The organism is Sphingomonas sp. NY01, from assembly GCF_038809135.1.
Taxonomy (GTDB): Bacteria; Pseudomonadota; Alphaproteobacteria; order Sphingomonadales; family Sphingomonadaceae; genus Sphingomonas; species Sphingomonas carotinifaciens.
This window is the reverse complement of record NZ_CP101722.1, coordinates 1,980,001-2,037,671: the sequence shown is the minus strand read 5'-3', so window position 1 is coordinate 2,037,671 and position 57,671 is coordinate 1,980,001. Positions and strand designations below refer to the sequence as shown.

Here is a 57,671-nt window from a genome sequence, read left to right as displayed (position 1 = left end):
GTCCGCTTTTGGAGACTGCCTAATGGGCCTCGACTATATCCGGGCACAAACGGGAAAACCGTTTCGCAAGCGATGGGATGGTGGACTCGACCGTCTGAAAGCGCCAACGCTTCTCGATCTTACAATGTCCGAGGCATCGCGGGTTGTGACGGCACAGCTCAACGTCTCCGCCAGGGTGAAGGCGGGCGACACGCTGATCGTCCAAAATGCGGCCGATCGCCTGATTCTTAGTGATGGCCTCCGGTCGATCGGGCACATCGAAAACCCCACGTCCGAAATGACGACGGCTGTGCGCGACGGCGGCGGCTATGCCCGGGCTGATCTTCAGCGCGTCGGTCTATTCGGCGACACCGCGGAGGTCGTCATAAGATGAGTCTCAGGCCAGCTCACGAGCCCTCACGTCAATTCCGACAACCGCAGCGGTTGTGGGATGACGCAACACAGCATGCACCGTCACTGGGCTGTTCCATCTGTCTTGAACGTGATCGATGCGGCAGTGTTCATACCGATGCTGGCGTTGTCGACTGCCGCGATCTGTGTACCTGTGTGGACAAAACAAAGTGCGACATGGTCTGCCGGTTCAATCCCAGGTTGTTCGTAGCGCGGATGCGCGAAGTTGGGGGGCTCGGCTTCGACAATGCACCGCGCACCAGCACGAATGGCGTGCCGCGGCTTCCACTCATCGTTCCATTTGTAGATCACCGTTATGGCCGCGCCGCTATCCTCGACGCACCTGCGATCGCTCTATCGCTCTATGAACTGGTCAATATGGCCACCGGCAAGATCCATGTCGCTTCCCGAGCGGAGTTGGCGGCACGCTTCCTGATCCCAGAGGACGCAGCCGTCGTAGTTAGCGGGGTCGATAAGGATGGGCCGATCGAACGGTGGTGGGAGTTGAAGGATCGGCGCTCGATCCTCACGGCGTTGAAGGATCTCGGCATAGCGCTCGTCACTACGCCGAACTATAGCGGCCGCCCGATCCTCGACGCGCAGAACCGCGGCCAGCCCGTACCAGTGCCGGGGATCGACGCGCCGGCTGGACCCGTTGCGCCCGATCCCGAAGCCGAGCGCCGCCGCCAGGAGCTGGAACGGCGCAGGCAGGAGCTGGAGGCGGCGCGCTCCAGCCGGGTGTTCTTCCAGTCCGGCGCGCAGATCGCGTCGGCGAGCGGTGGCTGGCGACGGGATGCCGAACCTCACCGGCATCGGAGCGCCCGGCCAGACAGGCACGCCCACCGCGCAGGACCGGCAGCTTGCGTTTCTCAACCAGCCGGCCGACCGGCGTACCGTCGCGCCCGACCGCGTGATGGCACCGCCGTCCCCCTATGTCGTCCAGGCCGGCGCGGTGATCCCGGCCGCGCTCATCACCGGCATCCGCTCGGACCTGCCCGGACAAATCACCGCGCAAGTGACGGAGAATGTCTACGACAGCCCGACCGGGCGCCTGCTGCTGATCCCGCAGGGCGCGCGGCTGATCGGCCAGTACGACAGCGGCATCGGCTTCGGCCAACGGCGCGTTCTGCTCGCCTGGACGCGCCTCATCTTCCCCAACGGCCGATCGATCGTACTGGAGCGCCTGCCCGGTGCCGACGCGCAAGGCTATGCCGGGCTGGAGGACGGCGTCGACCATCACTGGTGGGATCTGGCGAAAGCCGCTGGGCTGTCGACGCTGCTGTCGGTCGGGGCGCAGGCCGGCAGCTCTGGCGAGCAGGGCGACCTCGCCCGCGCGCTGCGCCAGGGCGCGTCGGACGGCATCAGCCAGACCGGCCGGCAGGTGGTCGGCCGCCAGCTCGACATCGCGCCGACGCTGACCATCCGGCCGGGCTTCCCCGTCCGGGTGCTGGTCGGGCGCGATTTGATCCTCGAACCCTATGGAGCAACGCGATGACGAAGCTGAAGCTCGGCCCCATCGCCGACGACAAGCCCGTGAAAGTCACCCTGGAACTGCCCGCTGACCTGCATCGCGACCTCGCCGCTTACGCCGAGGTACTCGCCCGCGAGAGTGGGCAGCCGGCGGCCGATCCCACGCGGCTGATCGCGCCCATGCTGGAACGCTTCATGGCGACCGATCGCGCGTTCGCGAAGGCGCGGCGGGCCGGCGGCACGCCGGGCACCGCGATCGGCTGACGCGATCAAGGTATCGCGTCATGCCCACTTCACAGCGACGAACGAGGCGGCAGGATCGCGAGGCGGCATCGTGCCGCGACGAACCACAGGATACTTCATCGACGTCCGTGTCCGACCATCACTCGCGCTCCACCCGCCGCGCAGGCAATGCCGCCGGCATCCTGCCCGACGATCTCTACGACTACTACACTGTCGATCCGGACCCGCAGCTGGGTTCGTCTCGCGCAGCCGGGAAGGCGTGGCGCGTCACCGACGACTGGCCCGAGCGCGTGCCGGTCACCGAGGCGGAAGTCGAGGTGTTCGAGCGCTGGTTCGCCGATCTCTTCGACGAGTTGTTCGGACCGACCAGCCGATAGCGGCGCGCGACGGACGGCACACACTCCCGTCATTTCCCTGGATGACGTTGTCTGTTGATGATAATGGTCGTGGACAGCATCCGGACCGCCTGACGCTCGCGCTCGCGCTCGGCTCGGCGGCTGCCAGGACGGGAGACACGCGCACCGTGACGACGCTGACGATCGGCATCGCCGACACCGACGAGATGAAGGCGCGCGCCAAGCGCGTCATGCAGGGCGGGGAGCAGCCGGCACCGGGCGAGCCGGCGGTCTGGTTCGGCTCGACCGAGTCCTTCGCCCGCATCCTCTCCGCCGCCAACCGCGACATGCTCCGCCTCATCGCCGAGCGCGAGCCGGAGTCGCTCGACGCGCTGGTTGCGCTGACCGGCCGCGCCAAGCCCAACCTCTCTCGCACGCTGAAAGCCATGATCGCCCACGGCATCGTCCGTATGGAGCGCAGCGGGCGCAAGCTCGCGCCCAAGGTCATCCCCGACCGCGTCGTGCTCACGCTGGAGCTGATCCCGACATCCGACAAGCAAGGAGACCGGCCGTGAACGCCGAGACGCCCGTCATTGCCCAGCGTGCCGCGCTTTACCTGCGCGTCTCCACCGTCCGGCAGGCCGAGCACGACGTGTCGATCCCCGACCAGAAGCGGCAGGGCGAGGCTTACTGCACCTCGCGCGGCTACCGGCTCGTCGACACCTTCGTCGAAGCCGGTGCGTCGGCGACCAACGATCGCCGGCCCGAGTTCCAGCGCATGATCGAGGCCGGCACGTCGAAGCCCGCGCCGTTCGACGTGGTAGTGGTCCACTCGTTCAGCCGCTTCTTCCGCGACCATTTCGAGCTGGAGTTCTACGTCCGCAAACTGGCGAAGAACGGCGTCCGGTTGGTCTCGATCACGCAGGAGATGGGCGACGACCCGATGCACGTCATGATGCGCCAGATCATGGCGCTGTTCGATGAGTATCAGTCGAAGGAGAACGCCAAGCACGTCCTGCGCGCCCTGAAGGAGAACGCCCGGCAGGGTTTCTGGAACGGTTCGCTGCCGCCGATCGGCTACCGCACCGTCGCGGCCGAGCAGCGCGGTGCCAAGACCAAGAAGAAGCTGGAGATCGATCCGCTCCACGCCGACACGATCCGCCTGATCTACCGTCTCGCCCTCGGCGCCGAGGCCGATCACAGCCAGATGGGCGTGAAGGCGATCGTCAAGCATCTGAACGCCCGCGGCATCTTCACCCGCGACGGCGGGCGCTGGGGCATCGGCCAGGTCCACCGCATCCTCACGCGCCGCACCTATATCGGCGAGCACGAGTTCAACCGCCGCTCCAAGACCAAGGAGAGGAAACCCGACGCCGAGGTGGTGACCGTCGCGGTGCCGCCGCTGATCGAGCGCGCGACCTTCGATGCGGTGCAGGCGCTGATGAAGGCGCGCAACCAAAAGACTGCGCTCCCGCACCGCGTCGTCATCGGCCCGACGCTGCTCACCGGCATCTGCTTCTGCGGCAACTGCGGGGGCGCGATGACCATCCGCACCGGCAAGGGCGGGCGCTACCGCTACTATGCCTGCTCGATCAAGGCGCGGCAGGGCGAGACCGGGTGCAAGGGCCGCGCGATCCCGATGGACAAGCTCTACCATCTCGTCGCCGGCCACATCGAGGACCGCCTGCTCGACCCCGATCGGCTGGAGGAGCTGCTGGAGACAATCCTCGGCCGTCGCGAGGAACAGTCCGAGCGTCGCCGCGTCCACATCGCCGAGCTGAACCGCCGCGCCGCCGAATCGGAGTTGCGCCTCAAGCGCCTCTACGACGCGATCGAAGCGGGCGTCGCCGACCTCGACGATCCGGCGCTCAAGGAGCGCATCGCCGGCCTCAAGGTCATCCGCGACCAGTCGCGCGTCGATGCCGACCGCGCGCAGGCGATGCTGGAGAGCACCGGCGAGCGGGCGATCACGCCGGAGATGGTCGGACGCCTGTCACAGGCCGCGCGCGAGCGGATGCGGCTCGACGGGGGCGGCTATCGGCGGGATCATCTGCGTGCGCTCGCCCAGCGCATCGAGGTCGGCGACGACGAGGTTCGCATCATGGGATCGAAGAGCGACCTGCTCAGGACGCTGGTCGCAGCAGAAGGAGGGAAATCGGCGGCTATCGGCGTGCCCAGCCGGGGACCGAAGTGGCGGAGAGGGTGGGATTCGAACCCACGGTGGGCGTAAACCCACGGCGGTTTTCAAGACCGCTGCCTTAAACCACTCGGCCACCTCTCCGCGGGGCGTGGTGGTGGCCCGATAGGCCTTGTACGGCCGATTGTGCAAGGCCCACGACGACAAGAGGTTTCGGGCAGGCGATCATTGTGGCAGTTGGGCGGCCATGTGGGGGATGGCTCGTGTGCGCCAGTGGCGCCAATTCGCTGTATTGTTCGTGGCATTGTTCGCGGGAGCGGCGCCGGTATGGGCGCAGGATGAGGCCGGGTTTCAGGCTTATCTAGGGGAGGTGCGAGGGGTCGCGGCGGCGCAGGGCGTAAGCGCGCGCACGCTGGATGCGGTGCTGCCCACGCTGACGCTGAACACGCGGGTGATCGAGCTGGACCGCCAGCAGCCGGGAAGCAGCACGAGCACGTCCTTCTCGCCCTTCGCACCGTACAAGGCGGCGCATGTCGATGCCGCGCGGATCAGCCGGGGGCGGAGCAAATATCTGGCCCAGCGCCCCCGTTTGTCGCGGATCGAGCGCGAGACCGGCGTGCCGGAATCGATCATGGTCGCGATCTGGGGGCATGAAACCAATTACGGTTCCTATACCGGCAATTTCGACCTGCTGCGCTCGCTCGCCAGCCTTGCCTATGAGGGGCGGCGGCGGCCGCTGTTCCAGGGAGAATTCATCGCCGCGCTCAAGATGATGGATCGCGGCGTATCGCGCGAACAGTTGAAGGGCAGTTGGGCGGGCGCCACCGGCAATCCGCAGTTCCTGCCCTCCATCTATCTGCGGCTGGCGCGCGACGGCGACGGGGACGGCCGCGCCGATATCTGGAACAGCGAAGCGGACACGCTGGCGTCGATCGGCAACTATTTCACCAATGCCGGCTGGCGCCCCGGACAGCCCTGGGGCTTTGCAGTAAGCGTGCCCGGCAGCTTCAACCGGGCGGAGGTCCGCAACACGCTGGTCAGCCCGCGCTGCCCGCGCGTGTTCCAGCGGCACAGCGGTTGGCGGACGATGGCGGAATGGCGTGCGCTCGGCATCGTGCCGCAGGGGCGCGCCTGGCCCGCGGGCGACGTGCTGGCGACGCTGATGGAGCCGGACGGCGAGGGGGCGACCGCCTATCTGTTGACCGGTAACTACCGCGTCATCCTCGACTATAACTGCTCGAACTTCTACGCATTGTCGGTCGGGTTGCTGGCCGACGCGATCGAGGGCTGAGACGACGCAACGGGCAGGTGACGGAACCACCTTGCCCGGCTATGCAGGCGATCGGCCCTGCCCGGGGATCACTGCCAACCTTTCGCGAATTGACGGATAATCCATGAAGAAGCTGATCGTCGCTCCCCTGATCGCCCCCATCATGGCGGTTGCGCTCGCCTATCCCTCGATCGCCGCGGCACCGCAGTTCCAGACGGAGGCGCCGGTCGCCTTCCTGAAGGACCTGTCGTCGGACGCCATCCTGTTCGAGCGTGATGCCGACCGGCGGATGCCGCCCGCGTCGATGGCCAAGATGATGACCGTTTATGTGGCGTTCGACCTGATCAAGCGCGGCGAGATGAAGTTGACCGACATGGTCACCGTCCGCCCCGAAACCTGGGCGAAGTGGCACGGGCCGCAGGCGGGATCGACGATGTTCCTGTCCGCGGGCGAGCAGGTGAGCGTCGCCAACCTGTTGTACGGTATCGTGACGCTGTCGGGCAACGATGCGTGCGTGGTGCTGGCCGAGCATATCTCGGGCGACGAGCCGTCGTTCACCGAGCGGATGAATCGCACGGCCAAGAAGATCGGCCTGAACAACAGCCATTTCGGCACGTCGAACGGCTGGCCCGACGGCGGCGTCACCTATGTCACCGCGCGCGATCTGGCCGACCTGGCCCAGCACACGATCGAGGACCATCCCAAGCTCTACAAGCAATTCTACTCGCGGCGTGATTTCACCTGGGGCAAGACGATGGGCGGCAACGCCATCACCCAGGCCAATCGCGATCCGCTGCTGGGGCGTGTTGCCGGTGCCGACGGCCTGAAGACCGGGCACACCGAGGAAGCGGGCTATGGCTTCACCGGATCGGCCGAGCAGAATGGCCGCCGGCTGGTGATGGTGATGGCCGGCCTGCCGACCTTTACCGGCCGCGCCAACGAGTCCGTGCGGTTCATGGAATGGGGCTTCCGCGCGTGGCAGTCCAAGCCCGTGGTCGCCAAGGGACGCAAGGTGTCCGAGGCGGACGTGCAGCTCGGCTCATCGTCGAGCGTGGGCCTGATCGCGCCGCGCGCGTTGACGGTGACGCTGCCCGCCGGTCTGGCGCCCGAACTGGGCGCAAAGGTTGTCTATCAGGGGCCCGTCAAGGCGCCGATCAAGGCGGGCCAGCACATTGCCGATCTGGTCATCACCGCCCCTGACATGCCTGCGCAGCGCCTGCCGCTGGTCGCGGAAAAGGATGTCGACGAAGCGGGATTCTTCGGCCGTGCCTGGTCCGGGCTGACCTCGCTCTTCGGCTGATGAACGCGGTGATCGGCCACGCCGCGGCGCAGGACGCGTTCGCCGCGGCGCTGGCCGGGTCGAAGCTGCATCACGCCTGGCTGCTGACCGGTCCGGAAGGGGTCGGCAAGGCGCATTTCGCGCGGGTGGCGGCGCTGCGCCTGCTGGCGGGGGCGAGCGGGCAGGGGGCGCTGCCGCCGGGGCTGTCTGTGCCGGCGGGCCATCCCAGCCGCAGCCTGTTCGAAGCAGGATCGCATCCCGATTTTCGGGTTCTCCAGCGTCTGCCCAAGGATGCGGACAAGCCGGACCAGGCTCTGGCCCGGTCGATCACGATCGCGCAGGTGCGCACGTTGCAGCCGATGTTCGCCACGGCACCGGCAATGGGGCCGGCGCGCGTCGTGTTGATCGATGCGATCGACGATCTGGAACGCGGCGGGGCCAATGCGCTGTTGAAGAACTTGGAGGAGCCGCCCGCGGGTACGGTGTTCCTGCTGGTCAGCCATGCGCCCGGGCGTCTGTTGCCGACGATCCGGTCGCGGTGTCGGGTGCTGCGATTGGAGCGGCTGGAGGATGAGGCGGTGGGGCAGGTGCTGCGCGAGCAGCTGCCCGAGGCGGACGAGGAGGAGATCGCGACGCTGGTGCGTGCGGCGGACGGGGCGCCGGGGCAGGCGCTGCGCTTTGCGGGGCTGGACCTGCCGGGGCTGGATGCAGCGATCGCGGCGATCGCGGCGACGGGCGACCCGAGCAACGCGATGCGCGCGAAGCTGGCGAAGGCGCTGGCGCCCAAGGCGGCGCAGCGGCGATACGAGGCGTTTCTGGAGCGGGTGCCGGCCTTCATCGCGGGGGAGGCGCGTCGGCGCGAGGGGATGGCGCTGCGGGTGGCGCTGGACGGGTATGCGGCGGCGCGCGATCTGGGGGGCGCGGCGCGGGGCCTGTCGCTGGATGCGCAGGCGACGGTGTTCGAGATGGCGGGGATCGTTGCGACGCTCCGGTGACGCGGGCCGGTGACGCGGGCAGGTGACGCCTTAGGGCGCGAAGTGCAGGGTGCAGCGCAGGCCGGGGTGGGTGTTGATGATGGTGACGGTCGCGCCCAGCCGCTGCGCCGCGGAGCGCACGATGGCGAGGCCGAGCCCACTGCCATCCGGCCCTGCGCCGGCGGCGAGACGGACGAAGCGATCGCCCAGCCGATCGAGATCGGCGTCGGGCACGCCCGGACCGTCGTCGGCGACGATGACGTTCGGGCCCTGCGGATCGGACGTCACCGCGATCGTCACCATGCCACCGGCGTGGTTGTAGCGGATGGCATTGTCCACAAGGTTGGAGATCATCTCGAACAAGAGCGTGCGATAACCCGCAATCTCGACATCCTGCGTTGCATCGAGATGGATTTCGACGCCGGCCGCAATGGCCTGGCCGATCCTGCGGTTGATGACGGCCACCGCCACTTCGCGCAGGCTGACCGGTTCGAGGGGTGGTGCAGAGCCCCCCTCGTCGGCACGCGCCAGCGCCAGCAACTGCGTGACGAGACGCTCCAGCCGATCGGCGGTGTCGGCGATCTCCTTCAGCGCGTTCGGGTCGCCACGCCGGGCCAGAGCCACCTGCACCTTTAGCGCGGCGAGCGGCGTGCGCATCTGGTGCGAGGCATCCGAGGTGAAACGCCGAACCCCGGTCGTCGCGGTGTCCAATCGGGCGAGAAGATTGCTGAACGCGTCCGCCAGCGGCCGTAATTCGGTCGGCAAGGGTCCCGCCTCGATGGCGGAAAGGTCCGGCGTCGCGCGCGTGTCGCGGGCGGCGACCGCGCCGCGCAGCCGGGCGAGCGGACGCAGACTCCAGGCGAGGGCGGGGCGGATCAGCAGCATCGCCATGCCCACCAACGCGACCTCGCCCAGCACGAGCGCGACAAGCAGGCGGTTCCGCAGCGCCACACGGTTGCCCAGCGTTTCCGCCACCTGGACGATCACCGGCACGTCGATACGCGGCAATGCGCGCCGCACCTCGGCGATGCGGATGTCCTGATCGCGGTACCGGCCGAAACGGAAACGCGGCACGTCGATCGCTAGATCGCTGGCCCGCGGCGGCGGCAGGTCGGCATATCCGGTGAGCAGCCGCGACCCCACGCTCACCCGGTAATAGACATTATCGCGCTCGGCGTTTTCGAGCATGCCGAAGGCCGCCGCCGGCAGGTCGAGCGTGACCTCGCCCCGTTCGACCTGCACGGTTTCCGCAATCGCACCGAGCGCACCACCCAGTACGCGGTCGTTGGTGCGGCGGACGACATCGGCGATCAGCGTCGCCCCGGCCAGACCGAGGGCCACCGCGATGCCCAGCAGCGGTGCGATGATCGCCGCCAGCAACCGGGTGCGCAGCGCCAGCGCATGGGTCGCGCCGTCAGCCGGCATCGAGCATATAGCCGACACCCCGGATCGTGCGCACCGTCGGCCCATCGGGAGACAGCTTGCTGCGCAGCCGGGCGACGTTCACCTCGATCGCATTGGGTCCGACCGGTTCATCGAAGCCGAACACCTCCGACTGCAGCACTTCCCGCAGGACGATCTGGCCGGCGCGAGTCGCCAGCGCATCGAGCACCGCCCATTCGCGTCGCCGGAGGTCCAGCACGCGCTCCCCGATGCGGGCCTCGCCGGTCGAGCGATTGAGCGCAAGCGTGCCGATGCGGAGTTCCGGCGTCGGGTCGCCGCCCCGCCGCCGGCCGAGCGCGCGGATGCGGGCCTCCAGCTCCTCCGGCGCGAAAGGTTTGCGCAGATAATCGTCCGCGCCGAGGTCCAGCCCGCGCACCCGGTCGTCGAGCCCGTCGCGCGCGGTCAGCATCAGCACGGGCACGCGCTCCCCGCGTCGGCGCAGGGTGGCCAGCACCTCGAACCCATCGACGCCCGGCAGGCCGACATCGAGGATCACCAGCGCATAGGGTTCGTCCGCGATCACCGCCAGTGCGTCCGCGCCGTTGGCGACGTGATCGACCGCATGCCCGGAACCGCGGAGCAGCGCGACGATGCCGCGGGCCAGCGGTGCATCGTCCTCGACGATCAGGATGCGCAACGCTCGGCTCCGGCGTGAAAGGTGAATGACAGGTTGGCCCTATAGCGCATGGCGATCAGCTTACCCGAACAAAGAGGCGGGGAGCGAGAGGAGCCGGAAGATGCGTTACGGATTTTCATTGCTGCTGCTGGGGTCGGTGCTGGCGTCGGCCGCGTCGGCGGAGCGCCCGGCGGGCTATCCGCGATCCTATGACACGCTGGTGGCGGCGGCGCGCGCCGAGCGTGGCGCGCGCGTGTACGGCAATGCCGATGCCGCGGCGATGGCACCGGTGATCGCCGCCTTTCGCCGCGTCTATCCCGGTATCGCCATCCAGTATCAGGATCTGGAGTCGCGGGAAATCTACCGCCGTTTCCTGACCGAGACACGCGCCGGGCGCCCCACCGCCGACCTGGTCTGGTCGTCCGCGATGGACCTTCAGGCCAAGCTGATCAACGACGGCTATGCCCAGGCCTATCAAAGTCCGGAAAAGCCCGCGCTGCCGTCTGCGGCGGTGTGGAAGAACATGGGCTACGGGGTGACTGCCGAGCCCGTCGGCTTCGTCTACAACAGGCGCCTGATCCCGGCCGCGCAGGTGCCCCGGACGCATGAGGCGTTCGAGCGCCTGTTGCGCACGCGGCGAACCGCGCTTGCCGGCCGCGTCGCCACCTATGATCCCGCCCGATCGAACGTCGGCTATCTTTACCTGACCGAAGACCTGTCGATCACGCGCGATACACGCTCGCTGCTTCAGGCCATTGCGGCCACCCGGCCACTGCTGGCGCGGACGACCGGACCGATGCTGGATGCGGTGGCCGCCGGTCGCGCGGCAATCGCCTATAATGTGGTCGGCCCCTATGCGTTGACGCGGGCCCGGCGCGATCCCCGGATCGGCGTAGTCTTCCCACGCGACTATACCATTGTCGCGTCGCGCATCGCCTTTGTCACGCGCGATGCACGCAGGCCGGCGTCGGCCAAGCTGTTCCTCGACTTCCTGCTGTCGCGTCCCGGCCAGCGATTGCTGGGGCAGCAATGGCTGCTGCCGGTGCGTGCCGATGTGCCGGCGCCGCGGCTGGGGCCGGAGCGTGCCCGGCCGATCCGGGTCGGCCCACAGCTTCTCGTCAACCTCGATACGATCAAGCGCCGCCGGTTCCTCAGCCAGTGGCAGGCGATCCTCGCCGAAGGGGCAAAAGTGAAATGAAGGTGATATCCGCCGGCTGCGCGCTGATCGCGCTGGTTGCCGCAACCCCGTCGCTCGCGCAGGCGCCGACGCAGAATGATCTGGCGGTGCTGGTGCGGGAACAGGCCGCCGAAATCGCGGCGCTGCGCGCGCGGATCGAGCGGTTGGAGGGGGCAGGGACGCCTGTCGCGGCCGCCGAGCCGCCGGTCGCGGTCGCGCAACAGCAACCGGTCCAGCCGCCGGAGATCGTCACCCGGCCCTTCGCGCCGCAGCTCGTGCCGCCCGGACCCGCCGAGCGCGACGTGGCGCGGGCGCGGGCCGCGGCGGACAATGTGGCGGGCGTCACCACCGAATGGGGGGCGGGCCTGCCCGTCTTCCACTCGGCAGACGGGGTGTTCACCTTCAAGCCGCGGGGGCGCATCCTGACCGATGTCAGCACGACCTTCGGCTCGCGCTACGCCGACCGCAACCTGACCACCACCGGCATGCGCGCCCTGCGCCTCGGGCTGGAAGGCGGGGTTGGGCCGCACTTCTTCTACCAGTTCGAAAGCGATTTTTCGGAGAACGAGGTCGATATCGTCACCGCCTTTGTCGGGTGGCGCAACCAGATCAGGCCCGGCCTGGACTATGACATGCGCGCCGGGCACCTGTTCAACGATCGCGGCTTCGAGGGTTCGACGGGGTCGGACTCGACGCCGTTCCTGGAACGCACCGTGGTCGCCACCGCGATCATTCCGCAGCGTGCCTTTTACGGCCTGGGCATCATGCCCCGCCTGTTCTGGAAAACCGGCCATGCTTCTCTGACGGTGACCGGCGACCGGATCGATGGCGACCAGACGCGCAGCGACAATCGCACCGTGCTCGGCCGCGCGCACTGGAACCCGGTCAAGACCGACCGCAACGTGCTTCACCTCGGGCTCTGGGGCTTTGACGAGGCGTTGCGGCCCGGCACCGGCACGCTGACACGCAACACCGTGATCGGGGGTCGTTTCAACGGCAACCTGCGGCTGTCCACCGGCCCCGTGACGGGCGGCACCGGCACCACCGGTTACGGCGCGGAACTGGGCGGCTATGTCGGCCCGACCTGGCTGATGGTGGAAGCGGGGCAGCGACACGCCCGGCTGGACGGCGGGCGCGAGGATTTCGAGACGCGCGCCTGGAGCGTATCGGGTGGCTGGTTCATCACCGGCGACCTGCCGCCGTACAATCCGCGCCTCGGCAGCTTTGGCCAGCCGCGTGTCCTGCGTCCCATCTTCGATGGCGGGCCCGGCGCGATCGAGTTGACCGCGCGGTACGAGAACCTGTCGTTCCGCGACATCGCGACCGGCGGCGACGGCTGGGCCGCGACGATCGGGGCCAACTGGTATCTGAACAGCTTCACCCGCTTCCAGGTGAACGCGATCCACTGGCACACCGACAATCTGTCGGGCCGCTTCATCGGTCCCGATGACGGCCAGACGCTCAGCGGCCGCATCGCCGTCACCTTCTGATCCCCCCATCACGGATACCCATGCGATGAACCTCGCCCTGCTCGGCTTCCTGATGGTGGCCACCTTCATGACGCTGATCATGACCAAGCGGATGACCCCGCTGGTCGCATTGATCGTCGTGCCGACCGCATTCGCCCTGATCGCCGGTTTTGCCGGCGGCGTCGGCGACATGATGATCGACGGTATCAAGAACCTGGCGCCGACCGGGGTCATGCTGCTCTTCGCGATCCTGTTCTTCTCGACCATGACCGACACCGGCCTGTTCGATCCGCTGGTCAACCGCCTGCTGCGGGTGGTGCACGGCGACCCGCTGAAGATCCTGATCGGCACCGTCGTGCTGTGTGCGCTGGTCAGCCTGGATGGCGATGGATCGACGACCTACATCATCACGATCGCCGCGCTGCTGCCGCTCTACAAGCGGTACGAGATGAACCGGCTGTATCTGTGCTGCCTGTTGATGAGCACCAGCGGCATCATGAACCTGACGCCGTGGGGCGGGCCGACCGCGCGCGCCGCCAGTGCGCTGAAGCTCGATCCCGCCACCCTGTTCCTGCCGCTGATCCCGGGGATGATCGCGGGCCTCGCCTTCCTGATCGCGCTGGCGGTGTATTTCGGCCGGCGGGAGCGGGCGCGCATGGGCCATGTCCGCGCCAACGAGCCGACCAGCTTCACCGGCATGGCCGTGTCGCAGTTTCCGGAGGCTCGGCGGCCGCAGCTGCGCTGGTTCAACGCCGCACTGACCATCGCGCTGCTCGCCGGGCTGGTGCTGGGCATCCTGCCGCTGTCGGTCCTGATGATGCTCGCCTTTGCTGTCGCGATGATCGTCAACTATCCGCAGGTCGCCGAGCAGAAGGAGCGGATCGCGGCCCATGCCGGCAACGTCCTGTCGGTCGTGTCGCTGATCTTCGCGGCGGGCATCTTCACCGGCATCCTGTCGGGCACCGGCATGGTGGAGGCGATGAGCAAGGAGGTGGTGGGACTCATCCCGCCCGTACTCGGCCCCTATATGGCCCCGATCACCGCAGCGCTCAGCCTGCCCTTCACCTTCTTCATCTCCAACGACGCCTTCTATTTCGGCATGCTGCCGATCCTGGCCGAAGCGGGCGCCCATTACGGGGTGGAGCCGATGGCGATCGCCCGCGCCTCGCTGATGGGTCAGCCTGTCCACCTGCTGAGCCCGCTCGTTCCCTCCACCTATCTGCTGGTCAGCCTGGCCGGTATCGACCTTGCCGATCACCAGCGCTTCACGCTGGTCCCGGCCACGCTGGTATGTGCGGTGATGACGGTGATCGGCATGGTCGCGCTGGCCTTTCCCTTCGTCAGTTGAGCAGGATGATGCCGGAACGCGCGCAAAGGGCCGATGTCGCCGCAGTGACGCTGCGCTTCCTTGCGGCGGTGGCGGTGGGTGCGGCGGGCGGCGGCGTGTTTGCGGCAATCGGCGCGCCGCTGCCCTGGGTGCTGGGATCGATGGCGGCCTGTGCGGTGGCGAGCATCGCCCGGCTGCCGGTCGCCGCCGGTAGCGCGACGCGGCGACCGATGGCGGCGGTGATCGGCGTGGTGCTGGGCAGTTCCTTTCATCCCGGCCTGCTGGCGCTGGCCCGCGCATGGTGGTTGCCGCTGTTGCTGCTCCCCGTATTTCTGGCGGTTGCCGGCCTGCTGTGCGTGATATGGTTCCGGCGGATTGCGGGCTTCGATCCCGCGACGGCCTATTTTGCGGGCATGCCCGGGGGGATCGCCGAAATGGTGGTGATGGGTGCCGAGCGGGGCGCCGACGAACGCACCATCGGCCTGATCCACGGCGCGCGCATCTTCCTGGTCGTGTTCATCCTGCCGTTCGTCATCCGTCATTTCCATGCCCCGGCCGGCGTCGCCGCTGCCCCCTCCGTCACCGCAGCATCGCCCTGGCCGGAGCCGTCGCTGCTCCTGTGGGGCGGGGTCAGCCTTGCGCTGGGATTGGTCCTGGGCCGGGTGTTGCGTCTGCCCGCCTGGCACCTGATGGGGCCATTGGCGGTCAGCGCCGTCCTGCACGCGACGGGGATGACCGACTTTCGGGTGCCCGTCTGGCTGCTCGCCGCGGCCCAGGTCGGGCTGGGGGCGACGATCGGTTGCCGGTTCGCCGGGCTGAAGCTGCGCGCCTTTCTGCGCATCCTGGCGCTCGCCGCGGGATCGACGCTGATCCTTCTCGCCCTGACCTTCGCCTGTGCGGCCGCGATCGGGCGCGCAACGGGGCTGGATGTGGCGCTGCTCGCGCTTGCCTATTCGCCCGGCGGATTGGCGGAGATGAGCATGGTGGCGCTCAGCCTTGCGCTGGAGCCCGGCGTCGTTGTCGTCACCCATCTGGCGCGCGTCGCCCTTGTTCTCGTTGCCGCACCACTTGCCTACCGTCCGGAGACCCCGTCATGATCCGAAAGCCGATGCCTCTGGTCCTGCTTCCCGCCATGGGATGCGATGGGCAGCTCTGGGCCAGGCAGGTCGTCGACCTGGGCGATGTCGCGCATCCCGAGCTCGGTGATCTGACCGTCGACGACACGCTGGCCGGCATGGCCGCACGCGTGCTGGCGCATGCGCCGCCCCGCATGGCGGTCGCCGGGGTCAGCCTGGGCGGTTATGTGGCGTTGGAGATGATCCGTCAGGCGCCCGATCGGATCGAACGCGTCGCGTTATTCGGCACGCGCGCGAGCATGGAGATGCGCGTGCGAACGGTAGGGGAGCAGGGACTGCTCGCCACGGCACCCCATGCCGATCCGATGCTGACGCCGATCGTCAGCGGTCCCGTCCAGGCCATGGTGGAACGCGTCGGGGCGGATGTGTTCGAGCGCCAGCAACGCGCCCTGCTGGCGCGTCCCGATCTCGACCCGGCGATCGCGGCGGTGCGCATACCCGCCCTGGTGGCCGTGGGCGACCGCGACCGCATCTGCCTGCCGGAGGATGCGGCGGCCCTTGCCCAGCGCATCGCGGGGGCAGATTTCCACATCCTTCGGCATTGCGGCCACCTTGCGCCGATCGAACGCCCCGGCGAGGTCACCATGTTGTTGCGCGCCTGGCTTCAGGGCGCCACGGAGCAGCCAAGACGAGTAACGAGGAAGGCAACATGATCAATCGTCCCGCACAGGCCGCCAGCGTGGCGATCCTCTACCAGGCGTTGCCGCCGCCCGTTATCGATGGTCTGCGCAAGGATGCCAAGCCGGGCGGCTATTCGGATGGCGGGGCCGATATCGCCTTTGCGCTCATGGGGGCAGGGCAGCGGGTGATCGTGCCAACGGGATCACCTGATCCGGCCACCGCGCTGGACTGGGTCTTTCCCGATACGCCGCAGGGCATCGCGGCTGCTATCGACGCGGGGGCGGACACGTTGTGGGCGAACACGGTCCTGTTCGAAGGCCATCCGCTGGAACACGCGCTGGGGCGCGTTGCGATCGTCGGTCAGCTTCCGGCCGCGATGCAGGCCTATGACGACAAGTTCGACACCAATCGGATGCTGGCCGCCGCCGGACTGCCGGTCGCCCGGTCCTTTCTCCTGTCCCGCACCGCGCGCGACGGCGTCCATGCGCTGGCGGATGTCGACGCGATCATCGCAGGGAAGGGGCTCGACTTTCCCTTGATCGTCAAACCGGTGCGCGGGCGCGGCAGCCAGGGTGTGACCCGCGTGGCCGACCCTGCCGCGCTGCGGGTGGCAGCGACCGCGCTGATCGACAAGGCGACTTTCGGCGATCTCCTGATGGTTGAAGAATATCTGGACGGCGAGGAGGTGACCGTTACCGTCATGCCGCCGTCATCGTCGGCGCCGGATGGCACGCACCACGACCGGCACTGGGCATTGCGTCCCGTTTGCCGGTTCGATCAGCGCGGCGGTGTTGCCCCGTATAACGGCGATGTGCCTGTGGCCGCGAACAGCGTGGCGATGGCCGCCGGCCGGCTGGGTGATCGGGACGTCGTGGCGATGATCGACGCATGCGTCGCGGCAGCGGAGCGGGTGGACGCTCGCGCGGCGATCCGGATCGATTGTCGCGCAGGAGCCGCCGGAGGGTTCAGGCTGTTCGATCTGAACATGAAGCCGAACATGACCGGGCCGGGCAGGCCGGGGCGCGACGATCAGGACTGTTTGTCTGCGATCGCGGCACGCGCGGATGGATGGAGCTATCCGCAACTGCTGCTGTCCATGCTGGAGGGCAGGTGGCGTTAGTCGGATCAAGCATCGCGGAACGGACTTACCGGGTCGCGGTGAACATCCGCATAATACTCCGATGGGGGCATCATGTAGAAAAGTGGTGACCGCGCGCGTAGATCGATAGGGATAACGGCCTCGTCAATAATTGAGTAATCTACCGGGCAGGGTTACAAAACATTTCCAGGCTTTGCTTCAAGGTTGCCTGATCGGTGAAGCGGTGCAACAGGATCGGCTATTGTGCTTTTGTGTCCGGACTGAAGTGGCCGGATCTCCTTCGCGCTTCAAAGAGAGTCGATCATGGCAAAGCCGGCTATCGTACCCGATTGGACGGACGAGTCCGATCTTGCGCAACGCCTTCAGGAGGTCGATTTCCAGCCGACCTTTGCGGTACTCGATTTCGACGAGACATTGTGGCTGAGGAATTCCACCGAAGAGTTCATCCGCTTCGCGCGCCCTTCGGTCATTGTTGCCATCGTCATGCAGATCCTGGGGATGTTGAAGCCGTGGCGGCTCATCTCGCGCGATAATCCCGATTATTATCGGGACTGGATCCGCATCTGGGCGGTGGTACTCGTCTCGCCATGGAGCATCCTGGCATGGCGTAAACATGCTGCACGAATCGGGCCCGCCTACCTGAACGCAAGCCTGTTGCGCGACATCGCCGCCATTTGCCCGGACCGCATCATCGTCGCCACCTACGGCTTCGATTTCATCGTAAAGCCTTTAGCAGCGGCCATCGACCCCAAGATGGAGGTCGTCGTCGCCTCGTCCCTGCGGGATGCGCCGCGCCTGCGCGCGATCGGCAAGGGCTGTGCCCTGCAACGCGCAATCGGCACCGACGCCCTGACGCAGAGCATCGTCGTCACCGACAATTTCGTCGATCAGGATCTTTGCAACGCCTGCGCACATGGCTTCTACGTCCGCTGGCCCGAGGCCGTGTACGAACAGGCCGGACTGACCCCGATGATCCCGCTCGCCTACACCTCCAAGGTGAAGCGCCCGAAGGAGAATTACCTGCTGAACGGCCTGCTCGGCTATGACTATGCCGTGTTGTGGCTGGCCTTTGCGCTGTTCAGCCCGGCGATCCTGCCATTTTCGGTGGCGCTGGGCTTCTATCTGCTGGCGTTCTTCGCAGTTTATGAGATCGGCTATTTCGACAATGATCGCGTCGGCCTGGCGAAAGAGGCAAAGCCGGTCGTCAGCCCCGAATTCGCTCGTTACAGCAAGAACTTCCGGCCGGGATGGGCATGGACGTTCGGACTGGTGTTGGCCGGGCTTGGCGCCGGGGTGGAAACTTTGGGCCAAATCGGCGTCGACGGCAGCGGCGGCATGATCGCCGACCTGCGGATGTTCGCGCGGAACTGGCTGTTCGCCATGCTGCTGATCGGGGTTACGCGCGCCACCTTCGTGTGGTTCAACGCCTTGCAACCGAGCATGCGCTTCGTGCCGATGCTGGTGCTGCAGGTCGAGCGGACATTGGGCTATGCGCTGCTGCTGCCCACCGGACCCGTCGGTGCGCTGCTGTGCGTCAGTCACGCCATCGGTCGCTGGATGCCCTATGTCATCTATCGCTACGGCGGTGACCGGCGGGAATTTCCGGCCCATGTCGCGGCCCTGGTCGTCTTCCTGATGTGCTTCCCCTTGCTGGTCATCAGCGATCGGCGTCCGTTCGCCGAGATGCTGACACCGGAACTGGGCGTGGTCCTGCTCTATCTGGGCCTGCGCGCCGCCAAGGACATGGCACGGCAGCGTTCCAGCGGCTTATCCCTGCGCGCAAAGCTGTCCTGACCGTGGGGGGGCGCGCTGCCGTCCCCTACCTATAGTGCCATACCGGCGGCGGGCGCGGATTGAAGGCGTGCAACGTCCTGCCGCGGCGGGGCGCCGAACAGGCGGCGATATTCGCGGCTGAACTGCGATGGACTTTCGTAACCGACGGCGTAGCCCGCGGTGCCGGCGGTCGCACCGTCGGCGAGCATCAGGCGACGCGCCTCCTGTAACCGCAGCTGCTTTTGAAATTCGAGCGGCGTCATGCGCGTGATCGCCTTGAAATGGGCATAGAGCGAGGACGGGCTCATGCCTGCTTCTGCGGCCACGTCCTCGATGCGGATCTGATCGTCGAAGCGGCGGCGGATCGCGGCGATCGCGCGGCTTACCTGATTGAGATGACTGCCCGCGGTCGCGACGCGGCGAAGCATCGACCCATGCGGGCCGACCAGCAGGCGGTACAGGATTTCGCGCTCGATCAGTGGCGCAAGGGCATGGATCGTGTCCGGCCGGTCGAGCAGCCGGACGAGCCGGCAGGCGGCGTCGATCAGGTCGGGGTCGCTGGGATATACACCGAGTACCGGGAGGTCGGCATCGGCGATCCTGCCGCCCTCCGCCACCATCAGGTCGGCGAGGATCGCGGTGTCGAGATCGATCTTGCAGCAAAGATAGGGCGCGTCGGGGCTGGCATCGATGACATGGCCGACCAGCGGCAGATCGACCGAGACGAGCAGATAATGGGCGGCATCATAGACGACGCTGTGTTCGCCGATCGACACGCGCTTCGACCCTTGTGCAATCAGGCAAAGCGAAGCCTCGTACACTGCGGGAGTCGGCATGCTCGGCTGATCGGCGCGGATCAGCGAGACATGCGGCATGATCGTGGTGCAAATACCTGATCCAACGACATGACGGTCGATGATCCGGGCAAGTTCGACGACGTTATCCATCGCCCTGTGATCGGCGAGGCCCGCCGCGCCTGCAAGCGGCTTTGTATCGGTTCTGGAGGATCGGGCAATCAGTCTGGACGATCGCTCTACCGCTTCTCGCGGCCACCGCACCATGTGCAGCGTCACCTTTATGGAAGGAAGCATCATGACGCGGAACATGGACAAGGTCGTGCTGGTCACCGGCGCATCGAGCGGTATCGGCGAGGCGACGGTGCGCGAACTCGCCTCTACCGGCGCCAGGCTCTTCATCGGTGCACGCCGTGGCGACCGGCTGAAGGCACTGGCGGAGGAACTCGGCGAGACGGTCGCGTGGCGGGAACTGGATGTGACTGACGGCGCCGATTTCGATGCCTTCGTCATGGCGGCGGAGGCGCATTTCGGGCGGGTCGACGTGCTGGTGAACAACGCGGGCGTCATGCCGCTGTCGCCGCTGGCGGCGCTGAAGCGCGATGAGTGGAAGCGGATGATCGACGTCAACATCCACGGGGTACTTAACGGGATCGCGGCGGTATTGCCCCGCTTCGTCGCGCAGAAATCCGGGCATGTCGTCAACGTCGCATCGGTGGCGGCGCATGTCGTGCTGCCAACCGCAGCGGTCTATTGCGGCACCAAGCACGCGGTGCGCGCGATTACCGAGGGGTTGCGGCAGGAGCATGACGAAATCCGCTCCACCCTGATCTCGCCGGGCGTCGTCGCGACCGAACTCGGGCATGACATCACCGATCCCGATGTCGCCAAGGCCTTGCAGGGGTGGCGGCAAAAGGCCTTGACCCCGGACGCCATCGCACGCGCCGTCCGCTACGCCCTGGAACAACCCGACGGCGTCGACATCAATGAGGTGATTGTGCGGCCGACGGCGGCGGACATGTAAGCCCGGCACATGCGCCAGTCATTTTCCGGCTGGCGCGTGCTTGCGTCGCGTTCGGTGTTATCCATGTTGACGATACCGCCCGAAACGTGGCACGGAGCCGGCAGGCCGGAATTGCGCAAGCGTTCCGATCAGCGATCTTCCGCTGATCCGCGGGTGTAGCTCAATGGTAGAGCAGAAGCTTCCCAAGCTTACGACGAGGGTTCGATTCCCTTCACCCGCTCCATAACAAACAGCCGTTCCTCCAGAGCCGACTTGCCGCTGGCAAGATCGATGATCGCGGCTAACCGTCCCTCGACCTCCAGCAGCACACCGCGCCCGTCCGGATTGGGTGTGAGGACGATGCGATCGATCAGTTCGCGCAGCGCCGGGATTGCCTCCAGCCGGGCTTCGGGATCGGCGAGCGCTTCGTTCAGCCGTTCGACCTGCGCGCGATAGTCAGCGGCGACCGTGGGGTGCAGCGCGACGACGGGCATTGCCTCCAGCTCGGCGAGGGCGCGTTCGGCGGCGTCCTGCTCGGCCCGGGCTTCGGCGAGCGCCTCGCGAATGTCTGCGAACTCCTGACCGCCAGCAGCGATGGCGGCGACCAAGCGCTTCACCTGTCCCTGTGCGGCCGTCAGGCGCTTCCGAAGACGCGCTTCGTCCCGGCGGCTGTCGGCGGCACGGCGGGCATATTCAGCGTGGTACTCGCGGACGAAGACCTCGACCAACGCCGGGTCGAGCATCCGCTGGCGTAAGGCAGCCAGCACCCGACGCTCGTAATGTTCGGTCGTGATTTGCCGGTTGTTGGTGCAACTGCCGTCCGACTTGTGCTTGGTGCAGCCCCATCGCTCGGTCCCGATGACGATCCAGCCCTCGCCGCACAGACCGCAGACGCCTAGACCCGATAGCATCCGACGCGGACGGACGGTTCGGTGCAGCTTGACGCCATGATAGGACCGCCGCCGCGCCTGAACCGCCTCCCAGGTCTCGTCGTCGATGATGCGGAGGTGGGGGACCGAATGGACGACCCGGTCCTCGACGACGTTGACGCGGATGCGGACGGTTCGGGAAACTGGCTCGGGCACCTTGCTGGTGCGGTTGTGGACCAGCCGGCCGACATAGAGTTCGTTGCGCAGGATGCCGTTACCACGTCGCCCGTCACCGTTGATCGTTGAAGCTCGCCAATGCGATCCACGAGGCCCCTTGATGCCGTCCGCATTGAGCCCGGCGGCGATCGTCCGTGCAGCCAGACCGCGGGCGAACTCGCGGAAGATGCGGCGGATGACCTCGGCCTGCTCCTCGTCGATCTCGCGCAGACCCCGGATCGGACGGCCACGGGCATCCATCTGGTTGGCTGTCCGGTAGCCATAGGCGAGGCCGGCCGGCGAGCGACCGCTGGCCACGGTACCACGCTGGCCGCGCTTGATCTTGGCGCCGAGTTCCTTGCGGAACTGCGAGTCCATCAGGCCCTTGATGGCGCCGTTGATTTCGGTGATGACCCCGTCCGTCAGAGTGAACAGCCGGGTGTTGTGATATTCGAGCTGCTCCCGGATGTGGTAGCTGTCACCCTGGTGTCGCGCGATTCGGTCGGTGGATTCGGTGAGCACCTGGTCGATGTCGCCTTGCCTTACCCGTGCCAGCATGGCGGCGACGCCCGGTCGCTGCTCCTCGGTGATTCCGGCGGCGCCGCTGATCGCATAGTCGGTGAAGATCTCGACGACGGTCCAGCCTTCGTGATCGGCACGCTCCCGGCAGATGGCGATCTGGTCTTCGATCGACCGGCTGTTCTGCAACTGGCTGGAGAAGCGAGCGTAGATGACCGTTCTCATTCCGACCGGCTCCGGCCGGTCGCCCGCAGGTCGCGCACGGCGGCCAAGCGTGCCCAAGCTCGGACGAAGGTCTCGAGTTCGGGTTCTGGACCTGTTGTATCGGATCGCGATGCATCCTGTCCTTCGACTGCGACAGCACTCAACGCCGCGCTCGTGGACTGTCGTTGAAAGGTCGCCACTCCGATACGATCGGAAAGATCGTGATATTCCAAATTTTCCTCCGGGGTGAAATTGCACCCACGGCAATCCTGACCTTCCAATCTGCGCATCTTACTCGGTACGGGCATGACGCCGCTCGACCGTCATTCCTGTACCGAGCAGAAAAATAGCCAGCTTGCGCATGCACAAGCTGGCCAGGGTTGAGACTTCATCCGGAAGGCGAGCAGACGATCTTGCCCTCCGACGACAACCGACAGCGGTTGCCGCCGGACACAGGCTTTACGGCCTGGCCGGCATCGGATGATCAGGCAGCTACCTCTGTCAGAGGTGTCACGCCCCGGATTATCTTGATCTTGCCTGCGCTGATATCGATCAGCCCGTCCTTCTTCATCGCGGACAGTTCGTAGGCGAGCGTGCCTGCCGACTTCGCGGACTGGGAGTCAGCGACATCACCAATCGTACCGAGGATGGGATTATCAGCCTGCGCTGCCATAAACGCCGTCCTTACGTCGTCTCGGGACAGCGGCTTACCGGGTGCACCGGCCGTCAGACCTTCTAGCAGGGCTAACATCGCCTTGCGAAGCTCCGGCGTATGGGCCTTCGCGCCGCGGCGGGTCGGCGTCTTGCCGAACATCTCGGGGTAGGTCGACGTGATGTTGTCGTAGGCTCCGTCTTTGCGACGCAGCAAAGCACGGGGCGTGAGGTCCGCACCCTCGGAATTGGCTTTGGCGACCTGCACGATGACGATGTCTCGGTCCCCGAGATCGGGGATTGCTGCCCGGACGCTGCTCATGTCCTCTGCGTCACCGGCGAGGCGGACTTCGACGACCGTCCTCGGTGTGGTCGACCACATCGCAGATCCACGTAGTCGCTCGATCGCGGCGTCATCTGCCCGCTTCGCGGCGTCCTTGGGCGTGTGACCGATCACCGCCCAGAACATTTTCTGTCGCCGAGACAGGCGGTTCAGATAGAAAAGGAAGTTCGTCGTCGCTTCCGAATTCGCCAGTTCGAAGCCCGCCATGGATACGGCAGAATCGAGGATGACGCCGACGATCCGGTCATGCGGTCGGCCTTCCTCCTCGACGCGAGCGTTCCAGTCCTCGAGAAAGCCTTCGACCCCCTCGAGGACCGGACTGGGTTGCCAGCGACCGCCTGGACCGCGCTCGAACAGACAGGCGTTCGGTTCGGGGAACTCGATGTCCGTCATGCTGAGGAACGCCATCACGTGGATGCGGCCGCAGATGGCCGCCGCGTCCTCCTGGGTGCCACCCAGTTCCTTCACCATTTGCCGGGAAATCGCGCTGATGCGTTGAAGGAGGTGCTCGCGGAGGTCCTCGGCCGTCAGCACGAGGATGTTTCCGCGAACGCATATGTCTGCCCCCAGCCATTGGTCTGGGACAGCATTGCCGACAGCGGCCATATGCGCGGCCATCCAGAGAAGGAGCTGGGTCTTGCCGGTCGATCCGGCACCGAACCAAATGGTTGCTCCGGTCGCCGGCATCAGGCCGTTGATGGCATAGTCCATCGAGTAGTCATACGAAGCGGCGTCAACGGCGCGATAATGCCCCTCCCGCGCACGGATCGTCCAGCTCTCATCGGTCATATTCTCATTCTCCCGCTTTCCTAGGCGGGACTATTCTCCTTCGGTTAAAAAGCGGATGACGTGTCTTCACCAACCAGCGCGCCTTTTAACGGCTCGTCGCAAATCGATCCGCACGTTAACGAATTGTTAAGTTTTCATTCCCATGTAAAGGGAGGTGGGGGTGGAGGCGGTGAGCAGTTCGGACTGCACAACGACGCCACCCCCACCGACCGTACTGGGCAAAAACCCTTCGCGAACATGTTTCGTCTGCGGCGGTATCGATCATGCGGACATTGGCCGTATGCCCGCCATCCGGGAATTCTCGCACTGGACGGCAGCATCCAGGATGCTGAGTGCGGCGAAGTCCGCGCAGGCAAGCATCTCAATCCGGCAGCACTGCTTCGACGACGGAAAGCGCAGAAGGCGCGATGCGTGTGGGAAAGCTCGAATCTTCCAAAGAGGAACTAACCTTTGGAGGAAAAATGAGACTGAATGCAAAGCAGGTCGATGCCGATCTTCGTCAGGCCCGCCAGTACGTCAACGACGCGCTCCGAGAGGCCGTCTGCCGTTGGATCGATGATAACAAGGCCAGCCGCGCCCGGACCGCACGCGCATTCGGCATCTCGGCCGAACGCGTCGGAACATTCGAGTTCGAAACCATGATGAGAAAGTATGAGGCGGAGCGCCGCGCGAGAATTGGGAACGAGCCAATGGTTACAATTGGCGGCCGCTGAAGCACGGCAATCTGAAACGCACTGTCCAAAAGGTCCACCTTTTGGACAGTGCGTTTCAGGACGCTTGAGCAACGTCCGGAAGTTAGGGAAAGAGGATTTGAGCCAAGCTCGAAACGATCAGGGTAGGATTTGACCCTGGAGGAAAAGAGTGGCGAGAATTGCATATTACCGTGTTTCGACAAGCACGCAGTCGATCGAAGCTCAGCGCAGCGCGATGGCCGGTCCGTTCGACAAGGAATTCAAAGACGAGGGAGTTGGCGGTCACGTGCTCGCCCGGGATCGGGACGGCTTCGCCGAAATGATGGCGTATGTCCGGGAGGCGGACACGCTGTATGTCTACGCCATTGACCGTCTCGGTCGTGACGCCATCGACATTCAGCAGACGGTACGCCTGTTGCGCGAGAAGGGAGTGGCGCTCGACGTCAAAGGTTTGGGCGTCATCTCAGGAAGCGTCGGCGATCTGATCGTCGCCATCCTTGCCCAGATCGCCGAGATGGAACGTGCCATCATTCGGGAGCGAACCGCGGCAGGGCGAGAACTGGCGCGCAAACAGCTTGATACCGATGGAACGACGCAGAATGGGGCCAAAAGCCTCGGGCGTCCACCCGCCCGCGACGCTGCCGAGGTACGCGCCTGGCGCAAGGAAAACGACGCCAGCCTGCTGGATACCGCGAAACACTTCGGCATCAGCCTTTCTACAGTCAAGCGTTACCTATCTTCTAGCGGTCCGATCGCCGCTGATCGCCGCCACCGGTTCGAAGCTCCACTCGGCGACGGCGCGGAAAACGCTGCCACCGATCCGGTCTCTCATGGTTCCGACTGCCTTTCTCCTCGGTCGGCCACACCCGACGTCGGTCGGGAGGTTGCCGAACCCTTCCTCCCCGATCTTCCATCTCTGGTCGGTCCCCTGAAGGCGGATCTCTATCGCGCCGAAACCGTGCCAACCGGCGATGAGATGCGCGATGTCGACGTCCCAGCGCCCGCCTCGCCTGACGATAGGGCGCAACCGGGCGTTGCCGAAGGAACCCCGCAACTCTCCAAGAAGGCGCCCGCGGTCCTCAGCAGCGATATGCAACCGCGGCGAGGCAAACCGGCTCCGCATGGCTCTGACGACACCAGCGTTGTTGGCGGAGGTGATGGCGGAACGCTGCCAATTGAAGGTGCTGTCGGCATTGATGGCCAGATGGCCTTGCCTTTTGACGTCCCGAAGGATGCGGCCGGTCAGTAGCGCCGCTGCTAATGCATTGATGCGGTATCGCACGAACCCGCCATCAATTTGGAAGGAATGATTACCGGCTTACTATCTGGAGCGGCGCTTGTGACCAGAGGGAGACGTTAGCCGCGTTTTCGGTGCTTTCCGAAACCGGTAGTTGGTTCAGGTGCCGCCGCACGGCGGGAACTGGGCCTGTAGGCCCGACGGTCGCCATGGCTTTGAGCGTCGCGAGTTTGACCACGGCGCGCAATGCAGCCCGTTTCATGGCGAGACGCCAAAAAACCCTATTTTTCTATTGGCGAAAAGACCGGATTTCGCGTCAGATAAATGACGGGGGAGCGAATCGCATTGGCATCTATTGCGGCATTGGACAGTAGGGATTGGGAGGACGGCGACGCGAGTTGGGTCGCGCGCTCGATCGACCGCTGTCTGCGAGCGCTTGCCGCAACGACCACCTCTGCTGACCGAATGGCGTTGTTGCGCTCGTTAATCCGATTGAAGGGCGGCCGTCTTGACCTTGATCGGCTCCCAGCCCCGCTCACGCTCGATGATTTTGCGCTGCTTGGCAGATTCGGTCTCGCACGCACCAATTCCGATACGGCGGTGCGCATCGTCGATGAAGAAGACCAGCCGGGCCTCGACGGATGCCAGGCCGCGCTTCGCTTCGATTCCGCGCCGCGCCATGCCTATGAGCCGGCCTCACCCGATGGGGTTTTGCTCCGCCTAAGCCAGCATCAATGCTATCGTACGGTCGCTCAAAAGGCCGCGACCCGCGCGCTGCTGACCCAGCCGCCGGGATCGGGGTTGATGGTGAGCATGCCGACCGGGGCGGGCAAAAGCCTGTTGTTCCAGATCGCCGCCAATTTCGAGCGTGAGACTGAGGCTGGCGCCTGCGCCATCGTGATCACGCCGACGGTCGCGCTAGCGCTAGATCATGAGCGCACGCTATCAGGCATGCGCGGCCTCGAAGCGAGCAAGGCACTGACTGGCGACACGCCGTTCGCCGAGGCCGAAGTAATCATCAACGGCTTCCGCCGTGGCGCTATTCCCCTTCTCCTGCTCTCGCCAGAAAAGGCGCTTAGCCCCGGGTTGCTCGACCATCTTGTCGAGGCCGCGACGCCAGCCTCGCTTGAGTTTGGGCTTGAGGCGCGCCTGACCCATATCTTCGTCGACGAGGCGCATATCGTCGAGAGTTGGGGGCGCGGCTTTCGTCCCGATTTCCAGCGGCTACCGGCGTTGCTCGGTCGATTGCGCCAAGTGAATCCTGCAATCCGAGCGGTCCTCTTGTCGGCAACGCTCCCCAAAAGCGCGCGCACTGTGCTCCGAAGCGCCTGGGAACTCGATGGTGACTGGCTCGAGGTCGATGCGCGGCTCCCGCGCTATGAGCATGACGTTGTCGTCGCGCATTATGACTGGGAGAGCCAGCGCGACGCGGCGCTCGATTTTCTGATCGACCGGGCACCTCGCCCGGCGATCATCTACACAACGCAGATCGCCGACGCTGCCGCAATTCATGCCCGACTCCAGGACAGCGACCACGGCTATTGCCGCGTCGCGCTGTTCACCGGCGACACGGGCGCGCAGGATCGCCGCCGGATCGTCGACCAATGGGCGGCCGATCAAATCGACGTCGTGGTCGCCACCTCAGCTTTCGGCATGGGCATCGACAAGGCCGATGTCCGTTCGGTCATCCATGCCTGCCTGCCCGAAGGGCCGGCGCGCTGGTATCAGGAGATCGGACGCGCTTCACGCGACAATGGCCAAGGACTTGCCGCCTGTCTGTTCGTCGACGGTCCAGCCGACAGTGATGTAAAGCAGGCCTATGGGCTTGCCACGTCGGGCTGGCTGACGCGGGATCTTGCCGAGCAACGCTGGGCCGGTCTGCTCGCAGCAGCGACCGCCAGAAAATATGTCGGCGATCGCCTGCAAATGACGATTGATCTCGATGCCTTCCGCGAAGGATTGCGGCCTCGTGCTGGCGACTGGAATCGCGGCTGGAACATGACCTTGCTGACACTGATGCAGCGTGCTGGCGTGTTGCGTGTGCTGTCGATGCCAATAAACGGCGACCAGCCCGAATTTGCCTGGATGATCGAAATCCTCGACGCCCGCGTGCTCACTGGCGTCGATGACGCGGTGTGGCAGAAAGTCAGCGATCTGCGCGATGGCGAACTGGCCGATGCCCGGGCCGATCTCGACGCTTTCGTCAAGCTGATGCGCCATCCGACCAAGGCCTGCATCACCCGAACCGCCTTCGAGATCATCGAACCGCAGTCCTACGCGCCGGCCTGTGGCCGATGCCCCTCATGCCGCAAGACCGGCATCACGCCGCCCACCCATCTAGTCGCGGCCGGCCTTGAGCGGTGCTGGTCGACGCCGGGAGCGTGGCGCACCGCGCTGCCGCGTGAAACCCTGCTCGTCGCGCCAATCGACCCGCAGTTCGAAGATGGATTGGCCAGTCTTGTCGAAACACTGACCCGCTCCGGTATCGATCAGATTGTCGTGCCACATGGATTGGCGGGCCGGACCGCCGCGCATATGGTTCACGCGGAAACACGACTGGGCCTCGTGCTTGATGAACGGGAGTGGCTGGGAGATAATCGATTGGCCGATGTGCCGACTGCCCTATTATTGCCGGATGATGTGCTTGCCGCCGAGATTATGATGGATCGGGCTGGTGAGTTTCGCGCCCGCTGTTCCTCGCCGCTGCTGATCGTCGCGCGCCCCGAACGCATCGTGCGCGGCCGGCGCCTCGATCAGACGGTGTCTCGATACGCACCCTATGCCGAAGCCCAACTTCCCGGCCTCGCCGGAATCAAGGATGAAGCATGACGTTACTGTCCAGTCCACAAGGCACGCCGGAGCGCGTGTGGTCGCTGGTTGCCGGACTCGCCGCGCTCGGCGGCACGTCGAAGCGCGCGACCTATGACGCGCTGCTTAACCCGGGGTTCGAGCGCGACGGCGCGGAGATCAAGGCCAAGACGACCCTGGCTTCGGATGCGCATAATGCTGCACTGAGCTTGGCCTTGGTGGACGGCGCACGCGATCAGGTCGGTCTCCGCGCCACGCTTCCCGGCAGCTTTGCCGGCTTCGCCGATCTGGTCCATGACCGACTGATTGCGCTTGCCAGCGGCGACGGCGATGCGGTGATCCTCGAAGGCTATGCGTGGATAATTGCCGAGAGCGACCGGCAGAATGGCGTGGAGTGGATATATCAAGCCGGGCGCGAGGAATTTGCCGAAATGGCGAATGCGGGGCTCAATGGCAAGGACATGAACTCGACTAAGGCCGTCGCTTGGCGACGTTGGCTCGCCTTTCTTGGTTTGGGCTTGCCGATGCCGACCGAGCGGTCCGCCCCGAATTTTCCTTCCCCAGCAATACGAATTTTGCGCGAACTCCAGCGCGCCGAGATCGCGGCGGGATCGCCCATGTCGGCCGCTGAATTCGTTGCACTGCTAGCCCGGCGAATGCCCTATCTCGACCGTGGTCGCTTGTTCGTCCAAGCCTGCCAGCGAATCGGTCATCCAGCGCCCACGAACCGCCTGTCGCCATTGCTGAGCGCTTCACTGCGCGATCTTCACGACGACCAGAGCCTGCGTTTGGTGCCGAGCGGCGATTCCGCCGATCGCGTGCGGTTGAGCGAGGATGCGTCGCACGGAATTGACGCCTTCACCACCGTAATCGTCTTCCCCAGGAGTGCGTCATGAACGCACCGCTCACCGCCTGCTGGCGCGGCGAGGACGCGCGCGCGATCTTCGTGACTGAAGCGCTTGAGGGCGATGACGCGATCTTCCTCGCCACCCATACCCCGATTGAAGGGTTTGACGTCGCTGGACGCGATGCCGCGGAGTTCAAGGGTAATAACGAGCAGGCCGTGCTCGACACCTTGGCGGATGTAGGTCGTGACCACGCTTTCTGCGTCGTCCAGGGAGAGCCGGGATCGGGCAAATCGCATCTCATCCGCTGGCTATCGGTCAACTGGCCGCACGCTAGTGACATCAAGCTGCTGCTCCGGCGCGCCGATGGAAGCCTCGAAGGCGCGCTGCGTCAGTTACGCGAGCGCCTGCCGCCCGAATTTGCCCCGCTGTTCGACAATCTGGGTCAGCGACAGAACACCTCCTCGCGCGGCCGCGCCAACATCTTCTTGAGCACGCTGGCCAATACGCTTGAGCCCGGCCATTTCGATCGGGCGCTGCCCGACGAAGCGTGGTGCAAGAGCTTCTGCCCCGCCGAATTGCTTGCCCATCCCGCGATCAAGGCCGGATGGACGGCGCCGTCACGCATTCTCGATCTGCTTGAGGGCGCAGGCGGTGGCCGCAATTCGGCGACGGCCTCGTTCGATCTGTTCGATATACAGGAACTGGGCGATCTGTGCCCGCCACTGCGCGGCCAAGCTGCGATCGCGCACAGCCACGACCTGGCGCGTCGCCTGGAGCGCGAGGCCGACACAATCCGGGCGTTTCGCGACCAGCAGTGGCTGGCCGAGGAACTGGCCGAAGAGCACCGCGATAAATTTCCGACCAGCATCGCGCTGATCAACGCGCTAAACCTGCGTCGCAACGACGCGATTCAGAATGTTCTGGGGATTTCGGCGCAGGGCCTCAAGACCCTGTTCCGGCAAGTGCGCGAGGCGCTCGCCGGCCGAAAGCAGCGACTCGTGTTGCTGCTCGAGGACATCACCAGTTGGGAAGGCCTCGACGATAGTCTGATCGACGTGCTGGTGTTCAACGCGGCTGCGCGCGGCCATGCCGAAGAACAGGCAGTGTGCCCGCTTATTTCGGTCGTAGGTGTCACCCCGGCTTATTATGACAAGCTGCAGGGCAATTACCGCCAGCGTATCACCCATGAAGTGCGCTTGGGCCAGGCAACCGACGGTTTGCAGGATGTGGCGACCTTGCGCGAGGGCGAGACGCGCCGACAGTTCGCGGTGCGCTATCTGGCAGCAGTGCGCGCGGGGCCGGCTACACTCAACGGCTGGTTGGCCGATGCGCGTGAGGGGCATGAGGCACCGCCGCCGAACCGCTGCATCGTTTGCCCGCGGCAGGATGCCTGTTTCGAAATCTTCGGCGAGGAAGGCGGCGTCGGGCTGTTTCCGTTCACGCCGCATGCCTTCGATCGCTTCTACGAAGCGCTCAAGGAGAACGACAACGGCCAGACTTGGAAGACGCCGCGCGGCATTCTCCAAGCGATCCTCAATCCCAATCTGCTGCAGCCCGACAGCCTTGGCGCGGGCACCTATCCGGGCAGCTTCATCGAACCCGATGCTTTCCGGACCGATCGCCGCGCCGACCTTGCCTTGGCGCCGCGCCTGAAACAGATAGTCGACAACAGGATCGACGCTCCCGAGGAGCGTGCCCGCATGCGCCGTATGCTGGCCTATTGGGCGAACCCCGATCGCGCTGACACGACCGGCGACGGTGAGGGCCTTGCCTTCGCCGGCACGAGCCGCGCGGTGTATGAAGCATTTGGCCTGCCTTGGATCGGAACGGATGAGGCCGGCAGCGTGTCACCAGCGGCGCCGACTCCAATCATCACCGTCCAGCCGATCCTTCCGACCTCGACAGAAGACGATGCCGACGAGGAGGCTCCCAAGCCCAATTCTGTCAACGCCGTCGGCTCTGCCCGTCCGGTTGTTTCGGTGCCGAAGCCCAAACGGCTGATGCCGACCAAGAGCGAGCTTGAGCAACGGCGCGGCGAAATCCGAAGCTGGTCGCCGGATACTCCGATCCAGAATGGCAGCAAGTGGAATGATATCCTGGCGCTGCTGATTGACGACATCGACAGCCGGGCCTTGGGCGTGCCCTCACCCTTGTTCAAGAAGCTAATTTCGCCCGACATGGTGAAGCTTCACGGCACGGCGACGCGCCAACTCGACTACTTCGTGCTTCCCGCCGAGGCCTGGGCGCGCAATGGCCTTGAGGCTTTCATCTCGCTCCGCCAGGATGCCAAGATGTCCTTGGCCGACGCCGAATATCACCGGCGCAGCCTCGCTACGATGATGCGGCGCCTGTCGGTCAATCTGGCGCATCATCTCGATCGCAAGATTCCTCAACTCGAGGACGGGACGCGCTGGTCGCACGTCGCGACCTTCGGGCAGATCCTGCTCGCGCGGGCCTTCCTGCGGGGCGTCACCAGCGTCACCGCACCGGTCACCGATCAGTTGCGCGCCATCCTCAGCGACGAAGGCCTTTCCGAAAGCGATTTCTCAGCGCGGAGCGCGCCCTGGCAGGAATGGCTGACCTCGACCAAGGGATTTCACGAAAAACTGCGCATCGAGTTGCGTGCGATGATCAGTCTCAACCTCACCGATAGTGAGAAAGGCACCGGCGGGGGCAGCGCGTTAATTGATTCAAGCGAACTGGTCGGGGCGATCATCCGGATGGGAGAGACCGGACGCTGCGATCCGGTGCCCGTCGAAGGCGGATCCGTACCAGACCTCTACAAGCGTGCGCGCGATCTGGCCCACAGCTGGAATGAGAAGCGCAACCATATTGAACGAACCGAGTTCGGGCAGATCAAGGGCCGCAGCGAGACGCTTTCCGCGCTCCTGCGCGGCAAGGACATTGCTACCCATCTCGATCGGCTCGATCGGTGCATCACCGGCATTGCCGAGCAATTGCCGGGCGCTGCTGCGGACAAGGTCCAGGCTTGGCGGCAGGCGCACCAGCGCTTGAAGGCGCGTCTCGCCGAAGGCGCCGGCACGCGGACCGAGACGCTCATCTTCACGCTCGAGGAAGAAGAACTTCCGGCTAAGCTCCTTCTGCGGCTGGCGTGGCTCGCTCAGCAGCCCGCGCGCGATCTCGAGGAAATCTTGACGGTCGCACAGACCGGCGAACGCGCGGTCGGGGAGCTGCGTAATCATGCGCTGGACTGCGTCCGGGAAGCCGGCGGCAGTGGCTCGCTGAGCGAGGTCAAAGCGGTCGGCACGGCGCTGCGGGCGGCGGTCCCGCCGATCGGTCAAACGGAGACCGGTCAATGAGTGATGCGCTTCTCGAAGCCGAGGCTCTGCTTGAGCAACTGCCCGACGCAGTATCGCGCCGGATGCTCGGCGAGCGCCTGACCAAAGCAATTACCGAATTGCGCACGGCCGGGCACCAGATCCAGCGCATGACCGCACTGATCGAGACCGCCGACCTCATCAATTATGGCAAGCCCACCCAGCAGCACGAGATTCTCGACGAGATGATCGACTGTGCGCAATCGGTCGGCGAGGCGCTCGAAACTGCCGAGGACGCGGTGGCGCTCCGCGCGGCGGTCGACGAATATAGCAATGACCTGATCCGCGCGATCGCCAGTTTGGAGCGCTCGCTGCGCGAACATTGGCGCGTCCTTGCCAATGAGCGGTTCCAGCCGCTGGTCGGCCTGGGCGAGTTGCTCGCTTCGATGAACGTTGCCAATAACCTTGGGCCGCGTTTGATGGCCTGCGGGCGCAAGGGCATCGCGTCGACCAATGCCAGTTCGGCGACCGAACTCCACGCATCAGTCACCACGCTGTCGAGTGAATATGACGCGCTTCAGGCCGAACGCGCCGCGGAGATCGGCGAGGATGAGGTTGGCGAGTTTATCAACGCGCTCGCCGACAAGCGTGCGACGCTCGCCATGGTTACGCCGAAGGTTCAGGCCTGGCTCGCCGAACATGCCGCGCTCGATCGGCTCAAGATCACGACACGCTAGCAAGAAATTCCTGGAGCAGCGATCGGCTGACGCTGGCTTGGACCAGACTGTCACCCATCAGGTCGCTCGATTGGTGGACGCAGCTACGGCAACCATCGGCGCAAAGCGGCGCCGACACGCGGAACACCTGTTCGGCGAGACGCGCTTCGGGCGATAGTGATCCGGCGGCGGTCGGGTCGAGCGCCGCATAGGCGCCCAGCAAGCGGGCAAGCACAGGCGCAACTCCGCTGGTCGCCGCATCGACCGCGGCGGAGGCGAGTTCCCATGCCTGAACTGGGCGCGCGACGGGTCCGAAGATGCGCTCGCGCACCTGTTCGATATCGGCGGCGATCTCGAAGAGCGTGAATGGCTCAGCTTCGACCGCCTCCTGGGCGAACAGGATACGGGTGAGGACGGGTGGTAGCCGGTCGCCCGCGCCAGTACCTCCAGCCTCCGCGATTTCACGAGCGATCAGGCCAAGCTGTGTGGCGTCACGTGGATCGAGCAGTCGCCAGGCGTCATGCCGTTCGGGCATCGCCCAGAAGACGCGCACCATCGCATCCTCGTCGGCGTTCGGACAGGCACCGAGGTAGCCGGCCGCGACGAGATCGCCCAGGCCCGGCCAATTGTCGATGACCCCGCGAATAGTGCCGTCGCCATGGGCACCGGCTTCGCAGATCGTGATGCAGGAATCGGCGTCGGCCCTGAACTGGAGCGGGAGCCGGGCATGAGCCAGCAATTGCCGTTCGTCGCCCTGACCAACCTGTGTGACCAATAACTTCAGGCGCAGGGTCAGCGCGTGGAGAACGGTTGAGTGGAGATAGGCGGCCATCGCCTCGGGATCGCGAACCTCCTTTAATGCTTGGCTCAAGACCGTGTGGAAGATGTCGTCACCGAGTTTGGCGGCAGCACGCGCTACGCGGGTAACTGTCATCAGCGGATGCTGGCTCAGCAGTTGCTGGCGCACATCCTCGAACAAGGTCGCGAGCGCCGCCGGTGACCAGAAACGTGCGAGCCGCCGCAATTGTAAGGCGAAGGCTGAATGGTTGGCAGCGGCCGCGATGATGTCGGCTCCAAGCCGGGCATCGTAGCCAGCGATGCCAGCGCCACGGCTGCGACTTTCGATGAGATAGCGAAGGAACTGCGCCTCATGCCAGCGCCCCCGCCCTTCGTCATTGGCGAAATCTGCCTGAACCTGTTCGACGAAGCCTGACAGTGCCGCTTCATCGACTTTGAAGCGTAACCCCTCGGTCAGCACCTGATAGCCGTGCAGCAACGGCCGCGCGGTCACCGGATCAGTGAAGATTTGTGAGATTCCCAGCGGGTCGACGCCCCTGCTGTCGAATTTGAGTTCCGCATCAGCGCCCCAGAACACCCGCGCGACCTCGAGCCCCGAGGCACTGCCGGTGATCCCGTCCCCAACATGGGCGTCGATCTGCATGAAACCGGAGAGGGTTTGGTCTTCGAACCGTTGCGCGCCCGCGGGATCGGCCTGGACAAGCAGGAACCCACGCAAGCTGGCATTGCTGTCGTGACGCAGCGGCATGGCCTGCGAATCGAGCGGGACTATTGCCGGATCGCGATTGCCGTCGAAGCCAAGTTCAGGCGTCCAGTGCGCACCGGCCATCCAGCCGACCTGCTGGAGCGTTGCGACAGTCGGTCGGCAGAGATGCTCGTGGAGGCCGGCGAGACTGGCACGCACTTCCAGAGGGAGTTCTGACAAAAGTGCGGCAGTGTCGCTGCGCAGGGCTTGGCGCAGCGCGCTCGCATAATCGTCTGGCGCGAGCCAGGGCGCGTGGCCATCGACGGGCGGCCGCCAATGTACCACCGAGCCATTGTAGCGTCGTGTCGCATTGCCCGGAGCGATCGTCGTAAGGGCGAGGCCGATATCCTCTCCCCCCCCGCCGTTCACATTAGGTCCAGTGACGTCAAGCGACGGCAGATTGATCGTGTCGAAGAGCAGGTCGGGGGCCCAGCGGAAATTCCGACGCACCTCATTGAGGAATCGACCGCCTGCTCGTGGCTGCGCGGCGATCGCCGCCCTCCAAAAGGTCGAAGCATCACTGACGCCCAACTCACCCCAGATATTCGGCCCGAGGACCGCCTCGACCAACGATCCGGCCTGGGCAAGCACCACTGGCGAGACACCGCGGTCGAGATCGACAATAACGCCCCGTGCCACTTCGCGCGAGATGCCATCGAGCAATGCTGCTAGCGCCTGTCCGCGGCGCACGAAAAAATTGTCCGGGTTAAGCGGAATGCGAAAGCCCGAGGGCGCGATCATCTCTGCGGGGCGCCGGAACCACCAACTGTCGCGCGGCGAATAGATAGACAATGTCACAGCCGTTGTGGGCCGATCGTTGATGCTGCGTCCGCCGCGGCCCTTGCGCTGGATGAAGCTTGCTAAATTCTGTGGCGCATAATGTTGATAGACGAGTGTGATGTCTGGATCGTCATAGCCGACTTCCAGCGAGGAGGTCGCGAAGACGATGTCGGAGCCCTTGACGATAGCTTCAGCGTCGCTGCTTGTGCCCGAATAGATTGGCGAACGCGCGACGCGAAGTGGACTGCCTGCCACGCGGCGCCCGTTCGCTCCGCATTGGCGCGGGTCGTTGGCTGCAAACCACCAGCATTCGCCATCGGCGAAGCGATCGCAGCCGATCGGCTCTTGGCAGCACTGCGTTTGGACCTGGCCGGTCGGATCGTCGCCATAGTCCGAGATACGCAATGCGGCGAGTTCCTTGCCTTCCTCGGCATCGGAATAGGCGCCGTGGAGCCTTCGCATCTTGTCGATGGAATCGAAGAAGACGAGGCTGCGGTAGCCGCCGTCATTGCCGGTGCGCCGGCGCATACCATGGCCAATGCACATCAGGCTCTGAATGGTGGTAGAGGCCCCGGCGATATCTGCGCCGCGTGATTCCACTTCAGGCTGGATAAAATAGAAGACTTCGCGACCGCGCGGATTGGCTTCGAGCTCTTCGAGGTCGGGCCTGATCGTGCGGACATCGCTCCGTCCAATCAGCCGGCCCCAGGCCTCCCCGGGGTCGGAGATTGTCGCGCTCATCCCGATCGCCACCATCGCCCGGTCGCCAGTCCCGGCGCGCGCAGCAAGACGTCGCAACGCCATGCCGACCTGCGCTCCATGAATATGTGTATAGAGGTGGATCTCGTCGGCGAGCAGCGCGCGTGGCGGCGCGAAGTGCGGATCGTCGCCGAACAGCGCGCCATAGCGCGGATCGTGCATCCATTGGTGCAGGCTGTCGGTGGTCGGGAGAAACAGCGAGGGGGGACGGTCGCGAAGCTGCGCCTTCGAGCCGATCCAACCGTCATAGCGCCAGTCGCCCGTGGTGCAGACCAGCGCGTCTGCACCATCGCGACCGCCACCGGCGCGCAGATGAAGGCCATGGCCGCAGGACGGACAGGCAAAGAACGGAAATTCGAACGCATTCGGGCCGGCCGTACGCCAGACCTTGCGGTAGCGCTCGTGCATCGCTTCAAAGCTGTCAGGTACGTCGCTGACCTGAAGACCGAGCGTAAGCAGCGGCAAATTGGGAATGCTGGCGGAGGCCGCCAGATAGCCGGCCAGGCGCTGCGCCTGATTAGCTGCGAGGCGGATGCGAGGATAGGCCAAGATCGCGCGAACCCCGGCGATGCCGTCGAGCGCATCACCCAGCGCGCCCACGATCAGCGGCAACGCCGCCGCTTCCGTCTTGCCCGAGCCGGTATCGGCAGCGATGGCGATGCTGGATGGTCCTTCACCGCGCCAGGCTTCGAGGCCATGGATGAGACCTTTGCGCTGGAATTCGGCAAGCGCGGCCCCGTTGCCCCATTGCGCGGCAAGCGCACGGTGTAGGCCTTCGAGGCCTTGCGCCTGGGCGGGGCTTGCCGCTGCAATTGCTTCGTCGAACACGGCCCGCAGCGGGCGGTTGCGCACCGGCTTGTTGCGATCGCGTAGTTCAACCTTGAGGTTGCGGACCAGATAAGGCCGGTCGCTCGCATCATCGGTTTTAAAGCGCTGCTTAACATGGCGGATCTCGCGAGCGAGCTCGGCGACCCGGCTGCGCACCCGGGCTTCGCTCGCAAGCATGACATGGCCATGAGCTTCGAGCCGCGACATTGCTGCGGTCACGTCATCTCCAGACCGACACTGATCGCGCGCCAAGGTGGTGATGGAGGTCCAGCTGTCGAAGATGGCGAAGTTAATGCGGGCAGCCTCGATATCCTCGAGCCGGTTCAGCAACCGATAGTCATCGTCGGACAGATTGGGCAATGGTGCGTCGGGTTCACGCTCCTCGGCCTCATAGGCGGCCACCGTCATGGCGATGGTCATCGCACCCCCAGCTGCGCCTAAGGTCAGCAAGCCTTCGGCTTGCAGCGTCTGGATAACGGGCAAGAGCAAGTCGTCTTCCTGCTCCGACATCCAAGCGAAGCGGTCACGGGCACGATCGTAGAAGCAATATTTGCCGGCGCGCGCCTCGCGCACCACGGTCGCAATCCGCGCGCGCACCGTGTCGATGTCGGTCGGATAAATCCGCCGCGCCGCCTCGAACGGCCGGGCGCGCCAGTAGCGCCCGAACTTGCCGTCGACTTGCTCGAGCGAGATCCAGCCAAGTAGGTGGAGCATGCGCGCTGCGGCGAACGGCTCACGGGCAAGCGCCATCGCTTTGCGCACCTGGGCAAGCGTCGCGGTGCCGTAATCGCTGCCGGCTGCGACCCGCCGGATCGCCGCGAGCAGCCCCTCCAGTTCCGGGGTCATGTTCGGAAGCACGACCTCGACTGCCGCATCGGGCGTCAGGTCAAGGTCGAGCGGATCATCGTCGAAGCCGCGCGCACGGATCTGCGTACGGACCTTTCGCCCGCCGGGTCCGTCGAGTACCGTCTCGGTGACATAGCCGCAGGAATAGACGAACTCGCGGAGCAGTTCGGCCTTGTCCATCGTCTCCTGCTCGGCCGGCGCGGCCTCGAGCAGGCGGCGGCTGATGAGCAGCACGAGCTTGGTGCGCGCGCGCGTTGAAGCGACGTTGAGCCGCTCCGGCGAGAAGATGAACTCTGCTTCGGCAAGCGCGAATTCGGGATCGGCGACGCAATAGGAGAGGATGATCGCATCGCGCTCCTTGCCCTGGATGCGGTCGACGGTTTCGACAAAAGCGTCTGGCTTGTGCGCGGCCGGCATCAATGCGCGGATCGTGGCATTCTGGGCACGATGCGGGCTGACGACCGCTGCGGTTTCCGACCAAAAGTCCGCTGGAGAGATCGGCCCGGCCACACCGGTCACGCGATCGGCCAGTTCGAGCGTCAACTTTGCAGCTAGGCCGGCTTCGAACGGGTTGGAGGTTGCTGCGGCAGGTCCGTCATGCACGAGGACGACGATCGGCAGTGCCGGATCGAGCGCGATGCGCGACAACATGTCGAGATCATTGCGCCAGTCGGCTTTCAGCGCGAGGCGCTCGTTGGGTGCAGCCGAAAGATAGCGGCCGGGATAGAATTTGCGTTCAGGAAAATTCGTTAGGGGCGCGTTGAGCCGAAACGTCTCTTGAAGCGCAAATTCGGCGGCATTGGCGGATTTAAGGAAGGCGTAGAGCGAACTGCCCATCTCGCGGCCGTCGATCTTCGTCGAGCGCATTGAGCGTACCGGCGGCAATTGCTGGTCGTCGCCAGAGACGACGATGCGACAATTGGGTGCCATCCCGGCCAGCGCCATCAGCCCGTGACCGAGCACCATCTGCGACGCTTCATCGATGCAGATGAGATCGAACAAGGGTGCGGTCGGGCCATCGACGGCTGGGAGCACGCCGGACGCGATCAGTCGATAGAGTGACCATATTGTAGCGCCGATGACGGTCCGGCCGCTTGCGACTGCCCGCTCGATATCGGCTTCATCGCCGCGGCCGACCAGTTGCACGCCAGCGGAAAGCCCACCGCCGGGCGGCGCGCCATAGAAGATCGGCGCCGGCGCTGGCGCATCATGGACCGCCTGACGTTTGGCAACCGCATCGAGCACATTGCCGACGGCGTTCTTCGTGAAGGCAGTGACGAGCGTTCGCGCTGGGCGCTGGTGGTGCGAACGGATCGCCCCATCACCCGTGATCAGCCAGGACAATAGATGGGTTTTGCCAGTACCCGGCGGTCCGAGCACGAGTCCGGCGCGGTGATCGGCCAAGCCTCGCCAAGCGGCGTCCTGTGCCGGACGCAGTGGGCGATCCTTATTGGCCGCGATCGATGGGATCGCAAAATCGGTCAACCCCTCGATCCACAGGTCGTGATCGATGGCGGTCGCCGCGAACGCCTGGGGATCGCGCAGGAAGGAGAGGATGTCGTCGCGGGTTGTCATGGCTGCACCTGCGCGCCAAGAAATGAGAGGAAGGCATCAGCCTTTGACGAGTTGAAATCGACGAAGCTTTGGTCAAGCCACCAGCCATCCTGCCCGGCGCGTCGCTTGACCTCCTGAAAATTCGGGCCGTTAAAACTCGGCCGAAACATGCGCAGCCGCAGCAGATTAGGGGCGTCGCCGCTCCACGGCGACATGATATCGCAACCGAGCGTCCGCCACAGCCGCGGCTCGAGCACATAGTCAGGATCGCCATCACTCAGGATCAGCCCCATGGTCCCGGCGGCGATGTCGGCGTCCTCGCACTCGCGAGGCATGGCGAAGAGCAGATAGCTATATTTGCCCTTGTCGCTCACGTTGAGCAACCGCATCGGCCCGATCGCACGGCCCGCGTCACGGCGCACCCGCTTGGGCTGGGCCAGCCGGATCATCGTGTCGAGCAGGCCCGCACGGTTTTCGAGCAGTTCAAAGGCGCGCAGCACATCGAGGTCGCCGGCATCGAGCGGGTTGAAGCTCGCCTGCAAGCGGAAGGGTTGCTTGTTTAGCCGAAGCATGGGCGGCTGGCCTGCTTCCACCCGCCGCCCATGTTCGGCCCGCAGCCAGTCGGCTATCGCTTGGGTTGCGCCAAGGCGCGCGGACACATCGGCGCGGATGGCATCGGTGTCCGGACCCTTGCCGCGTCCCTCGCGCAGATGGCGGCTGACATCCAGGGCGAGAAGCGCCGAGAATGGCCGCTCAAATCCTTCAGCTGGCTGGTAAGTGATGGCAATATGCCCGGCACGATGGAGCGCCGCCGAGACCTGCCGCAGATCATAGGATACGGTGACGGGCAGTGCGAACAACTGCTCGACGACGCTGCGCAGCGCCGTTGCTGGTAAATGCTGCATCCCGCGAAACTCTGGTTCGGGCACGACTTCGTCGGGGGGGAACAGCCGCACCATATGGAGCAACCCGGTGCGCACTCGGGGATCGTCGAGATGGCGTTTGACCGCGTTTTGCAGCGCCAGGGCCTCGGTCGCCTCGTACAGAAAGATATGTGCGTACCGACTGGCCGGATCGCTCGGATCGCCAAGTGCCGCGTTATGTGCGTCAATCGCTTCAAGGTCGGCAACCAGCCGACCAAATACTGACACGAGCGCATTTGCCTCGGCAGCCCGGTCACCGGTCGGGAGCACCTCGATATGCTCCCGGTTGCCCCCATCATCGACATAGCGATAGCCAAGCGTCACCAGCGTATCGTCGACCGGATCATTATCGGCGATCAGATAAATGGCGGCATCGGCGCGGGGCGGCATCAGGAAGGTGTGTGGGTCGGTACCGGGCAGGGCCGCGTCGTCGCGCAATGCGCGTGCCCGTGCGACCAGTTGGTCGGCACGGCGCGACAGCGACCAGCCCGCGCCATCGATTCGCCCTATCCCCGCCCCAAGTTCGGCGAGGCCGGCAACTGTGCCGACCCCAATCGATTGCAGTGTGCGCTTGGCTTCATGGCTGAGTCCGGCGACCGCCGAGACATCGCGAACATACGGCGTGCGACGTGGCCCGACCGCCTCGATGCAGTGCGGCAAATAGGCGCATTGCTCGCATTTGAAGTAGACGTGGAAGAAAGTGTCATCGCGGCCGGGCACAACGATTTTTGCTGCAATCGCTGGAAGTGTCGAGCGGCAAAAATCCTCGACCAGGCGCAGGTAGGGGTTGAGCGCGAACGCCTCGACGATCCAGCGATCGCTTTCGGCATCGCCGTCATCCGGGATACGCCAGATCTCGCCCATTGCAGCGACACTCGCCTGAACACCAAGTTCTGTAAGCATCGCGCGCAGCAGCAGGACGTAGAAGGCAACCTGTGTCTTGTGGAACGCGCGCGCGGCGCGCGTCGCCTTGACGTCGATCACGGTGAAAATGAGTTGACCGTCTTGCACGTCACGGCGGACGAGGTCGGCGAACGAGCGGCGCAGCTTGATATCAACGCCACCGACAAAGGCCGGCAGACCACGTGGGCGCAAATTGACCTGTGCGGCATAGGTCGCGCTGCCCTGGCCTTTCAGAAAGGCGATCGCCTGGCGCTCGGGCAAGCTTTCCTCGCCGTGTCCCGGCCGCAAAACCCGCGTGTCGCGCGCAAGGCGCGCGACGACACGGTTCTCATAATCGACGCCCAGCGCTGCCCAGGGCTGCTCGCGCTGATCCCTCGCCACGGGCACCGCGGCGAGTTCGGACGGGTCCATAATTTCGTATCGCGTCTTGCGTTCGCAGCGATATTGAAACCAGGATTTGATCGTCGAGCCGCTTAAGCCTGATGCCATTCTTCCCCCTCACGCGCCGGTGATCCGGCTGAACGTCATGCCGCGCGTGTCGCGACAAAACTCTCCCAGCCCTTCTCACGCAGATCGCAAGCCGGACAAGCGCCACAACCATAGCCCCAGTCGTGTTTGGTCGCGTGGTCTCCGACATAGCAAGTGTGGGTAGCATCACGAACGAGATTGACCAGCGCCACACCGCCCAACGTCTCCGCCATCGCCCAAGTTTCGGCCTTGTCGATCCACATGAGCGGCGTGTGGAGCACGCAGTTGCTGCCCATGCCAAGGTTGAGCGACACTTGGAGCGATTTCAGCGTATCATCGCGGCAATCGGGATAGCCCGAATAGTCGGTTTCGCACATGCCGCCGACAAGATGCCGCAGATGCCGACGATAGGCGAGCGTCGCAGCCAAGGTGAAGAACAAAAGGTTGCGACCGGGCACAAAGGTGTTAGGCAGGCCATCCTCGCGCAGCGCGATCTCGGCGTCGCGGGTGAGCGCCGTCTCGCTCACCTGGCCGAGGATCGAGAGATCGAGCATGTGGTCGGGTCCGAGCCGGTCTGCCCAATGTGGGCGCACCTCGACCACCGACGCGCGGAATTCATCCCGACATTCAAGCTCGACGCGGTGCCGCTGGCCATAGTCGAAGCCGACGGTCTCGACATGCTCGAACCGGTCGAGTGCCCAAGCAAGGCAAGTCGCGCTATCTTGCCCGCCCGAGAAGAGGACCAAAGCGCCGCGATCGTTCATGCCGGCACGTCCTCGCCCCAATAGGAACAGGCTTCACCGCTAGAATCGCGATAGACGCTGACGCGGAACAGGTTGGTCACGACAGGCTTCAGTCGGTTCCAGATCCAACGCGACAGATTTTCCATTGTCGCTGGGCCAAGGTCCGTGATCTCGTCAAGAAAGCGATGATCGAGCGCGTCACGTGCCTCTTCCATCGAGGCTTCGAGCACGCCGAGGTCGACGACCATGCCGGTGACCGGATCGGGCCGGCCCCGCACGGTCACTTCGGCGCGGTAGCTATGACCGTGGATGCGCCGGCTCGACTCAGTCTGGATGATGCGATCGAGCGTGTGTGCGGCGTCGAAACGAAACTGCTTGCTCAGTTCGAACATCAGCGAATTCCGATCATCTTGTGGGACTGGAGCGAAAGGCGCCAGCGCGGGTTATCGGTACAATAGGCGATTGCGGCAGCGAGGTTGGCATCGCCATCGGCACCGTCCATCGGTTGCAGGAAGAAATGGTCGAAGGCGAGCCCCATGAACCGTTCCGGCATGGCCTTGTCCTGAGGATAAACGAGCTTGAGTTCGTTCCCTCGCGTCAGCGTCAGTGGGGCATCTGCCTTTGGGGAGACACAGATCCAGTCCAGGCCTTCGGGTGCGGCCTGCGTGCCGTTGGTTTCGACTCCGATCTCGAAGCCGTGGCTATGCAGCGCATCGACCAACTCAAAATCCACCTGGAGCAAGGGCTCGCCACCGGTCAGCACGACATAGCGCATATCAACCGACGGTCCCCATTCCATCGCGATCGCATCGGCCAGCGTCGCGGCGTCGTCAAAGCGCCCGCCGCCGGTCCCGTCCATACCAATGAAGTCGGTATCGCAGAAGATGCAGACTGCGGCGGCTCGATCCTGTTCGCGGCCCGACCAAAGGTTACAGCCAGCAAAACGGCAAAAGACGGCGGCGCGGCCCATTTGCGCGCCTTCACCTTGCAGCGTCTTGAAAATCTCTTTGACGGCGTAGCTCATCCGCGTGCCGGCTCCCGTTCGAGGAGCGGCGCGGGGCCGGCTTTGCGGCGCTGGCGCTGATCGACCTTCACCAGTCCGACGAGATAATGTTTGAGGAGCGCGACGTCGCGATTGACGTTCTGGAGCGATTTCCAGCGTCGGACTTCACCATCGAAATTCCAGTCTCCCGAGGTCCAAGCAGTCTTACCTTTGAGGCATTCGAGACCCGAACGAAATTCTTCGACCGAGCGCGCATCGGCGCGCGCCGCCAGCACTTCCATGACGTCACCGAGTGCCTGGATGCCGGCACCGTGCAGCAACCGTGAGGTCGCCGGTGTGTGGCCGTGCCAGTCGCTATGGAAGGTCTGCTTGACCGCCTCGAAGAAGTTAGAGACGAGCCGCACCGAGCGCTCAACGCCCTTATGCCCCTTGATCGTCTCACGCAGCATGCCGTTGGTGAGCGATTCCATGATGACCTTCTGCATCACGGTATCGGCGATCATGCCGTCGGGCATGGTGTGCTGCTTGATGCGACCCTTGAGCGCAGTGTTCTCGAAATTCAGCCGCGCGGTGATGTCGGCTGCGGTCGACCGGCGGCTGAGACGCGCCGGCAAGTCATCGACCGTCGGGAGCAGTTCATAGATCAACGATTTGGGCAGTGGCTTGGTGTTGTTGATCAGTACGAACTGGCGGCGCAGTTCCGCCTCGTCGCGACAGATCAGAACCGACACGAAAATTTGGAAGCTGCGGTCGACATCCGCGAGCGCCGAAAGGCGTTGCTGGCCGTCGACGACCAGACCGGGCGCGCCGTTGCTCATGTCGATGTGCAGGCGAGCGAGCCCGCCATCGAGCGGCTCGACCCGGACGCCGTCGGTGAAGGCGACCACGATGGGATTGGGCAGAACCGAATTGGGCTTTTCGAGATAGTCCCGGATTTCACGAATATGCGCGGCGACCTGCGGCCGCTGGAACCCGCTGAGTTCGCCTTGCACGTCGCGGCCGATGCGATCGATCTTCGCGAAGCGCAGCACGTCGGCGGCTGTCGCCGCGAAGCTGAGCACGACATGCTCATCGCTCTGCTGCGCACAGACGGTGTTGAAAGTCATCAGGTCGGTTGACGGCACGCTTCAAATCCAGTCGTTCAATATGGTCTTGGTAGATCGCGAGATTGTGGATCCCACGGCGTTTGTTGCGGTTGCTGCCGCGAAAGATGATCACCTCGATCGAAGCGTCGCGGCAGATTGCGCAGGAGCATTGCTTCCACGGCGTATCGTTCAGCGTCCTACGATAGCGCTCGGTGAGTTTGGCGAGTGCAACACTGTCCGCGCAATCCTCATAGGGCTTCTCCTCGACAAGCGCCGCCGAATAGACGATCACATGCTGAAGCACCTCTTCGAGATCAGCTTCGCCGCGGTCGAAAGCGCGCAACGCACCTAGTGCCAGCGCCTCGAGCCGCACCAGATCCTCGGCACGGAACATTCCCTTTTTGACGGCGCGTTGAAGCTTCGGGTTCTCGATTGCCTGCGGTACGCGGATCGAGGTGTAATAGCGCAGTGCCAGCCCATCGCCAGGAAGATAGTAATTCTGCTTGGCGTCCTTGAAGGCGCGGAGCAGCGGCGACGTTGTATCGAAGCTGGCGATGTCATAGCCGTGGAAACTGTCGATATCGTCGGCCTTGGCGAAGCCCAGGATATGCAACTTGGTCGAGGGCGGGATCACTGCCCGGATCGCATCAAGACAGATTTTGATATCGGGCGATTTGAGCGGGACCATTCCGCCAAGCGCGAGATAATCATAGCCCATCGCGACGAGCCGGCGCGCCGCTTCGGCCATGCTGCCGGGCGACCAACCCTGGACAACGCCGAGTGGAGTGAAACTGGCATCCATGCCTAATGCCTCGCGACGGAAGCCATCCGCATTTTCGAGCGTGATGTCGAAGCGCGCGCGGGCATCCTGAGTGCCGCCCTGCATGCCGGTCAGCGTAGATTCGAAGTCGAAGATGATATGGTCGACCGAACAGCCATGGGTGAAACCGCATTCGTCGTAGAAGCCGGCCATTTCCGCCGGGGTGTAGGGCGGACGATCTTCCTGGACATAGGTGAAGGCCCCGCAATCGCCGAAAATATCGAGATGCATGAACTGCGGCGTGTCGAGCCGCATGAACTTGCGGACCCCAACAAGTTCGAACCGGCGCGCTTGGCTTGCGGTATATTTCCCCTTCACTCGGTGGTCGCCGACGATGCCGCGGGAGACCAGCACGCCGTCATAGGGTGCGTAACCCAGGATTTCATGGGGGTATGCGTCGTCCCAATAGGGCTGGCGCTCCGCCCGGCTACGATCAGCGACGAAGTCGAACGCCGGGTCCACATAATCCAGGCTGTCGGCGAAAATGAACTTCATTTCGCGGCCCGCGCGAGGTCGCGTTCGAGATGAAGAAGATGGTCGGTCAGCTTGGTGATATGCTGGGACGTCGACTGGATCTCGTTCCAGGCAAAGCCCAGCCCTTCCCAATTGCCCTCGGTCCAGCGGCAATGCGGGGCGATTTCGGCGAGCCGCCCTCGAATGGCCGCCGCCTTGTCGGGGGCTGTATCGACGCGCAACATTAGCGTATCCATCAGCGCGCCCATCGCGCGAATGCCGGCCGAGTGCATCAGGCGGCTTTCGGTCGGCGGACGCCCCCAGGCGTTGGGAAAGGTATCGCGCACCGCATCCCAATAAAGCAGCAGCAAGTCGTACATCGCGGCGGTGTCGTTGCCCGTCCCGTTCTGGCGGAACTGGCCAAGTGCCCCGGCGGCGGTCTTGAGACTGGATTTCATCGTTTCGATGAGCGCGGTATCGGTGACAATGCCGGCGCGGTCTGACTCGCGCTTGATCAGACCATGGAATGGCGAATTGGGGTCAGTGTTGAGCGCTTCGCACAAAGCACTTGGCAATTGCTTGGCCGCTAGATCACGCGGCAGCAGCACGCTCACTTCCGGCAGCAGTTCGTTGATCAGCGTGGTCGGCAACGGCCGCACTTTGTTGACCAGGATGAACTGCTCGCGCTGGGTTTCGACCGCATCGGAAACGAAGCCGATCACCGGCACGGCGATCGTTTGATTCTTGGCCGCACCGAGCGCGAGCGAACGTTGCTGGCCGTCGACGATCCAGGCAGCGCGGCGGCCTTCTGGGTAGATTGGGATCGACAGCGTGCCGGTCTCGCCCACTTCGGAGGATTCGCCCGGCGGGCGCCCGCGCGACCGCGAAAATTCGATAGTGGGCGAGAGCGCCAGAATGATCGCGTTGGGAAAGAGCACCGGGCCGCTGTCCAGAAAGGCGGTTATCTGTTTCACATGGTCGCGGATTTCGCGACGCTGAAAGCCCTTTAGTTCATTGTCGTCGCGCCGGATGCGGCTGATGTCGGCGATGCGGTTGATGTCCGCGCCAAACAGGAAAAAGGCATAGACGCAAACGCCACCGCCCTGCTCGGCTCGCACGGCACGAACCTTGAGACAGTTACGCGCGGTCATGGCTGTTCTCCCCGGACCTGTCGCGCGAGCGCTGCGAAACGCGATTGTTCGCAAGCGATGCCGAGATCGTCGCGAAACAGGCGCAACAGCCGCGATGAACTGCCCCCAACGCTGGCCCAGTGCCCCCGGATAAGCTCTAGCAAGGCCGCATCGTCGTGGCGGACGCGATCATGTTTCGTCGGCAGACGCCAGCCAGCGAGCGCGGTTTCGACCGCGGCGACGTCCGTTGCCAATGAGCCTGCAGTGCGGAGATTGACAAAATGACGAAGCGCTCGCCCGGCAAAGTCGCTGCGTGTCCCACGCACGACACTGTCCGGCCCATCGAGGCGGTCGTCATAGGGCATCACATAGGGCCGCAATGCTAATGCGATGCGTGGCAGCGGCGTGCGGGTGAAGATCCGCAGTCGCGCCAGGACAGTAGCCGGGAGCGCCAGCAATTCCTCGGCAATCATCGCGATATAGGCGTCCGACAAGGCAGCAAGGATCGGTCCGTCGTCATCCGCCGCCATGAAATCGGCGAGCGGTCGGGCGAACGGCGACGCCGTGCGCAGTGCCTTCCACCATGTGGCGATATCATAGGGACCGGTGACCCGCGCGACGACACTGTCGGCAGCGCCGACCAACACGGTACAGGCATAAGGCGGTACGGCATCGCTGGCGTCGATCAGCCCGAGCCCAGCCGAGACGACCAGCAGTCGGGCACCCAGTGTGCCCGCGGCCGTTGATGCTTCCTGGAAGGCGCGGCCGCCATAAATTGAGGCGGCCGGAAAGCGCACGTCCGCCGCGTTGAGTCGCTGCCCCCAGGCGCTTGCGAGATCGGTCAGAGGAGCGGGCGCGAGATCGGAAATATTGCGCGCGCGCGCGACGGGTTTGCGCTTTCGATTGGTACAGTTGGTAATCACAAGCGTCACAAAGCCGTCCTCCTCGCACGCCTTCACGCGCGCATTAACTTAAACGTCGAAACGTTACAATGACTACATTAAATGCCTAAAAACTCGCAAAGGGCAGACGTGATAAAGGCTATCCCGTACGAAACGGTGGAGACAGCAATGCAACGTAGGGCGGTTCGATAACTGCCAGCCGATCGACCCGTTTGATGCGGCAACGCGGGCAGAGGGCTTCGCCGCGGCAGCCAGGCGCGCAGCGCGGGCGCTGCCCGACGGTAGCGGAGCGCGCTGGCGCCAAGATATGAACTGCTGAGTCAGCGACCTCTTGGTAAGTCCTGTTAAAATCAGGCGGCCAACGACCGGGTCCGAACGGCGGCACGATCGGCAAAGGCAACACCGCGAGCGACCAGCTTGGTGAGTCGCACCTCGGCGCGGGCGATGCCTTCGTCACGGTCTGCGGGCTGACTGGACATCTGAATCAACTCACCCGGCGCCAGCCGGTACGCCTTGCGGATGCCGGGCTGCGGCAGGATGATCGCCCGCGATCCATTGCGGCTCAGATACAGGCGGCAGTCGGTCTGCAGGTGGCAGATGCCGTCGCGTACCGCGCACAGCGTGATGTCGGTCAGGTGATAGCCGTCTTCGCCATCGGCAAAATCCAGATACACCAGATCGTTGCCGCTGCTGTGCGCGATGGCGCCCATCCGCCGCCGCCCTTCGGCTCCGCCCATTTCACCGGCGAGGATCGCCGCGCCGGGCTTCATCGCGCGGCTGCCGACCAGCATCTGAGCGACGGCCTCGGTGTAGCAGCGGATGATCGCGGTCTTGTCGGTCGTCATTGTCGTCTTCTCCATTTTCATCCCCGGATCGGGGACCAACCTCCTTCCTTCGTCTCTTGCCCCCGGCAGGTGGGCGGGACCGCTGCGGATCCCGCCCGTAATGCTCAACCATCCCGGTAGCGCGGCACCCAGACGTCGTAGAAAGCCTCCCATTCCTGCTGGAATCGCGTCTGCGCGGTTCTGGCGACAAGATCGGGGTGCACCTCGCCCCAGCCCGAGGAGCGATGGACGCGCGCCATGCAGACGACATGGGCGTGAGGCCGGCGAGCGGACAGTTCGTCACCTGGCATATGCACGACGGTCATGCTGGTCAGTCGGCGTTGCAGCGCGAGCTTTTCCAGTGTGTACATCCCGACCAGCGACAAAATATCGGCAGGTTGCCAGCTGTGCGGGAATCGCATGGTCAGCACGACCGCCAGCAACTTCTGATGCGCTTTCGCTCTGGCGTCATACCCGTGGAAGATTTCTTCCAGCGCGCCAGCCGGGACCGCGACACCGGGCGCGGTGACGATGCGGTGCATCGTGCAGGTGATCGGCCAAAGGCCATCTGCCAGCCAATCCGTATCAGCCGGCTTGCTAGGTTGCAGCTTGGCGCGGGCCAGATCGGCGACGCTGTTCTGCTTTCCCTTCGCACTCTTGCGCAGCAGGGCGTAGCCGAAATCGGGCGTCGGCCCGAGCGGATCGTCGTACACCATGTCGTCGGCGTCCGACGGGCTGATCCAAGGCAGCGGCTTGCTCATCAGCGATCCCCCCAGACGGCGGCAAGAAAAGCATCGGCCCTCGCCAGCCCCGGCGCGAGATCACAACCTCCAGCCGTTGCGGACAGCCGGGCCGGCCTCATCGGGCGCAAACGACCAAGGGAAAGGCGGAAAATCGCGTCGCTCTCGTCCGGTTCTGCAGGATCGGGCACCAGCCACGCCTCGGAGGTACGCGAAAGCCAGAGCCGGCGGGCATGATGCCAGACGGTACCATGGCGCTGCCACTCGCCGACCGCACAATAAACGGTTCGATGTCCGGCGCTCGACGCTTTCACCACCAGCGCATCGCACCGGGCAATGCGGGTGCCGCGCTCGACGGTGTCGAGATCCCCGCGTGACGGCTCGATCGACGGCACCAGCAGCAACTCGGCGGCGGCGATGTGAAGAAAATTGCGGAAAGGCATGGGCAGGATCGGCACCGATCGGTCGATCCGCCAACCGGCGCGCTCAGCGATGGCCAGCGCGCCAGACAGGGCGCGCGCCTGTGCGAGCTCGCGCTCGCGATTTACGATGTACATGGAAGACCTTGATTTTGCGCGGGAGCGGCGGGCTGCTCGCCGGCCCCGCACCATCATTTCGCCTCTACGGCACAGCCGCAGGCACCTTCCAAACCTATCCCCGGCCGGCCCGGTCGTCTTCACCAACCTATCCGGGGGTGCATGCGTTCGACATGTACGCCTGAGGCCATCGGGCGGATGATGGCACCACGATCAATGCCCGATGCGGTACCATTTCACTTTCGGTGCTTCGACGCTGTCGATCGACAGGCGAACGGCTCGCAGATCGTCGATCGATCCGCAAAACAGCTGTGCGGGCGCTTTGTTGTCCAGTACGGCGAGCGGCAGATCGAGGGCGTGGCGGATGGCGCCGCTGTCATGATTGAGCCGCCATTCCAGACGCTGCAAGATGTTGACGAACAGCCGCAACCGTTGCTGCTGTACGGCATCGAGTTGCATTGACAGCCGCCCCTCGGCGATGAGGGTGACCGCCTGCTCGCGGGTCAAGGCGATCGCCGCCATCAGATGCTCGGGCGCAAGGCGGTGGGTCAGCATGATCCGTCCGGCAAGGTCGGCCAACGCCCAGCCCAATGGATCCGACCCAGTTTGGTCGGGAGGCAAATTCATTCTATTACTCGCGATAGCAGGATCACCGCCCGGTCGGGTCGGATCAGGCTGCCCGTCCTTTCATCACGGCCCACAGCTTCGCTGACCGGGGCCGCTTCCACTCTTGTTGCTCTATCAGCGGCGCTTGCCGCTGCGCCTTCCGGAACCGCTCAGGGCGGTGGAGGACCTGGCGCGGCACCGCGCCACACTGGCGGCCCCGACAGGCCGACACGGTCGCCGGTCATGCAAAAGCGAGGCTGCCGCGACATGACAAGGGAACAATCGGCACGGCGATGACGATGGTCCCGACCAAGGCAGAATCCGGCGACCAGGACTTCGCTGCCCCTGATTTTCGCAGTAAATGTGGGTCCCCCACATTTACGGTATTGCGCCTAACTTTTTTCACCTGACAAAACGCCATTTTGTCAGGTGCTGAAATCCCGTTTGCGCGATGTCTCGGGGCGGTTTTGTCATGTCCGCCGTGCGGCCTGCTCGACACCGTCAGCGACATGACAAAACTGTAGAGGCAGGGTCTCGGACCGGCCTTCAGGCGATGATGGGCACTCGCCGTCACTGACTCTTGTGCCGGGCGCATGAATCACTGACCATTGCCACAAAGTCATCAAGTACCGGGCCGCGCTCAGTGGGCCAAAAAGCGCTGTCGTGCGCATGCCCGACTGGCGACGAGGGCAGGTGCGGGATCGCCGCGAAGTAGCCTCACCAACAGGATGTGCGACCCACCAAGACGGACTTCGGGCGTCTCGTTCATATTTGGATCCGTGGGTTCCACGATCTCGACGAAGCCATCGATGGTTTGACAGGTAAAGCCGTATCAGCCGTGAGCAGCCTTAAGTGATTTGAGATAGAAGCCCGTTCTGCTAACCGTTTTGGCATGCAATTAAGAGCTTTGACATGAACGTCGGCGCGCATGACGGTCCAGCACCGCTGGGCCACATGTGGCTGCGGGCCCATTTTGGGCTCCGCGCCCCCGCGCCTAATGTGGAAAGCTATGTCATCGCTGGGGCACGCCGGACCGAAACGAACGGCTCGAACATCGTCGAGCTTTATCCGCGCGCCTATGCCACCGGCGACGACGTCATCGCCAATCTACGGTTCGCGTTGCGATATGAACCGCTGGATCTGGGCACATTGTCCGCCGCGTTCGCGGCCATTTCTGCCGATACCATAGCGGATTGGGTCCGCCGGGAACCGAGCGGGAGCTATGCACGACGGGCGTGGTTTCTGTATGAGTATCTGACGGGCGACGTCCTTGCTGTGCCCGATGCCTCGGCGGGTAATTATGTCGAGGTGCTTGACCCCGCCAAGCACATCACCGCCGCCCGTCGCAATTCTGCGCGCCACCGCGTGATCGACAATCTGCTCGGCGTACCCGGGCTGTGCCCTACCGTCCGCCGGACGCCGCGCCTTGCGGCCCAGATCGACGTTCATATCGATGCCGAGGCGCGCGCGATCATCGAGCGGTACGATCCGGCGGTGCTGGCACGCGCGGTCCGCTACCTGTTCACCAAGGAAACCCGTTCGTCCTTCGCGATCGAGGGCGAGACGCCGACCCCGGACCGCACCGAACGGTTCGTCGCGGCGCTGCGATCCGCATCGCGCTTTGATGTCGCGGACGAGGCAGCCATCGTTCGGTTGCAGAACATGATCGTCGATCCACGCTATGCGGCCACCGGCTGGCGGACCTTCCAGAACTTCGTCGGCGAGACGACGGTCGATTTCCGTGAGGAGGTGCACTTCATCTGCCCCCGGCCAGAGGACGTGCCGTCGCTGATGGCGGGATGGATGGCACTGACAGCGCGGATGCTGGACGGTGCGGTCGAGCCGGTCGTCGCGGCGGCGGTCGCCGCCTTCGCCTTCGTCTTCATCCACCCGTTCGAGGACGGCAACGGCCGCATTCACCGCTTCATCGTCCATCATGTGCTGAGCCGGACCGGTTTCAGTCCGGAAGATCTGATCTTCCCGGTGTCGGCCGCGATCGTGCGCGACCAGCGCAGCTATGACGCGGTGCTGGAGCGCTTCTCGCAACCGCTGTTCGCCGCAATCGATTGGGGGTGGACCAACGAGCGGGAGATCAGCGTCCGCAACGACACAGCCGCCCTCTACCGCTACTTCGATGCGACACCGTTCGTCGAATATCTGTATGACCGGGTGGTCGACACCGTCCGCACCGACCTGCACGAACAACTCGGCTTCCTGACCGTGTTCGATCAGGCGATGGAAGGGGTGCGGACGGTCGTCGACATGCCTGACCGGCGTGCGGCGTTGCTGATCCGCCTGATGCTCCAGAATGGCGGGCGGCTGTCGGCGGCGAAGCGGGGTCAGTTCGCAGAACTGACCGACGACGAGATCCGCGCGATGGAAGCGGTGGTGCAGGCGGCGATGGCGGACGGCGGGTGAAAGCTTTCTGCTGGCGGTGTAGCTTCCGCCAGCACCGCCGTCAGCCCGTCCAGCGCCTGCGTGGCTCATCACGAGCCGCTGCGATCATGTCGGCATTCCGCGCGTCGATATCGGTCACGTGCTTGGCGGAAAAAGGAAGCTCGGTGCCAAGCCAGAACTCGTCATTCTCGGTGATAGCGTAGGGTTCATTATCGAGGATGCCGAGATATCCGTCCGTTGTCCGTTCTCGAACCAGAACCCACATGCGCTCGACCGAGACATCCTCGTCCGGGTCGTCCACACTGATGCAAAAGATCAACTTGGCGAAGTCGCCGACTTCCGGGCTTTCCCGTCTGTGTCGATCTGGAATCCAGAAACTGCCAGGCGCTTCCGCATGGCGCGCTTCGCCATCTTCAAGGCACCATCCGTCGATCTCGAAATCCGGCTCGCGCATCAGACGATGGTTAGCGGCAAGGACGAGGGCCGCAAGGTGCTATAGATGCGTCGAAAGCGGCAGCTTCCAGTCGGTTAGTCAAATGGAAGCCAACATACTCATCGCGGCGATAGGCTCGTCGCAATTCGCTGGCATAACGCGATCGATAATACGCACTCCAATAGCTTGTCACCCGACGCTTGGTCGTAGCCCAGAATGCTTGATTGTCGATGATGAACGCCGCCAGAATTTGCTCAATCTCTGGCGTGAGTGCCTCGGATACGTCGTCCAATATCTCGACGATGTACTCCCCCAGGAGCGCGACGATGAACGGTGCGCCCCATGGTTGTAAATCGGCCAGCAGGTCGCGAGCAGCGCGTTGCCGCTCATACCCATCGTTGCTGCGGGTCTGCAAAGCGCGCACGAACGGCCATGCATCGTCGTCCTGGCTGACCGGCAGTTTTCCAAACATGAAATACAGACGCGCCGGGATCGATACCGTTTCTTCCATCGTGCAGACGGAAAAGCGCTCGGTCCATTGCCGATCAGCAAGCTCTCGAGCCACGATTTTGGCAGCCTTCGACGCGGCGGGGCGATGCTCTATTGGAAAGGCCTCGGCGAGCATCCCAGCCCCGATGTCGGTGAGCATCTCTTCGTTGGCCATCCCAGCACCATAGTCTATGGTTTGACCCGCACAATCGAGCGACCTCGAGGCATCAGCGCCTATCTAGCGACTGACCACGTCTGCCCTTGGATTGATAAGACATTGTACGCGCTGGTTAATTCCTTGCCTTCAACCATGGCGGTTTGTTGTCGATTCCCTTCACCCGCTCCAGCCTTCGCGGCAAGCTCCGGGAGCGTTCCCGTGCCGGTGATCCAAACATGGATCAGCTAGTTTTTTCGAAACTCTGTCGAACTCTCATAGGTTTATCGCCGGTCAAACTAGGAGACCGGTGATCATGGCGAGCACTTTCGACAGTCGAACGGGCGACGGCCTGCGCGCAATTTTCGTGACCGGGTTGCGCAATGCGCATGCCGTCGAGAAGCAGGCACTATCGATCATGACGCCGCAGGTCGAGCGGATCGAGAATTACCCCGAGGTCGCCGACCATCTGCGTGCGCATATCGACGAGACGCATGGACAGATCAGCCGCCTGGAGGAGATTCTGGCGTCACTGGAAGAGAGTCATTCCGCACTGAAGGACACGGCGCTGAGCCTGAGCGGCAGCATGGCGGCGATCACGCACAGTGTGGCGGGTGACGAGATACTGAAAAACAGCTTCGCCAATTATGCTTTCGAGCATTTCGAGATCGCCAGCTACAAATCCCTGCTGACGCTGGCCGATGATGGCGGCTTTGGCGGGACGCACACGGCGCTCAAGCAGTCGCTGGGTGAAGAGGAGCGGATGGCGCAGTGGATCGACGAGCATCTGCCGGTGATCACGCGCCGCTACGTGCAGATCTATTCGGAGGAAGGGTCGTTCCAGGCCAAGGTGTGATCCCTTCCTGACCGCGAATGGGGCGGCATGATCGTGAAGGTCGTGCCTGCCCCGCCGTCGGTGATCGCGATCCCGCCGCCATGAGCCTTCAATGGCGAACTGGCGGTAGGACTGCGCCAATTCGCGTCGCGCCGTAACGCGGATCGCGACGACGGGTCGGTATCTTAACTGGTCGGTTCACGCTGACCAGCGCCTGCTCCTCGATGTCGATCATCCCGGCGGCGGCATGCGGCGCAATGACCCGTGCTCCAGAATAGCGATCGGCCAAGCGCATCCGAAGCAAGGCGAGCATGATGGCCATCGCAAACGCTCCGCTGAGCTGACCGCGACGCATTGTAGTATCGCGGCAGCCAGGAACAGGCATGAAGCGAACGCGAAGCTACCCAGCCGCTATCTTGGTCCTGTCCAAAAGCCAGTTATGCGCCTCGATGATGGGGAGGGGCGCCAGCAGTGTTTGCGGCAGCGCTGCGGCGGCCAACGGAAGCGGCTGGCGAAGTTGACGGCATCGGTGAGGACCAGACGGGGGGTACGTCGTGCCGCCTGGGATCGACGCGTCAGGTGATGTGCTTAGCGCGCAGCCATGGTGCCGATTTTTTATCGATCGGTACTAGTCGGACTTATTCCTGATTTGTGATCGCCGCCTTCCCATTTTCGGGCATTGATGGTCACTCCGTGGCCCATGAGCGTTGAACTGGAGAACCCAAAAATAAGCAGTTACGCGGCATTTTAGAGTTTGCGTATTCAAGACGAGTCATAATCTCTCTTGCACCCCCGCGCGCGACGCCATATCGGATGTCAGAGTAATACCGGGATCACAAGCCGGGGTAGGAGGGGTTATGTCCATGGCGATCAAGCCATTTGTTCTCGGTTCCGCGTCGCTGGTGTCGCTGGTGATCGCCCAACCGGTCTGGGCGCAGACCGCCCCCAATAGCGGCGGCATCCCGCAGGATCTGCCCGAACAGCCATCCGATGGCACAGTGGCACGCCAGGAGGGCGATGCGGTCACCGCGGATCAGGCCGCAGCGCCTGCATCCGGTGCCGTTGGGGAAGAAGAGATCGTCGTTACCGGGGTGCGTGGCAGCATCATCGGTGCGATCAACGTGAAGCGTGACGCGACGCAGATCGTCGATTCGATCGTTGCGGAAGATGTCGGCAAGCTGCCCGACAACAACGTCATCGAAGCCTTGCAGCGTGTAACCGGCGTGCAGGTGACGAACCGGACGGGCGGCGAGGCGGCGGGCTTCTCGATCCGCGGCCTGCCCGACGCTTTGACCACGATGAACGGGCGCAACATCTTCACCGCGTCGGGCCGATCCTTCTCGCTCCAGGATATTCCGGCGAACCTGGTCAAGCGGATCGACGTATACAAGACGCGTGCCGCAGAGCAGATCGAAACGGGTCTGGCGGGTCAGGTCGACGTCTTCACGCGGCGCCCGTTCGATTTCGACGGCTTCGCGATCTCCGCCGTGGCGCGCGGCATCTACAATGAGCAGGCGGACACCTTCAATCCGAACATCTCCGCGCTGGTCAGCGATCGCTGGGAGACGGGGATCGGCGATATCGGCGTGCTGGTGAACGGCAGCTATGCCCGCACCAAATATCGCGACATGACGGTGACCGCCGGTGCGCTGGTGCCGTTCGCGGCGACCACCATTCCGGGCAACGCGGCGAACACCTGTAGTCCGAGCAATCCCAATGGCTGGGTAGTGCTGGAGCGGCTTCAGCCGAGCGATTGTCGTGCGCCCGGGCAAGCATTGTGGCAGCCGGGCACCGACCGGGGCCTTGCCACCGCGCCGGGCTCGACTTTGCTCGTGAACGGGCAGCAGACGCCCTATTATCTGTCTCGCGACGCGGTGTTCAGCTCGGACCTGACCGGTCAGCGTGAGCGGCCGGCCGTGAACGCGGCGATCCAGTGGGCGCCAAACTCCAGTTCCGAATACACGTTCGAGTTCTTCTGGAACCAGTTCAAGGCGGACACCTATAACAGCCTGATGTTCTCCTTTGTCGACTGGTGGGGTAATCTTGGCCCCAATCCGTTGTCGACCGTCGGCCTGTATGACGGCAGCAACCTGGTGAAGACGCGGGCAGTCGGCAATGTTTTTGGGTTTAACTCTGGTGATTATACCCGCAGCAAGACCGACAGCTTCGTCTATGCGCTGAATGGCAAGTG

At 64.4% G+C, this 57,671-nt stretch carries 48 protein-coding genes, 2 tRNA genes and 1 pseudogene (2 of these 51 only partly in view); 28 read left to right on the top strand and 23 right to left on the bottom strand.

Annotated features, from left to right (window positions below):
• Together NPJ82_RS09950 and NPJ82_RS09945 are read left to right on the top strand one after the other, a co-directional pair.
• Positions 1-23, top strand: partial view of a hypothetical protein gene (locus NPJ82_RS09950; RefSeq protein ID WP_342657249.1) — the 3' portion only. The gene continues 469 nt to the left of window position 1, outside the view; 23 of the gene's 492 nt are visible here — the last part of the coding sequence; its start codon lies beyond the left edge, outside the window; its stop codon occupies positions 21-23.
• Entirely contained in the window at positions 23-373 is a 351-nt protein-coding gene (locus NPJ82_RS09945) for a hypothetical protein (RefSeq protein ID WP_342657248.1), read from the top strand. Before NPJ82_RS09950 ends, NPJ82_RS09945 begins: the two co-directional genes overlap by 1 nt.
• Positions 374-453: 80 nt before the next feature.
• On the opposite strand, the gene NPJ82_RS09940 is transcribed toward NPJ82_RS09945, so the two are convergent.
• On the bottom strand, positions 454-702 hold the full coding sequence (locus tag NPJ82_RS09940) for a hypothetical protein (protein WP_342657247.1): 249 nt from the start codon (positions 700-702) through the stop codon (positions 454-456).
• 267 nt (positions 703-969) lie between these two features.
• On the opposite strand from NPJ82_RS09940, the pseudogene NPJ82_RS09935 reads away from it, so the two are divergent.
• The 5 genes and pseudogenes from NPJ82_RS09935 to NPJ82_RS09915 form a co-directional block, all read left to right on the top strand.
• Positions 970-1,885: pseudogene (locus tag NPJ82_RS09935) on the top strand (TrbI/VirB10 family protein); the annotation flags it as partial.
• The gene (locus tag NPJ82_RS09930; RefSeq protein WP_342657246.1) at positions 1,882-2,124 is read left to right on the top strand and encodes a DUF2274 domain-containing protein; all 243 of its coding nucleotides are present in this window, start codon (positions 1,882-1,884) and stop codon (positions 2,122-2,124) included. The pseudogene NPJ82_RS09935 and the gene NPJ82_RS09930, both read left to right, overlap by 4 nt.
• A 107-nt stretch (positions 2,125-2,231) precedes the next feature.
• Complete coding sequence (locus tag NPJ82_RS09925) at positions 2,232-2,480, top strand: hypothetical protein (RefSeq protein ID WP_342657245.1); 249 nt, start codon at positions 2,232-2,234, stop codon at positions 2,478-2,480.
• A gap of 41 nt (positions 2,481-2,521) precedes the next feature.
• Positions 2,522-3,013: a helix-turn-helix domain-containing protein gene (locus tag NPJ82_RS09920; protein ID WP_342657244.1), complete on the top strand. Its 492-nt coding sequence runs from the start codon at positions 2,522-2,524 to the stop codon at positions 3,011-3,013.
• Positions 3,010-4,668 carry a recombinase family protein gene (locus NPJ82_RS09915; protein WP_342657243.1) on the top strand — a complete coding sequence of 553 codons (1,659 nt, stop codon included), beginning with the start codon at positions 3,010-3,012 and terminating at the stop codon, positions 4,666-4,668. Before NPJ82_RS09920 ends, NPJ82_RS09915 begins: the two co-directional genes overlap by 4 nt.
• Here NPJ82_RS09915 and NPJ82_RS09910 read toward each other — a convergent pair.
• Positions 4,630-4,719 (bottom strand) — tRNA-Ser (locus NPJ82_RS09910). The genes NPJ82_RS09915 and NPJ82_RS09910 overlap by 39 nt on opposite strands.
• A gap of 112 nt (positions 4,720-4,831) precedes the next feature.
• On the opposite strand from NPJ82_RS09910, the gene NPJ82_RS09905 reads away from it, so the two are divergent.
• From NPJ82_RS09905 to NPJ82_RS09895, 3 genes are all read left to right on the top strand, one after another.
• On the top strand, positions 4,832-5,866 hold the full coding sequence (locus NPJ82_RS09905; protein ID WP_342657242.1) for a lytic murein transglycosylase: 1,035 nt from the start codon (positions 4,832-4,834) through the stop codon (positions 5,864-5,866).
• 103 nt (positions 5,867-5,969) lie between these two features.
• Complete coding sequence (locus NPJ82_RS09900) at positions 5,970-7,145, top strand: D-alanyl-D-alanine carboxypeptidase family protein (RefSeq protein ID WP_112383627.1); 1,176 nt, start codon at positions 5,970-5,972, stop codon at positions 7,143-7,145.
• Positions 7,145-8,119, top strand: a complete 975-nt coding sequence (locus tag NPJ82_RS09895) for an AAA family ATPase (RefSeq protein ID WP_342657241.1) — start codon at positions 7,145-7,147, stop codon at positions 8,117-8,119. Before NPJ82_RS09900 ends, NPJ82_RS09895 begins: the two co-directional genes overlap by 1 nt.
• 30 nt (positions 8,120-8,149) lie before the next feature.
• Here the strand turns inward: NPJ82_RS09895 and NPJ82_RS09890 are convergent, their stop codons facing one another.
• Both NPJ82_RS09890 and NPJ82_RS09885 read right to left on the bottom strand, forming a co-directional pair.
• The gene (locus tag NPJ82_RS09890; RefSeq protein WP_342657240.1) at positions 8,150-9,523 is read right to left on the bottom strand and encodes a sensor histidine kinase N-terminal domain-containing protein; all 1,374 of its coding nucleotides are present in this window, start codon (positions 9,521-9,523) and stop codon (positions 8,150-8,152) included.
• Complete coding sequence (locus NPJ82_RS09885; protein ID WP_174236670.1) at positions 9,513-10,178, bottom strand: response regulator; 666 nt, start codon at positions 10,176-10,178, stop codon at positions 9,513-9,515. Before NPJ82_RS09885 ends, NPJ82_RS09890 begins: the two co-directional genes overlap by 11 nt.
• A gap of 100 nt (positions 10,179-10,278) precedes the next feature.
• On the opposite strand from NPJ82_RS09885, the gene NPJ82_RS09880 reads away from it, so the two are divergent.
• From NPJ82_RS09880 to NPJ82_RS09850, 7 genes are all read left to right on the top strand, one after another.
• A complete protein-coding gene (locus tag NPJ82_RS09880; RefSeq protein ID WP_342657239.1) occupies positions 10,279-11,355 on the top strand; it encodes an ABC transporter substrate-binding protein in 1,077 nt (358 codons plus the stop codon).
• Positions 11,352-12,824: a porin gene (locus tag NPJ82_RS09875; RefSeq protein WP_342657238.1), complete on the top strand. Its 1,473-nt coding sequence runs from the start codon at positions 11,352-11,354 to the stop codon at positions 12,822-12,824. Before NPJ82_RS09880 ends, NPJ82_RS09875 begins: the two co-directional genes overlap by 4 nt.
• Positions 12,825-12,849: 25 nt before the next feature.
• Positions 12,850-14,151: a CitMHS family transporter gene (locus NPJ82_RS09870; protein ID WP_112383632.1), complete on the top strand. Its 1,302-nt coding sequence runs from the start codon at positions 12,850-12,852 to the stop codon at positions 14,149-14,151.
• 5 nt (positions 14,152-14,156) lie between these two features.
• Positions 14,157-15,227, top strand: coding sequence for an AbrB family transcriptional regulator (locus NPJ82_RS09865; RefSeq protein WP_342657237.1), 1,071 nt, complete (start codon positions 14,157-14,159; stop codon positions 15,225-15,227).
• 11 nt (positions 15,228-15,238) lie between these two features.
• Positions 15,239-15,919: an alpha/beta hydrolase gene (locus NPJ82_RS09860; protein ID WP_342657236.1), complete on the top strand. Its 681-nt coding sequence runs from the start codon at positions 15,239-15,241 to the stop codon at positions 15,917-15,919.
• Positions 15,916-17,007, top strand: coding sequence for a biotin carboxylase (locus NPJ82_RS09855; RefSeq protein WP_342657235.1), 1,092 nt, complete (start codon positions 15,916-15,918; stop codon positions 17,005-17,007). Before NPJ82_RS09860 ends, NPJ82_RS09855 begins: the two co-directional genes overlap by 4 nt.
• 282 nt (positions 17,008-17,289) lie before the next feature.
• The gene (locus NPJ82_RS09850) at positions 17,290-18,780 is read left to right on the top strand and encodes a hypothetical protein (RefSeq protein ID WP_342657234.1); all 1,491 of its coding nucleotides are present in this window, start codon (positions 17,290-17,292) and stop codon (positions 18,778-18,780) included.
• Between the two features lie 29 nt (positions 18,781-18,809).
• Here the strand turns inward: NPJ82_RS09850 and NPJ82_RS09845 are convergent, their stop codons facing one another.
• Complete coding sequence (locus tag NPJ82_RS09845; protein ID WP_342657233.1) at positions 18,810-19,706, bottom strand: AraC family transcriptional regulator; 897 nt, start codon at positions 19,704-19,706, stop codon at positions 18,810-18,812.
• A 145-nt stretch (positions 19,707-19,851) separates the two neighbouring features.
• Here NPJ82_RS09845 and NPJ82_RS09840 point away from each other — a divergent pair, with 145 nt between their 5' ends.
• Positions 19,852-20,577 (top strand): SDR family oxidoreductase, encoded by a 726-nt coding sequence (locus NPJ82_RS09840; RefSeq protein WP_342657232.1) that lies wholly within the window; start codon positions 19,852-19,854, stop codon positions 20,575-20,577.
• 149 nt (positions 20,578-20,726) lie between these two features.
• Positions 20,727-20,800 (top strand) — tRNA-Gly (locus NPJ82_RS09835).
• Here the strand turns inward: NPJ82_RS09835 and NPJ82_RS09830 are convergent.
• Positions 20,766-22,385, bottom strand: coding sequence for a recombinase family protein (locus NPJ82_RS09830; protein WP_342657231.1), 1,620 nt, complete (start codon positions 22,383-22,385; stop codon positions 20,766-20,768). The two genes, NPJ82_RS09835 and NPJ82_RS09830, sit on opposite strands and share 35 nt — an antisense overlap.
• Before the next feature lie 463 nt (positions 22,386-22,848).
• Positions 22,849-24,147: an AAA family ATPase gene (locus NPJ82_RS09825; protein WP_342657230.1), complete on the bottom strand. Its 1,299-nt coding sequence runs from the start codon at positions 24,145-24,147 to the stop codon at positions 22,849-22,851.
• A gap of 413 nt (positions 24,148-24,560) precedes the next feature.
• Here NPJ82_RS09825 and NPJ82_RS09820 point away from each other — a divergent pair, with 413 nt between their 5' ends.
• The 6 genes from NPJ82_RS09820 (at position 24,561) to NPJ82_RS09795 (ending at position 33,747) form a co-directional block, all read left to right on the top strand.
• Positions 24,561-24,860 (top strand): hypothetical protein, encoded by a 300-nt coding sequence (locus NPJ82_RS09820; RefSeq protein WP_342657229.1) that lies wholly within the window; start codon positions 24,561-24,563, stop codon positions 24,858-24,860.
• 148 nt (positions 24,861-25,008) lie between these two features.
• Positions 25,009-26,088 carry a recombinase family protein gene (locus NPJ82_RS09815; protein WP_342657228.1) on the top strand — a complete coding sequence of 360 codons (1,080 nt, stop codon included), beginning with the start codon at positions 25,009-25,011 and terminating at the stop codon, positions 26,086-26,088.
• A 453-nt stretch (positions 26,089-26,541) separates the two neighbouring features.
• Entirely contained in the window at positions 26,542-28,905 is a 2,364-nt protein-coding gene (locus NPJ82_RS09810) for a DEAD/DEAH box helicase (protein WP_342657227.1), read from the top strand.
• Entirely contained in the window at positions 28,902-29,780 is an 879-nt protein-coding gene (locus NPJ82_RS09805) for a hypothetical protein (protein ID WP_342657226.1), read from the top strand. Before NPJ82_RS09810 ends, NPJ82_RS09805 begins: the two co-directional genes overlap by 4 nt.
• Positions 29,777-33,052, top strand: a complete 3,276-nt coding sequence (locus NPJ82_RS09800; RefSeq protein WP_342657225.1) for a hypothetical protein — start codon at positions 29,777-29,779, stop codon at positions 33,050-33,052. The genes NPJ82_RS09805 and NPJ82_RS09800 overlap by 4 nt, the downstream gene beginning before the upstream one ends.
• Positions 33,049-33,747, top strand: a complete 699-nt coding sequence (locus NPJ82_RS09795; RefSeq protein ID WP_342657224.1) for a hypothetical protein — start codon at positions 33,049-33,051, stop codon at positions 33,745-33,747. Before NPJ82_RS09800 ends, NPJ82_RS09795 begins: the two co-directional genes overlap by 4 nt.
• Here the strand turns inward: NPJ82_RS09795 and NPJ82_RS09790 are convergent.
• From NPJ82_RS09790 to NPJ82_RS09730, 13 genes are all read right to left on the bottom strand, one after another.
• Positions 33,734-40,057 (bottom strand): AAA domain-containing protein, encoded by a 6,324-nt coding sequence (locus NPJ82_RS09790; protein WP_342657223.1) that lies wholly within the window; start codon positions 40,055-40,057, stop codon positions 33,734-33,736. The two genes, NPJ82_RS09795 and NPJ82_RS09790, sit on opposite strands and share 14 nt — an antisense overlap.
• The gene (locus tag NPJ82_RS09785) at positions 40,054-42,351 is read right to left on the bottom strand and encodes a hypothetical protein (protein ID WP_342657222.1); all 2,298 of its coding nucleotides are present in this window, start codon (positions 42,349-42,351) and stop codon (positions 40,054-40,056) included. Before NPJ82_RS09785 ends, NPJ82_RS09790 begins: the two co-directional genes overlap by 4 nt.
• A gap of 35 nt (positions 42,352-42,386) precedes the next feature.
• Entirely contained in the window at positions 42,387-43,094 is a 708-nt protein-coding gene (queC, locus tag NPJ82_RS09780; RefSeq protein ID WP_342657221.1) for a 7-cyano-7-deazaguanine synthase QueC, read from the bottom strand.
• Positions 43,091-43,465, bottom strand: coding sequence for a 6-carboxytetrahydropterin synthase (locus tag NPJ82_RS09775; RefSeq protein ID WP_342657220.1), 375 nt, complete (start codon positions 43,463-43,465; stop codon positions 43,091-43,093). The genes queC and NPJ82_RS09775 overlap by 4 nt, the downstream gene beginning before the upstream one ends.
• Positions 43,465-44,097, bottom strand: a complete 633-nt coding sequence (gene queE, locus NPJ82_RS09770; protein WP_342657219.1) for a 7-carboxy-7-deazaguanine synthase — start codon at positions 44,095-44,097, stop codon at positions 43,465-43,467. Before queE ends, NPJ82_RS09775 begins: the two co-directional genes overlap by 1 nt.
• Entirely contained in the window at positions 44,094-45,182 is a 1,089-nt protein-coding gene (gene dbpB / locus NPJ82_RS09765; RefSeq protein ID WP_342657218.1) for a DGQHR domain-containing protein DpdB, read from the bottom strand. Before dbpB (NPJ82_RS09765) ends, queE begins: the two co-directional genes overlap by 4 nt.
• The gene (gene dpdA / locus NPJ82_RS09760) at positions 45,145-46,476 is read right to left on the bottom strand and encodes a tRNA-guanine transglycosylase DpdA (RefSeq protein WP_342657217.1); all 1,332 of its coding nucleotides are present in this window, start codon (positions 46,474-46,476) and stop codon (positions 45,145-45,147) included. Before dpdA ends, dbpB (NPJ82_RS09765) begins: the two co-directional genes overlap by 38 nt.
• Positions 46,473-47,585 carry a DGQHR domain-containing protein DpdB gene (dbpB, locus tag NPJ82_RS09755; protein ID WP_342657216.1) on the bottom strand — a complete coding sequence of 371 codons (1,113 nt, stop codon included), beginning with the start codon at positions 47,583-47,585 and terminating at the stop codon, positions 46,473-46,475. The genes dpdA and dbpB (NPJ82_RS09755) overlap by 4 nt, the downstream gene beginning before the upstream one ends.
• The gene (locus NPJ82_RS09750; protein ID WP_342657215.1) at positions 47,582-48,496 is read right to left on the bottom strand and encodes a hypothetical protein; all 915 of its coding nucleotides are present in this window, start codon (positions 48,494-48,496) and stop codon (positions 47,582-47,584) included. The genes dbpB (NPJ82_RS09755) and NPJ82_RS09750 overlap by 4 nt, the downstream gene beginning before the upstream one ends.
• A gap of 320 nt (positions 48,497-48,816) precedes the next feature.
• Entirely contained in the window at positions 48,817-49,311 is a 495-nt protein-coding gene (locus NPJ82_RS09745) for a hypothetical protein (RefSeq protein ID WP_342657214.1), read from the bottom strand.
• A gap of 104 nt (positions 49,312-49,415) precedes the next feature.
• Positions 49,416-50,051, bottom strand: coding sequence for a hypothetical protein (locus NPJ82_RS09740; protein ID WP_342657213.1), 636 nt, complete (start codon positions 50,049-50,051; stop codon positions 49,416-49,418).
• Entirely contained in the window at positions 50,051-50,644 is a 594-nt protein-coding gene (locus NPJ82_RS09735; protein WP_342657212.1) for a hypothetical protein, read from the bottom strand. The genes NPJ82_RS09740 and NPJ82_RS09735 overlap by 1 nt, the downstream gene beginning before the upstream one ends.
• 135 nt (positions 50,645-50,779) lie before the next feature.
• The gene (locus NPJ82_RS09730; RefSeq protein ID WP_342657211.1) at positions 50,780-51,145 is read right to left on the bottom strand and encodes a hypothetical protein; all 366 of its coding nucleotides are present in this window, start codon (positions 51,143-51,145) and stop codon (positions 50,780-50,782) included.
• A 939-nt stretch (positions 51,146-52,084) separates the two neighbouring features.
• On the opposite strand from NPJ82_RS09730, the gene NPJ82_RS09725 reads away from it, so the two are divergent.
• Positions 52,085-53,590 (top strand): Fic family protein, encoded by a 1,506-nt coding sequence (locus NPJ82_RS09725; protein ID WP_342657210.1) that lies wholly within the window; start codon positions 52,085-52,087, stop codon positions 53,588-53,590.
• A 40-nt stretch (positions 53,591-53,630) separates the two neighbouring features.
• Here the strand turns inward: NPJ82_RS09725 and NPJ82_RS09720 are convergent, their stop codons facing one another.
• Positions 53,631-54,023: a hypothetical protein gene (locus tag NPJ82_RS09720; RefSeq protein ID WP_342657209.1), complete on the bottom strand. Its 393-nt coding sequence runs from the start codon at positions 54,021-54,023 to the stop codon at positions 53,631-53,633.
• Between the two features lie 10 nt (positions 54,024-54,033).
• Positions 54,034-54,666 carry a hypothetical protein gene (locus NPJ82_RS09715; RefSeq protein ID WP_342657208.1) on the bottom strand — a complete coding sequence of 211 codons (633 nt, stop codon included), beginning with the start codon at positions 54,664-54,666 and terminating at the stop codon, positions 54,034-54,036.
• Positions 54,667-54,961: 295 nt separating this feature from the next.
• Here NPJ82_RS09715 and NPJ82_RS09710 point away from each other — a divergent pair, with 295 nt between their 5' ends.
• Positions 54,962-55,501 (top strand): ferritin-like domain-containing protein, encoded by a 540-nt coding sequence (locus NPJ82_RS09710; protein WP_342657207.1) that lies wholly within the window; start codon positions 54,962-54,964, stop codon positions 55,499-55,501.
• Positions 55,502-55,589: 88 nt separating this feature from the next.
• Here the strand turns inward: NPJ82_RS09710 and NPJ82_RS09705 are convergent, their stop codons facing one another.
• On the bottom strand, positions 55,590-55,802 hold the full coding sequence (locus NPJ82_RS09705) for a hypothetical protein (protein ID WP_342657206.1): 213 nt from the start codon (positions 55,800-55,802) through the stop codon (positions 55,590-55,592).
• Positions 55,803-56,343: 541 nt separating this feature from the next.
• Between NPJ82_RS09705 and NPJ82_RS09700 the strand changes: the two genes are divergently transcribed.
• Positions 56,344-57,671, top strand: the beginning of a protein-coding gene (locus NPJ82_RS09700) for a TonB-dependent receptor (protein ID WP_342657205.1). 1,627 nt of this gene lie beyond the right edge of the window; the window shows 1,328 of its 2,955 coding nt (coding positions 1-1,328); its start codon is at positions 56,344-56,346; the stop codon falls past the right edge of the window.

Bases quoted from the DNA above. Each gene is read 5' to 3' on its own strand.
- NPJ82_RS09840 (WP_342657232.1), top strand. From the start codon at position 19,852: ATGACGCGGAACATGGACAAGGTCGTGCTGGTCACCGGCGCATCGAGC.
- NPJ82_RS09930 (WP_342657246.1), top strand. From the start codon at position 1,882: ATGACGAAGCTGAAGCTCGGCCCCATCGCCGACGACAAGCCCGTGAAA.
- NPJ82_RS09860 (WP_342657236.1), top strand. From the start codon at position 15,239: ATGCCTCTGGTCCTGCTTCCCGCCATGGGATGCGATGGGCAGCTCTGG.
- queE (WP_342657219.1), bottom strand. From the start codon at position 44,097: ATGAGCTACGCCGTCAAAGAGATTTTCAAGACGCTGCAAGGTGAAGGC.
- NPJ82_RS09785 (WP_342657222.1), bottom strand. From the start codon at position 42,351: ATGGCATCAGGCTTAAGCGGCTCGACGATCAAATCCTGGTTTCAATAT.
- NPJ82_RS09895 (WP_342657241.1), top strand. From the start codon at position 7,145: ATGAACGCGGTGATCGGCCACGCCGCGGCGCAGGACGCGTTCGCCGCG.
- NPJ82_RS09875 (WP_342657238.1), top strand. From the start codon at position 11,352: ATGAAGGTGATATCCGCCGGCTGCGCGCTGATCGCGCTGGTTGCCGCA.
- NPJ82_RS09705 (WP_342657206.1), bottom strand. From the start codon at position 55,802: ATGGCCATCATGCTCGCCTTGCTTCGGATGCGCTTGGCCGATCGCTAT.
- queC (WP_342657221.1), bottom strand. From the start codon at position 43,094: ATGAACGATCGCGGCGCTTTGGTCCTCTTCTCGGGCGGGCAAGATAGC.
- NPJ82_RS09720 (WP_342657209.1), bottom strand. From the start codon at position 54,023: ATGCGCGAGCCGGATTTCGAGATCGACGGATGGTGCCTTGAAGATGGC.
- NPJ82_RS09740 (WP_342657213.1), bottom strand. From the start codon at position 50,051: ATGAGCAAGCCGCTGCCTTGGATCAGCCCGTCGGACGCCGACGACATG.
- NPJ82_RS09850 (WP_342657234.1), top strand. From the start codon at position 17,290: ATGGCAAAGCCGGCTATCGTACCCGATTGGACGGACGAGTCCGATCTT.
- NPJ82_RS09825 (WP_342657230.1), bottom strand. From the start codon at position 24,147: ATGACCGATGAGAGCTGGACGATCCGTGCGCGGGAGGGGCATTATCGC.
- NPJ82_RS09805 (WP_342657226.1), top strand. From the start codon at position 28,902: ATGACGTTACTGTCCAGTCCACAAGGCACGCCGGAGCGCGTGTGGTCG.
- NPJ82_RS09905 (WP_342657242.1), top strand. From the start codon at position 4,832: ATGGCTCGTGTGCGCCAGTGGCGCCAATTCGCTGTATTGTTCGTGGCA.
- NPJ82_RS09725 (WP_342657210.1), top strand. From the start codon at position 52,085: ATGAACGTCGGCGCGCATGACGGTCCAGCACCGCTGGGCCACATGTGG.
- NPJ82_RS09775 (WP_342657220.1), bottom strand. From the start codon at position 43,465: ATGTTCGAACTGAGCAAGCAGTTTCGTTTCGACGCCGCACACACGCTC.
- NPJ82_RS09845 (WP_342657233.1), bottom strand. From the start codon at position 19,706: ATGGATAACGTCGTCGAACTTGCCCGGATCATCGACCGTCATGTCGTT.
- NPJ82_RS09855 (WP_342657235.1), top strand. From the start codon at position 15,916: ATGATCAATCGTCCCGCACAGGCCGCCAGCGTGGCGATCCTCTACCAG.
- dpdA (WP_342657217.1), bottom strand. From the start codon at position 46,476: ATGAAGTTCATTTTCGCCGACAGCCTGGATTATGTGGACCCGGCGTTC.
- NPJ82_RS09945 (WP_342657248.1), top strand. From the start codon at position 23: ATGGGCCTCGACTATATCCGGGCACAAACGGGAAAACCGTTTCGCAAG.
- NPJ82_RS09870 (WP_112383632.1), top strand. From the start codon at position 12,850: ATGAACCTCGCCCTGCTCGGCTTCCTGATGGTGGCCACCTTCATGACG.
- NPJ82_RS09810 (WP_342657227.1), top strand. From the start codon at position 26,542: ATGGCGTTGTTGCGCTCGTTAATCCGATTGAAGGGCGGCCGTCTTGAC.
- NPJ82_RS09800 (WP_342657225.1), top strand. From the start codon at position 29,777: ATGAACGCACCGCTCACCGCCTGCTGGCGCGGCGAGGACGCGCGCGCG.
- NPJ82_RS09795 (WP_342657224.1), top strand. From the start codon at position 33,049: ATGAGTGATGCGCTTCTCGAAGCCGAGGCTCTGCTTGAGCAACTGCCC.
- NPJ82_RS09710 (WP_342657207.1), top strand. From the start codon at position 54,962: ATGGCGAGCACTTTCGACAGTCGAACGGGCGACGGCCTGCGCGCAATT.
- dbpB (WP_342657216.1), bottom strand. From the start codon at position 47,585: ATGACCGCGCGTAACTGTCTCAAGGTTCGTGCCGTGCGAGCCGAGCAG.
- NPJ82_RS09715 (WP_342657208.1), bottom strand. From the start codon at position 54,666: ATGGCCAACGAAGAGATGCTCACCGACATCGGGGCTGGGATGCTCGCC.
- NPJ82_RS09890 (WP_342657240.1), bottom strand. From the start codon at position 9,523: ATGCCGGCTGACGGCGCGACCCATGCGCTGGCGCTGCGCACCCGGTTG.
- NPJ82_RS09735 (WP_342657212.1), bottom strand. From the start codon at position 50,644: ATGATGGTGCGGGGCCGGCGAGCAGCCCGCCGCTCCCGCGCAAAATCA.
- NPJ82_RS09745 (WP_342657214.1), bottom strand. From the start codon at position 49,311: ATGACGACCGACAAGACCGCGATCATCCGCTGCTACACCGAGGCCGTC.
- NPJ82_RS09880 (WP_342657239.1), top strand. From the start codon at position 10,279: ATGCGTTACGGATTTTCATTGCTGCTGCTGGGGTCGGTGCTGGCGTCG.
- NPJ82_RS09920 (WP_342657244.1), top strand. From the start codon at position 2,522: ATGACGTTGTCTGTTGATGATAATGGTCGTGGACAGCATCCGGACCGC.
- NPJ82_RS09790 (WP_342657223.1), bottom strand. From the start codon at position 40,057: ATGACAACCCGCGACGACATCCTCTCCTTCCTGCGCGATCCCCAGGCG.
- NPJ82_RS09830 (WP_342657231.1), bottom strand. From the start codon at position 22,385: ATGAGAACGGTCATCTACGCTCGCTTCTCCAGCCAGTTGCAGAACAGC.
- NPJ82_RS09900 (WP_112383627.1), top strand. From the start codon at position 5,970: ATGAAGAAGCTGATCGTCGCTCCCCTGATCGCCCCCATCATGGCGGTT.
- NPJ82_RS09865 (WP_342657237.1), top strand. From the start codon at position 14,157: ATGATGCCGGAACGCGCGCAAAGGGCCGATGTCGCCGCAGTGACGCTG.
- dbpB (WP_342657218.1), bottom strand. From the start codon at position 45,182: ATGACTTTCAACACCGTCTGTGCGCAGCAGAGCGATGAGCATGTCGTG.